Genomic DNA, 52603 nt, shown 5'->3' on the forward strand with positions numbered 1-52603 from the left:
CCTATGCGGGCATGACTGACATAATTCACTGCGAAGGCAATGTTTTTGAGGTGCTCCGTCAAAGCAACTGCAAAAGCATCCGATACACTTTGCAGGCTGTACCCTGCCGCTAAAACCACTATGGCTGTTACATTGATAGGCTTCCCTATGCCGGACACAACCGTCACGTTAGCACCGATGGGCCGAACACTTTCTATATGATCTGCTACTGTAGCTACCAGCGCAGGCATAGCTGGCTGACGTTCAGAATCTATAATCACTACTTTTACCGTACCTGGGCCATTCCAGAGAGGAAATACCTTGGCCTCACCGACCCCTGGTACTTCCGTGGCCCACTTTTGGTAGTGATAGATATTGCCTGAAGTGATAGGCCGCTGTACCTGGAGCCGGTATCGATTAAGTAGTGCTGCATCCGTCTCGGTATCCTCCCCTGGTACCAGCACCTCTGCCAATTCCGCCCTGACCAGACCCGGTACGTAGTCAATGGGCAGCATACTGCCCAGGGGCCGATTGCCTGATGAGCCGGCTGTTTCACACTCCATGACGTACTGCCCGCTGGAAAGCTTATTGACGGCAATATAATTTAAGTCCTCAACTGAAAAACGACTGCCCATTGGTACGTCCAGCGGCGTGTCGCTATTACCGTAGAATAACCCTTTTCTTTTTGTTTTTGTGGCTAACTGCCTGGTCATCCCCAGTTCCTCCGTACGTAGTTCCAAATAGTCTCCGTTGGAGGTGCTGACAAAGCCCAAATCAAGTACAGCATCAAGTTTAATGCATGTTCGAGCTAACTCAGTGGCCGCCGGAGCCAGCGCATCCCAGATAATTGAGCCTTCTTTTTTATCAATATCATCAGGCACTCTTGCCAGTATCCGTTGCATGATGGTGTCATAGGTTTGATCTTCAAACACTTTTATATCACCTCGCTTATTTCCATGACTCCTTCAGAGGTTTCTACACTAAAAACAACCTCTACCTTATCACTAGTAGGCGTTACCTTAAAATCGTACACCCGTTTAATCCGCTCGTCATATATGATAGCCTCTGTAATAACCCTGGTTATTTCCGCCTCCATGAAGGGACCGGTAAATCCCTTGCCGATCAGATCATCAATCTCGCACCCATAATCATCTGAGTATATCGGATGCCTAAATCGAGCAGTTTTTATAGCCTTACGGATAAATTGCCTTATGGCATCCTCGCCGTCAATCTTTCTGCCAACCTTGCCGGTATTAAAATTGAGGCTGTATGTTTTGGATGGCTGCGTTTTATTCTGCAGCAGAGTTGGGATGGTTACGTTAGGTTCAAAACCCATTTTCATCACTCTCCTAATAGGTAGCTAGCCTGTCCATGATATAGAACTTTTGACCACCTTGAAAACTAAGCACCATGACTCTATCACCCTTCTTTAGAACATTCTCATAGTTTAGTTTTATAAAGTTGTAAGTAAATGAAGAGATTTCATTGTGTGGTGGTTCAGGTTCATCTGAAACTTTAAAAAGTAGTCCATCCCCACTTACAAGGTCTTTCCCTTGACCATCACCTAGCTCCCTTAATGTTCCTTCAGTGTGTTCTAATGTAACTATCCTTTCGTGCCTAGTCAAATGCTCAGCTACCACCAGTAATTCTTTCGGGATTATCATTTTATCGTTATTCATTAACTTAATTGAGAGGTCTGGCGGAGGGGTGATTACTTCCGCTTCCATTAACTGCATAGGATTAGTTGATTGCTGTGCCGCCATGGCAGCCTTCATAATAGTTTGCAGCATTTTTATTTCTCCACATCCTCACCAGCAACCACAGCCGGTATTTCATCGGTCTCAAGTAGTTTTAAGCTCATGGTGTGCTCATTCCCTCTAAATACATGGGTATCCTCTTCAATAAAATAGCCGCTCCGAACCCCTAAATCCTTGGAAATAACATGGATCGCTCTGCCGGTTATCACATCCGGGATACCCAAGGAATCAATACTGAACATCTTGCCGAGTTTGCTTTTATTGGCCAGTATTTGTTTGGCTAACTCATTAAGTTGGGCCTGGTTCAGTTTGTCCAAAATTCTTTCGTAATACTGAAGAATACCAAACTGCTTGGCTAGTTCATCGTTCTTAGCAGATGCCGTAAAGGTCTTTTTTTCTTCCCCAGCCTCTAATTTTACACGTGTAAAGGTATCCTCTATTGATTGTTCATACTCAAAATCGATAAGGTTTACCCCATCTTCAATCACCCATTTGACGGCATTTTCTACCCGGTCAATAAGGTTTAACTTGCCTCCCTGTGAGTACAGGCAAAAACGCTTTCCGGTATTTTGATAGGTTAAATACAGGGCATCCATAACTATGTCATAAAGCGTTTTGCCAGAGTACACCCTGGATGGTATGACATAACCGGTGTCTGTTATGGTTCCGGTGGCAATCTGGAATTCTGAGCATATCCTTTTTAATATTTCGCTGGCTTTTTTAGCAGTAAACAGATAGCTTTCAGTATTCTTGACCAGGTAAATAGCGTTATCATAGGCCGTGAACCCCATGCTCCCGCTTTTGTTTCTGTTTCGCTTAAACTCTATGCCTCTAAACAGTTCTTGACCCTGCCACAGGAATAAAACCCCATTACCTTCATGCGGTTCAATAAACTGGTGGCCACCCCTATACGTGGACACCATCTGCACATCAACCTGTCTTGGAGCCTTTGTCTTGGCTCCGGACCAAGTCACACTTTCCACCGGCAGTTGTATTGTTTCACCGTTTTGCCTAATCACAAACACCTGAATCATGCTAACACCTACTTTGGCCTTGGTTGTTTTCCCACTGCAGCATTACCGTTATTATCCACAGTAAGCGTTCTTGTGGTGATAAACCGATATTCCTTCAAGGCAATGTCATAATAAATCGTACCCATATCCCCGCCACGCTCGCGGTAGTTAAATTCCTCGATGGTCACAGCATAATTAAGCGGCAACCCTGTCACAATAAATCTCGCCGGATTGCCGCTTGCCTTCCATTTTTCAATTAACTGTACCGTTTCCCATGGATCGGGTATATCTTCATATTCACAGTATGGGCCTGGCTGGACCGGAAATTCGCTGCTAAAGGAGAAGGTTTTTGCTGCAGGGTCCTGGAGAATAGTGACTTCGCCAAGACCGCTAATATTTACTGTTGTGTTCTGTGAACCGTTATTAATTGTTAACTCCTCTGGATTAACCGGCAGTTGAAGCCGTTCGGCGTTGTTGTTAAAGGTTAGCCAGAATTGATATGTTTTTTTAGAAGGCATAGACATCACCTGCTTTGCACTAAGTAATAATTAATCACTTAGCCATTTTCATTGACCTATTTCAAATTAAAAATCATAAACACCATTACCTGATACGGTTGATTCTTCGTCTAATAGCCTTTTAATAGCGTTGACAGTTTTGGCAACTAGGCGATCCTCGTCGGCTTCATTATGGAAGTGATTTTCCCCCGTGATGTTAACGCTAATCTCGCGCTTGCCACTGGCCTCCCTTGGTTTGTGCGTTGATGCGACAATGCTCCTTGCTTCCTTTTTTGAAAGGGTTAGTTGATTGTTAACAGCAGCATCATCCTGGATAATCCTTTGGGTTATATGCTGTGTAGCATCAGAAACAGAAGGTATAAACGCAGGATTTAGCCTCTGGTCGATGGTCTGCGTCATATCCGGGAGCAAAGGGATATTTGCCTGGTTTAGTTTCTGGTTAACAGTTTGACTAGCAAGGATAGATCTGGTTTCATCTGCCGGTAACACCTGACTACCACGAGGTAAGTTGACAAGTTCTGGACCTTCTTCACCGACAAGTGATATGCCGCCAGGGGCAAAGTTAGTGCCCTTGGCAAACTTAGACACTTCCGCGCCAATATTATCAACAAACGTCTCCCTGACTTTTCTATTGACCTTTACATCTATTGTTTTTTCTCTGGAGAAAAAGCTTGTAATATTATCGAATATACCAGTAATAATACCCCATGCCGCTTTGATTATCTCGATAATATTGCCCCATGCTCCTTCCCAATTCATAGTTATGATATTAAGTCCAAAAGCAATCACATTCCCTATAATTTCAACCGCGCCGGATATGACTGTTTTTACATTCTCCCATATGGTTGAGAAGTAGGCTATTATTGTGTCTCCCCACACTGCCCAGAACTCTTTGAGGGTATTAAAAATAACCATTCCAGATGATTTTATTTGTCCCCATATCTCTAGGACTTTCTTTTTAAAGTTGTCATTTGTCAGCCAAAGACTTTTTATCGCAAAGCCAATAGCCATAATTCCTGCAATAACAGCAACACCAGTTCCAATCAACGACAACATTGGCAGAGACAGCATTGCAAAGCCAGCAGAAATAGACGGAAGTAATCCGATTAGTAGTAGCAAAGGCCCACCAATTAGCAATAGTCCAGCAGTTACAGCGGCAGATATAGCTATGACTTTCTTTGTAGAGGAAGAAAGCTCATTAAATGCTTCCACCGCTTTAGTTGCACCTTCTGCAACCATTCTAACTTCTGGGGTTAGTGAGCTACCTATATTTATCGCAGCACTTTCAGCCGCCCCTCCCAATTGATCAAGCGCTCCTTTTAAATTGTCCTGCATAATTTTTGCTGTAGCTTCTGCGGCACCGTCCGATCTTTCAAGTGCCTCTATGTACTCATTCAACTTGTCCTTTCCTCGACTAATTAAAACCATCATTCCAGAAACTGCCTCGGTGCCAAATATAGTGGCTAGTGACTGTGCTTTCTGCGCCTCCGTCATATTCTTCATATTGTTTTCTAACTGACCGATAATATCACCAAGGTGCAGCATTTCGCCCTTATTGTCAGTAACAGCAAGTTTTAGTCTCCCCATTTCCTTCGCAGCACCATCAGATGGATTTAATAGGTTCAGGAGTGACGATCGCAGTATCGTGCCGGCCTGTTCACCTTTAATGCCAGCATCGGCCATTTCAATGACTGCAGCACCCAAATCCTCAATTGAGTAACCTAATTGAGTTGCTATTGGTCCAGCATATTTCATTGTATAGGCCATATCAATTATGTCAGCATTTGATCTATTTGCTACTTCCGCAAGAACATCGGCAACGTGGACAGATTTAGTGGCCTCAAGTCCGAAAATATTCAGCGCTGTGCCCATTGTCTCGGCGACAAGAGCCATATCAGTACCAGAAGCGGCGGCGGCAGACAATACGCCTGGCATCGCTCCCATAATATCATTTGCGACCATCCCGGCAGCTGCTAGCATCTGCATACCCTCCGCCGCCTGGCTTGCACTAAAACTTGTGCTACTACCCAACTCCAATGCTTTTTCTCTTAACGCAATAAATTCCGTTCTGGTTGCCCCGGCCAACGCCTGTACTTTACTCATCTGAGAGTCAAAATCAGCCGCCGTTTTGACCATTAATCCCAACCCCGCGGTCATGGCCGTACCGGCAACACCCATAGCTATTCCTGCTGATTTTGCCATATCAAATATATTTGTGTTAAACCTTTGGTTAAATGCTTCGTCAAAATCCCTGTTGACGCGCCTTGTCACATCTGACAAACTACCCAAACTGCGGCGCATTTGCTCCACTCTTCTGGTAATATGGTCTTGGATATTAAAAAAAGCTGTTAGCGTCGCCATTAAATTGCCTCCTTTTAGTGAATAGAAAAACACCCCGTAGGGTGTTACTTAAATTCTCCGCTTAGTATTTGCGTTTTAAAATTAGGAGCACTTGAAGAAGTTTTCATCCACAATATGCCATAGGCTTTTTTTCCTGGCTCAACATTTTCTGGATTAAGCGACCCATAATCAAGAGAAGTTCCGTCAATATCAAGAGAGTTAACCTTTATCGTGCCACTAAAACTTTTGCTACTAGCATTAGTTAACCATACAACAACCTTTCTTTCACCTTTTTCATTGACCATATCTTGGGCCTCGGCAGTTATGTTGACTTTGTTTAACTCTGCTGCTTTTTCAGCTTCTTTCTCTATGCTTTGTCGCTGATATTCTTGAGTCTCTTTAGCTATTTTATCTTCATGACCTTCATTAAGTCCAAATAAATCCATCACACCCCCTATCGCCGCCAATACCAAGAATCCTATGAGTATTTTTTTCCACATAAAATTACCACCTCCAACAAAAATATATTAGAGGCGACACCATTTTTATCCTTCCTAATTTTTCCTCATTTTCTCGACAATGTTCACCACCCCTTTGTCCTTCCCCCCTGTATTTACGCAAAACAAAAACACCCTCGAAGGAGAGTGCTCTATGGTATAATATTCCTTGTACAATAGAAAAGGCTCCTCAAGGGTGGTCTGGCTCATCCCCGGTAGGAAGGGGGTGAGACTATGACAGCATTTGAAGCGTTAATGTTGATGCTAACTTTTGGCATCTTGATCGTGACCATGTTGTCGCATGATAGAAAGAAGTAGACCTCCCTTGAGCCTAGGAAGCAAAACGGGAGGTCTACTTCTTATTTTTGAACCTGAGCCGACCCCTTTTGAGGGTAACTATTGTACCTTGACTGTAGGTGTTACCAGCACCTGCAGTCTTTTATTTCTATAGTATGTGCCTTTCAATATATATTAATAATATCATAATATATATTGAATTTCTATTGAGTATTTACACTAAAAACTACCTATACCGCTACCTCCATGCTTTGTTGTAACTGCAATTGCTTTTCTCTTGATTCCCTGGCTGCCTCATTCCACCCTTCTGGTTGTACAGGTGACGGGTTAATTTCGCAATATACTTCCTTGAAAAGTTTCCCTCCCATTTCTTCAACTAGCCTTCTGGGGATTTGTATTTTTTCTTCGCTTAATTCAGATTCGATAAGTGTCCTGACTAGCCCCCAAAGACAAATTTTCTTGGCTAATAACACAGATTTATGCCAATTAGGAACTGCTTTATTAATAGTAAGCGAAACACCTTCACCGTTTTCTTCCCACTCTGTGCGTATAGCACCAATAGGCTTCACATATACCCTGACGCCACACTCACGTGCGATTTGACACATCTTTTGCCATATTGGCCGATTATGGATAGGACTTAGGTCGTCATCTTTAAAACTTTCAATTCCTAAACTCATACTCATAATATTCTCCCTTTCAGAAGTGCCATACTTTACAAATATGCCTTTCTAAGGGTATACTATCTATGTATGGCATTTCGTTTTTCTTTTTAGTCGCACCTACTGCTTGCCGGCTTGGGGTGCGATTTTAAATTCCCCTTACTTTGCAATCCCCTTATTCTCCCGGTCAATGACTGCAATAACTCCCCTTCTCTCTAATATTTCATGAATAAACAAGCGTCCTTTCTGTGTCCATCGCGTATTCATTTTTATCGACCTGTTTCCGTTGTTATGAACCACATCGATGGTCTGTGATTTGGTATACCCCTTATCCTGGTGCTTTGCGTAAAGCAACCATTGGTTATTTTGCTTATACTGGACCCCTTCCTCGTGCAAGACCTTGTTTAACTCCTGCCCCGACATCCCGTAATCTTTCGCAATTTGAGTAATGGTCACGGTGTCTTTCGATTGGAGAATTTGGTCTACATATCTGGCCTTTGGCTCATATTCCTCTACACATTGTATGAGCGCTTTCTTTTCCTTGTATTCTTCTGCCCAGCGGTACGCTCTTTGTACTGGGTCCTCTATCATGTAACTATCTACCTTGGATACAAGTGTCAATTCGCCTTTTCTTAGTGCTTTGATAATTACCCTAACCCACTGTCTAAATTCTCTGGCCTTTGGTTGTTTGGATAACATAGTTACTTCATATATACCATCCTCGGTGAAAATTCTTGTGTCATATAGCTTTCCGTCAGGTGCGGACAGTTTGTCCGTAGCTGAAAACCCGCTTTGTTTCAAGTATTCGTTTCTCTGAACTATTTTTTCTACTCCACTTCTATCAGCATACTCCAAAGCCTGTGCTAACTGGTTGATTGTCATAAAAACATCGCCGTTTTCGTTCTTCCAAAAATCACATTGAATATTTCCAAATTTTTCTTGCCTAGCTAATGAAAGATTCATCCATCTACCTCCCTTATGCAACCACATCTTTTTTATAAACCAAAATATCTCCAATCCCACAATCCAGGTACTTACAAATTACTTCAAGGGTTTCAAATTGAACACCCTTAGACGTTTCGTAATAAAGATTCCTCACGGTCACTTTGGATAATCCGGTATCGGAAATTACATCCGACATCTTTTTCTTTTTCCTTGCCAACAATACCCTGAAATTATTTTCTATCATTGGCCCCCTCCTTTCTGTTTTTAATGGTGGTTCATTCTTTTATTATTTATGGTCAACAATGTGGTAATAAGGTTCATATAAATGAACCTGTAAATAGAATACCCTGATTAACCTCTCATGTCAACTACTTTAGGTATATATCTGTATAATTTAAGTTCAATATGTTAAACTTATTTGTGAGGTGGAAAAATGATCAAATGTAATCTGGCAGTGCTGCTTGCTGAACGCAATTTAAAAATGTCTGACATAATAAAAGAAACTGGGCTTGCCAAGAATACCATTCGTTCTCTGTACTATAACGAGGCTAAAGGTGTTCAATTTGACACTCTTGAAAGAATATGCGAATACCTTAATGTAGAACCTCAAGATGTTATTCTGAAAATTAATTTCAAATACGAAATAATAAGCAAAAACATTGATAATGAGCATGGCACAATAAATTATAAAATTAGCTTTGTCTATGGCGAAAAAGAATATATAGATACGGTAGAAGTTTCCTTGTCCGCGCCTGATTTTTATGTATTGTTTGAGAACGAATTTTCATGCCATGAACTTGCTATTGATATTAGTTATGAAAAGGAATTAAGGCAGAATATATTCTCTCAAATTACTGAGTTAGAATCTGAAAAAATTAACGCAAAATTAATTGAAGATTTTATTGATACCTTTAATTTAGAGCAACATACCGTAAATTTTTTGCATGTTTATGCTTCTGGCATCTTGGTATAAAAATTCGGACGGCTCAATAGCACTTCTGTTTTTATTTTTAGTCGCACCCGTTGCCGCCAAGCTTAGGGGTGCGATTTTAAATTCCCCTCTGTCCTCTTTTCTATCATTTTCTTATACCACTAACCTTGGCCTCCAAGATACGATAAAACTAGAAGCTTCATTTAGATCACACCGACGTATATCCTTGTAGCTTGGGACGGCAAAACAATCCTTGATACCGCGATATAATTCTCGGAATAATTTACTGCGAATCTTGGTAGCATCATCTTCGTCGGCTAACTTTCTGATTTCCGGCTTATCTGCTAATTCATATACCCTTTTTGCAACCACCTTCTGTAATTTCCGCTGCTCATTACTTGTTAGGGTAATTTGTTCCTCAACCTTTTGATCAACCTCGTCAATTCGCTGTTTAAGTAATTGCTGTTCTTGCCGTATTTCTTGCTGACCTTCCACCAAGTCAGCAGAGGTACGGAGTAATGTTACTAGGGCTTGGTCTTTGGAAAGGGGGATTATTTTATTGTCAATAAACACATTCGCCAATACATCTTTGGCGTGAAGTTGGTAATTAACAAGTCTCTCCTGGATTTCTGGATTGTCAGTAACGTTAGCGTTAATCTTAGCTAACCATAGGGGTAAGAAATCTAGTTCGATGGTTAAAACCTCTTGATTTCCACCTTTTGTAGGGAGAACGATTTTCCGTTCCCCTTTCGAGAGAACAACATCTTCCTGGATTCTTTTCCTTTCGTTTTGCATTCTTTTGTAGGGGTGTCATGGACCGTTACATCCTTCCCAAAAGTTAGTTGCCAATCTGCTTGCAAATATTGCCATGAAGCATTAAGATTGATTCGGCCAAGTAATGTTTATACTGCTCAAAAATCCTGTATTCCTCATGTTGCTTCGCTCTTTCTAGCTGGCTTTGCCAAAGGGCTTTTATTAAATCACCGCTTGTTTCCCTTAGCTCCGTTAAACAAGTGTTGTCAATGACTCCATTCTTTGCCGCCCGTCCAATAATACCACCCTGTTTTTCCAACGTGTCCCTTATGAGTTTGCTTTCGTCAAGAATAACCGCAGCCAACCTGCTTGATAGTTTCTTCTGGCTATTGAGCTTGTCCATTAATTTTAGCCCCATCACCGCAACAGCTTTCATAAACCAGTCATGATCCATAATAGAGTCCTTGAATTTTTTCACCTTTTTCTTATCTTTGATAAAATCCAAATCAGAAATATTCAGGATAACAAACTTTACGAATTCGCATACTCTATACGCCATCCATCTCCCATTGTTGAAATGGTCGCTCCTTTGTCTGAGGTACAATGTTATTAAACCAGGTCGCAATACTTTTTCTTGCCTATTATAGTCATTTAACCAACTCAAAAGCATTGATTTGCTTGCCATGTTTTGAGGGATGTTGTCCATTAGGTCAGCGTAATGGATTTTTGCATAATTTTCCGCTAAGAAAATCTCTGTCGCAATATTTAGTTGTTTTTCCTTCTCCCGGTAAGCCTCTTCCTTAATGAATTGAATCGGGTCTAAAAACGGAGCTTCATAAGCAATTTGGTTAATTTGAATTTGGTTGCCCTGATATTGTATAATCTCCATCAATTATTACCTCCGATTTCTTATATATCCAACTTTCCATCTCCGCAGCAGCATTCTTAAGAACCTCAACACATGATTTCACTTCTTGGCAAACGGACATATCATAATTCATTTTTATTACTTCCAACTCCGCCTTTTTCATGCCTCGGCCAAGTTCCTGGACAATTCTTACCAACAAATCCCTAATGACGTGTTGATCCTTAATCTTCATTTGCTCCTGAGTGAGAGAAAACAACGCATCGGTCTTTTTAATCAACTCTTCTTCTTGTTCTCTTACCCTCTTCTTTAAGGTGGTATAGTCTGGCGGTTGAATCTCGACTACTTTCTCAACAACCTTTTCTTTGACCACCACCTCCGGTTCCCGTTGCTGTATCTCCTGGAGAGACTTTTCAGCTTGAGCTGCCCGTTGGCGTTCTGCTTCGGCCTGGGCCTGGGCTTTGACTGCAGTTTTTTCTGCGGTCTCTAATCTTTTACGAATTTCCTTTGCCTCGGTTACTGATTTTTCACCTATCCCCTCCCCTACGGTATCCAAAATTATCTGCTGGTTCTCTGGCGAAAGATAGGATAACTGTTCTGCCGCTGTTTTATTGAGTTTGCCGGAAGACACAAGTTCTTGTAAGGGGAGAATAAGGTCGTTGAGTTTTAAAAGGCGCTTTGTGGTACGCTCATCTTCGCCAATATTCTGGGCGATATCTTCTATGGTTTTCAAAGTGACATTTTGTCCTTTTGATTTTCTATCACCACCACGGCTAACTCTCCAATATTCCTTTAAAAATTTCGCCCGCTTCGCCTTTTTCATCGGATCATCATCACCTTGGCGGCGTTCCTCATTGTCAGCAATCAGCAGGTATAAAGCCTCCTCCTGTCTGACATCCACTATCACCACCGGCACTTTTTCAATCCCCAACTCGGCGGCAATCCGCAGTCGCTGGTGACCGGCAATCACCGTGTAGTCAGGAGTCACTTTCAACGGGTCCCGGATGCCGTGTGTTTCAATGCTACATTTCACTTCTTCGTACTTTTCGCCGGCGAGATCGTTGTAATATTCGCTATTTTGGGGATGCGGCTTCAATAGCCGTGTAGGTAGTAGGTTCATTATATGCCTCCGCTTCCTCTGTGCTAAATAATTTTTCCACAGAAATACCCAAAGCTTGTGATATTTTTATGGCCACATATACAGATGGCTTTTTAACCCCCCTTTCAATATCAGATAGATAAGGCCTTGTAATGCCTATAAGATTAGCCAATATCCTTTGAGGCATACCCATTTCCTTCCTATAGTGCCTAACATTATTCACTTCAACCCTCCTCCGTTAACCATGGTGTACACCATTATAGTATCAGCCACAAACCCCTTTGTCAACCATGATATACGATTAATTTTTAAAAATGTATTCTACGGAGTACATTTTACTGTTAAACTACATAAGTAGAAGGAGTGAAAAAATGAGTAACACATTTGGTCAACTCATAAATAAATTAAGAAAAGAAAAAGGATTGTCTTTGCGCGAACTAGCCGACAAAAGCAACCTAAGCCATTCATATATTGATAAACTTGAAAAAGGCATCGACCCCCGTTCAGGAAAACCTGTTATACCAACACTTGATACTATTAAGAGATTAGCGCAAGGTTTGGATGTTAACTTAATTGACTTGATGCTTCAAGGTAACTTAATCACTGAAAAAGATGTTCTTAGATTGTGGAATGCAATGCAAGAGGAAGATTATCACAATGATTCACAATATAAGCCACTTAATTCACTTAATGATATTGATATAGTTTTCAGGATATATATGGGCGCGTTATTTGAACCATTAGGAATATCTCCAATTCAAGCACTATCTTTTTTTGAAAAAGATAAAAAAACCAACTTCTGTCGCATGAAATCTAAAAGATATCCTGAGCTTAGAATATTGGCTCAAAGATTATATGGACTTCATTGGAGAGATGCTTTTCTGAGTGCATTAAATGATGAGTTTAAAAAACAAATGGTATTATTAGATAAAGATAGCATTCTTGAGCAGGAATATTATATAAAATTAATTGAGGATAGCCCCTTTGCAAATGATCCAGAAATAAAAGAGCCACTGACTGATTTCAAAAAACATATCGAAAACAAAAAAAAAGAATATGAACAACAAATACCCCCAAATATCAAAACGGTTACTGATTTAGATGTATTTTTTTCCCAAGACAATCTTGTTTATAAAGGCGTACATCTCACCCCCGCCGAAAAGGAGCGTCTCAAAGATTTCATGGAAATCGCCATGGAAATCATCCGCAAGGACGATTCAAAAAAGCCCCAACGAACGAAACATAATGGAGAAGGAGACACCTAAGCAGGGTCTCCTTTGTTGCATAAAGAAAAGCACCCGCAGGTGCTTGTTAAGTACGAGTCCTTCTTTTTACTCTTGATCTTATTAAGTCAAACTTTTTACTCTTTTCCTTCTCACATAATTCGATCATCCCTTTTAGTAAATTGAACTGATTCTTTCTGCGAATATGTTGCACTACTCCAACTGTAATTACAAATATAAAATATATAATTGCAAACTCAATTAAAAAAAATAAATATTTATTGAACTCTATTTCTTTAACTATTGATATAGTATTTATAAAAATTGCCAAGAAACTAACTAGTAAAGTACTAAAAAACGATATTCCTCGAAAACTTCTATATTCTTCACTTTTTATGTTTACATATACTTTCAGAAGCTGTAAATCTTCCTTGTCTATTTGGTTAGATAGAATCTGCTTATATGTTTTTAATGAATCCAGAAGTTCGGGTTTCTTATTTTTTATATTATGGTTTTGCTTATATAATTTCTTAACAAAATTTATATAAGCTTTGTCCTCACCTAAAAATAATAAATCTTTCGGAATGTTAAAATGCCATTTGTTTACAATGTAAAATACTGCTTTAGCCATAAGTCCAAAAACATTTACCAATAAGATCATTATTATTACTATAATCAAACCCTCAATCACTCATACACCCCCTCTCGCCAAAGTTTCGGCAATAAGAGGCTTCCTCCTTCCCCAAAATTTCGACATATTTAGATAGGGGTGTCTCCTTTAACTAGGCATTATTTCCTCCTGCGATTAGCTTTAGCAACCTCCCTCTTTTCCTCTTCTATCACAAGTTCCTCAGAAGCATAGGCCATAGCTTTATGTCTAATATCCCACTTCCATAATTCATGCGGCGGAATATGGTGACGTTGAAAAATCCGGTGACTGTAAACAGCGTGACAGTCACCGGATATGATTAGTTTTTTGCTTCTTCGACCAGTTCTTCAAAATCCTCGTCAAAACCGTTTACTCGCTGTGCCGCTTGGATCAACTCGGCGTACTCGCCAGGAACATTAAGGATGGCTTTTACCAAATCAACTGGATCTACCAATCCATAACTGTCAAGCAGTGCCTTGCTTTTAAAATCTGGATACGTTGTAGATTCGATGCAAAGCCGGGCAATAAACCTTTGATTATCGAACTTTTCCACAGTACCCCTTTTGCTTTTGGTGGTTTTTGTGCATTCATCACGAAGTTCTTGTACTTTTTCAGTTGTAATGGCTCTTAATTCAAAGGGGATGGGCCCACCTTCTTTGTTAAGAAACCTTTTGCTCACAACAACAGATTCCTCCGGAAGTTGTTTTGCAGCACCCTTCATAAAAAACTCCATTGATCTTTCCATACTTTATTCCCCCTGTATTATAAATTTTTCAAGATATCATTTTTAGAGAAGGTAGAAACGCCAAGTCTTTTATAATCTGACATTTAGCCTTGCATACCTGGTAGATCTCTCTGTAGTGAGTCCCTTTGCTTGCCTCGATAGAGATTATATTTTCAATGGCTCTTTCGAGGAATTTGATAGCATCAACATAAGCTAGGGGCAAGTTGTCCCGCTTTCCAGCCTCAATACCCAGTGTAGAACTTACTAATTTCGAGTATGCCATATAAAGCTTGCCGGCATTTTTACTTCCCTGAGCCTCAGCAAGTGGGATGAGCTTGGTTAAGATAATGTCCGTTTCATCCCTGCGAACCTTTTTGCCTGTCAACCTAGATTGGTGCCACTCTGCGGTTTGGCGTTCAAGGATAAACCTTCTCATCCTTACAAACTCCCTGGCTAGCATCTTTTTAAACTTAAGAACTAATGGGCTATTATCAAAGAGAGTCATAAGGAAGATAGCTTGTTCTTCATTTAAAAGGTAGATTTTCCTTTCCTGCCCTCTAGTTTTAGTTCCTCTCCCAGCGGAAGTTAAAATTGGACCAAGATCCTTTAGGTCAGATTCGTATCTTTGAATTGTTTCTGTTATTCTTTTATGTTCTCTGGACGTATTCTCCGAAATTATCCAGCTATTTGTATAAATTTCATTTCCTTTTGCAACCACCAATTCATTCATATGTGTCCTCCCTAATTTTATTTCCCCCACATAAAAACTCACCACAAAATTGAGGTGAGTTGCAAGCAAGCCTTATAAAATTAACCCACCCAAGCAGAAGGGCCGGAGGAAAAACCCTCTTTTCGCCTCGCGAAAGCTAGCTTGGGTGGAAAATGGTATCTAAAATGTCTCCGATAATTCCTCTGGCAAGTCTGCACCTTCAAAGGTAAATGGCAACTCTTCTTCCAATCCTTCGGAATCAACATCTAGTTGAGCAACCATCACACTGTCAAAGTTGACCCCATAGAGCGTAACCCGCTCCGTGCCACGACCAGACCCTTTGTCATCAAGCACGGATTGGGCAGTGAAATATACATCCTTACCTGTTCTTGCATACTCCAGCACGACTTTAATAAATTTGGAGGTTGCCTTATACAGGGTCATGGTTCCAGTGCCAGATAGGCCGACGGTTTTGTTGCTAGACCATCGCCTACCCATAATGTTCTTTTGGGATTTGGTCTTTTCAATGGTGGCCTCGAAGGTCTTGATGTTCGCCATTTCCTCGCCATCAAGAAACAGACGCCCCTCCTTGCCATTGATATGATTTTGTGTGGTATAAGACATAACATGCCCTCCTAACGCACCTTAACGGTGAAATAAAACTTCTCCATACTATCAACAGGCTGGGCACCGATGGTAGCATAAACACTGTCTCCAACTGACAGGTTCGTATCAATTACAAAGTCTGTTTTGGGATCAAAGTTGGTAAGAGCACCGGCATCTTCCAATGTTTGGAGATAGATGTTTACAGCATCCTTAAGCAAGGCTTGGCCGTCTGCATTGTTGTCAACCTTTCCAATATAGGAATTAGAAAAGGTCTGCAACAGATCATTATTTATTGCATCAAGCACCCGGATAACCCGGTTCTTGCTAAACCGCTCATTTTTGTCCTGATCATAGGAAATTAGACTGTTAATATCCTGTTCTACCTTTACTTTTTTTCCATCGTGGACAAATAGAAATTCACCAGCTTTAAGGGCAGCGATAATCTGACTGTTGGTGTACCTCGGGTTAGCATCGGCGGCGCTGTCATAAGCCTTATATGTAAGGCTCTCAGTAATGCTTGCCCCTGCGCTAGCCCCAGCTACCCAGGACACTGCATCGACATCATTCAACACTGTGCCATCAGTTAGTTTGACTCCGTTCTTTACATTGATAATGCCTTCGTAATCGGCGGCAATATTGGCCGCTACGCCGACAATTTTCTTGCCCTCATCGTCGCGCATACGTTTAATAAAGGTGATAAAACTGGCCTTAAGTGTTTCGTTGGTGGTTGTGTAGGCCAATACATCAAAATGTTGTGTTTCGGTTGCCCCTAAGAATTCTGTCCAATCCTGATTAATAATGTTACCGTCAGTTCCGCCGGTCAATGGAGTGCCAGCCGTTGCCGGAATGGCTTCGGTTCCAGAGAATTTTACATATGAATTTGATACCAATTCAGCTATATTGGTAGCTGTTTGGCTATCCACCAATTGGCCATCTAGGTAGGTTTCAACGTCCTTCTTGGAGTCATCTAAGACATTGACGGATGATTTGATGATAATATCATTGCCACGACCGCCGCCGTAATTTGCGGCGACAGTCAGATTGCTTACTGTCGCAGTGGCAGCAACCCCGGCATTCAATCGGTAACACTTAACAAGGCTGGCCCCTTTAAAAGCCTCTCTAATATGCAGCATTTCAGGATCATTGATATCGTGAGCAAAGTTATCAAACACTTGCTGTTCGTTTTCGATGTCAATAAATTGCTTTGCCGGTCCCCAATCAGCAAGCAAAGGAATCACCACGGTCCCGCGCTCACCGCTGGTTATTCTGGCCAATGCCGCAGCTTTGAAGTTGATATATAAACCAGGCCTAACCTTCGGCACACCTTCATCAAAAGTCCCACCGGGCATACTACTTCACCTCTTTCTGTAGAAAATCATTAATCTTTACTTCAGCCTCTGCCTTGGTAAACTCACCATCAGCATTATAAAAAGCACCGTCAAAAACTTCCGGCTGTACACCGAACAATTCTTTACAGTGCTTTCTTAAGGCGGCAATATCAAATTTTAATTCTTCACTCATGGTTTCACCCTTTCGGTTAAGAATAGACGGCCCATCTTAACGTACTTATCAACTACCTTACGCCACTTCAAGGGCATAAGCGAATCGACTGTGTGTTTTTCTAAGCATTCATATACTGCATTTTCAAATATAATATGGTCTCCAGGATAATACGTCATTCCTGGGACAAACTCTGGAATACTTACCCAATCTTTAGCCAAGGTATCAGTGTAGTAATGTCTACTACTCCATGTGACGGTCATTAGTGCTACCCCGTCATCAACCTGGCGTACATCTGCCCGTTTAATCCGGATGTACTTACCTGTGGAACCACCGTCAGGATTAAGCATTGGGATTAGATATCTGCCTGTACGGATAAAGTCAGCAATTTCATCGGCTTTACTTACGGCCTTGGGGCTATTCTTGTGAAATATTTTAACGGCCATAGTGTAAGTTTTCAGGAATGTGCTTAAGGTGTCTGAGCCATCAACTACAATCGGAGGTGGGAAATAGATGCAGGGGATAGCAAACTTTTCCGGAATCCTGTTAGTGTATACTACCGTCTGCCATTTGCTGTAGCAATATCCCATAATTGAGCCAATCTCCTGGTTCACCATTCCACCCCCCTTAGAATGTATCAAGCCACTGTTGCAACCTTCTTTCCAGCGACCTCTCAAACATGCGCTCAAAGATTGCTAGCGCACTATCCCAATAGCCAGTACCTTCAATCCATTTGGCTCTTAGCATCATGCCAGTGTCGGCACCAGGTTCATATTCAAATGTGTGGCCATTCCAATGCCCGGGAATAAATCGCCGCTCCTGCCAATGTCCATCATTGGCGTAGCTGGCATAATTAAGTCCAGAACCTACCTCTAGCGTTAATCCCCGATCCGTTATCCCCCATATATTGTCACTGTCACCTTTGTCAAAGGAGTTGAGCAGTCTCCGGGTATCCACCGTTTGGGTTCGGATGATTTCCTGCTGAATTTCCTCAAGAAACTGAAAACCCACCCCCTCAAGCCATAGTGAAAATTCCCGTCTTAGTTCGCCATTTGCCGCCTGTTCAAGTCGGCGAATCAACTCGCGCAACCTTCTGATCTCTACATTCCTTCTGGCCATTATAGGGCTCCTCTCCGTATGGCAGTGACTCGGATATGGTGGTTCTTGACCTTGCGTGGCACCTGTGCTTTGAATTCTGCACCTTCAAAGACGAGCTTGTCATTCAATCTCACGTTAACATCTTTTTCAAAGGTAATCGAAAAAACATGAATAATCTCCGCCCCCGGTTCTCCCTGGGTTATCGTCTGAGTTCTCTCAGTGAACTTGCAGGGAATGCCTGTCAGGTCCGGTTCGTTCTCATAATAGAACTCTATTTCCTCACCAGTCACACCGTACCCTGGGGAAAAAGTTCTTTCGCGCAGGTGGAAAATATCGCATCGATCTGTCAAAAGGGATTTAAAGCTCATATTGCCCTTATCCTAAAACTAATCGGTCTTTTAGGTGCCGGCTTCCGAATATATTTGGCGATTAGCAACTCGATGGAAGGCCTATTTACCGCCGCCCCGCTTGCCAGCGTATAGCTGTAGTCCTCCAACCTCTCGGAGGTATAGCCTTTGGCGATGGACTCGTCAGAGTTTACCAAGGCGTGGTATTCCGCCAATTTAATCAGCGCCAGCGTTACTTCTTGAGGCAATGGGATAAACTCTGGGTCGGTAAAATTATGCCCGCATCGATCAAAGAGCTCCATTTCGGCCTGTGTAATATCGTTCACCAGCTTATTCGGTGCTCTGTTTTTTACTGCGTTAAACTCCGTATAATCAATAACCTGTTGAGGGGTAATCAGCGCCATAAACTCACCTACTTTTTATTGGTTTTGCGCTCTTTCCGGGTTTCTTGAGCAAGTTTTTCTTCTTCTTCTGCAAGAGCTTCCTCTGCCGTTTCTGCGGTTTGCTCGTTATCGGAGGTAAGTGTAGTATTTGATGCGTCCTCTTTATTCTCTTTAGGAGGTAGCACTTTTTCGGTCGCCTCTGATTCAAAGTAGTGCCCATAAGACTGCAGTTCCGCATCACTTAGTTCATAGACCTCACTGGGATAAAAGAAGCGCCCCCCACCAATATGGAGAACGCCCCTGTCTTGCTTTAATTTGTATTTTCCCGTAGCCATCTTAACCCTCCTATAACTTTGTACCGGTCATCCACGCCACAGCATCAACCTCGCGGACAACGGCATCAAGGTAGGCAAAAAGAATATGATAAGTGGCATCTTTAGCCTTAGCCATCGCACCTTCTGCCGTCCGGCTATACCGCAGTTCGCGGGTAAATACAGGCTTCAGATTCTTAAAAGGAGTCAGTGCTGCAAAGCCGCTCTGCATATTTGCTACAACCTCAACGTTGTACCCTGCTAGGCGAGTTAACTTCCCTTCGACCAATACTGCGTCACCAAAACCGGTTTGCCGCTGCGTAGCCAGAGAAACAATCTTGTCATGAGTTCCCCGGGTTAGGAACCAGGTGATATCATCGTGAGCATTCTTGTACTTCTCCGGCAGAACCTGAATATGGTTTACGAAGTCAATCAGCGTAGGGTCTGCAGTAGCAAGGTCTGTTTTATGAGTCGACTGCTTCATCTTTTTGACGAAACCATCCAGAATGCTCAGAAATTCGTAATTGGCATCTCCAGTATCTGTATCGGTGTCGCCGTTAAAGGCCAGATCCTGAAGGTCAACCCCGAATTGTTTTTGAATCATGGCAATGACCGTCTGCTCCACATTTTCCTTGCGGGCCTGGAGGTTATACCAAACATCGTCATCTTGCAGCCATTCATCCCAGAACACCTTCTTTACATTATAAGGAATTTGTCCCGAAGTGACGCCGCCCACCCCGGTGGGGTTGTTACTCTTGGAGTGTTCACGGATTTTGCGAGATCCAACGGATAAAGTGTCAATATTACCGGTGCCGCTGGTCCGGAATAGTGGCTCCATTCTGGTTAAAGTACTGGCATAACCAATTGTGTCAATCAGAAACTGATAGGCTTGATCCTGAGGCAGGTTAATATTCAAGTCCTTGCGGATGCTTGTCATAGCCGCCTCTTTGTTGATGATCTGCTGGTTGCTTAAAGTCATTTTCTTGTCCTCCCTTATCCCGTTTTACTTAAAGAAATCCATGTAGCTTTTTTCTACCGGAGTCTCTTGCTGACCATTGGTCTCAACCAGCTTTGAGATCCCTCTGGCGGCCTCGACCTTTTCGATGCGCTGGGTTAATGGTTCGGTGGCCTTTGTTACTGCATCGGTGATCATTTTAGCCACACTTTCAGACGTTAACTCCGATGACGGTTCCTGTCCTTGGCCTTCTGCAACAGGGGCTTCGTTCTTTTCTACGGCCTCCAACTTAGTGATCACCGGTTCCATTGCCTTGGCAATGCCATCCGTCACCATCTTTTCGATGTCCTCTTTTTTCACTTCAACTTCCTCCTCCTCTTGATTTTGCTCAATCAGCTTACTCAACGCTTCATGCGCCGCCTTAATCTCTGCCATGTTGGCATTAGATATCTTCTTACCGGCCTTCAAAATATCCTCCGGTGGCTGTCCCATGGCCTTCACAACATTGTCGGCGGCCAGTAACTCTGTAATAATAGCTGAAAAATCCGTTAGGGCTCCTTTAATCTTTTCAGCATCCGATTCATACTCCCATCCGTCAAAGTGCCAGTTGTATTTTTGCAGAGTATCGGACAGGCTGTCGAATGCAGCCCAGAAGCTATTCCTCTTGACTCTCGAAGCATATTTTTCAGCCACTTCCCCTTTTTGAACAGAACCTACACCAAAGAAATTTTTTAGCACGGCCAGCAAGCTGGTAGCCTGCTCGACCTCTGATTTATTAACTTCATGTTCCACTCGTTGCCCTACACCTCCCATGGAAAAACCGGTCAGTTCTCCCTTTTTGATTTCTTCCCAGGTATCATCATCCGGTACATAAACTGACATCAGCCACGTTCCTTTTTTGACCTCCTGGTCTCCTACTTTCCCATCATCTTTCGCGACCCAGCTTTCCACCACATCCGCTTGGCCAGAAACAAAATCATGCTGCTTGTCAATGTTCCTGTAGTCCTTCAAGAACTGGTGGGCCGTCTTTTCAATCTCCTCGGCGGTCATAAACTCGTTGTGAGCATCCATGGCGTCCGGTTCATAGACAACCCCGGTCACAATTCGTTTTTCCTCATCCACCTTAAGAATGGGGATGACCCTTTCGAGGGTCGGCACCGTTTCGGCCTTAATAATTGCAAATTTCTTTTTGTTAGCTGCCTTATCCACAAGGGACACAAAAGAGATTTTGGCGTTTTTGATTTCGGTTGGCAATTTGCCCGCCCCCCTTTCAAAACTTGCTTCAGATAAAATAAAAGAAACACCCTAATCGGTGTTCCTTCTCTTCATATTTTTGATTTTAGCTTCAGCAAACTTAATTTCAATTTGCTTTAGAGTTAGGTCAAATCGGTTTTGTTTTGTCGGGTTTTCCTTCGTGATCTGTTCCAGTTCCTCGTACTCTCTTTTCGCGTCTCTCAACCATCGGCGGGCCTCCAATTCTTCCATCGGCATCACCTCTTGGCTCTAATACGACGTTATTTATTCATTTCCTCTAATACCTCCTGGCGGATCTTTTCTTTTTCTCCCTTAGTCAGTCCAAGAATTTTTACATCCACTGCCGGACTTAGCACACAGTGACATTTGATTCTTTCTGATCCTGGAAGGGAAGTGTCTCTAGGGTAATCAGCCTCGTGGCCATTAACGTCAAACTTTTCGTCCACCAGTACTGTAGTGCCACTCAGGGCCACATGTGCAGGTCTGGGGTTATTTTTCTTGCTTCCTGAATGTAACCATGTTTTTCCGCTCACTGCTGGGCTTTGGTGATAAGCTTCCCATTGACTTCGGCTGCTGGCGGTCAAAATCTCGGTAATAGCAGTGTTCCTAGCCCTGGACCGGTCAAACTGTGGCAAATCCTTGATTACCTGCACAGCCTTTTCAATCCCTTCACCATCTTCGATTGCCTTTTTCAGGGCATCTTCAATGGCTCGGTGGGTATTCAACTGCATCAAGAGTGATAAGTCATGTGACCATTCTTCAATCCATTTTACCGTCCGTCCAGAGATAACCTCAAAGGCAACATCCCGGTCAATTGCATCCATGATGACTGATGTCAATTCCTCAATATTCATGGTCAGGAATTCTTTAGTTGTCTCCTCCATCTCTTCGGGGAAGACATCTGTTTTAAATAGCTCTTTTATATAATCAAGTAGGCTTTCAAAAGTACTGTCTTTGGCTAGGTAGGCATTAATCCCATTAATGAAATATTTCCGTTGTGCGCGGAGTAGTTTAGCCACCTTTTTTTCATATTCTTCGATGTAATCAGGAACCTTCTCAATCCCGGGAAACTCTGGAACCAGTTCGGTTATATCTTCTTCCTCTTCTTTAATGATGGCACTGAGTGATTTTAATAGGCGTTCAATTTTCCCCATGCTTCAGTTCCTCCAGAACGTCCCGCAGGTCTTTTAATATGCCATGGATATTTTCCTGCCCATTGGCGGATTTCAGGAACAATCCCGGCAATGCAGGGCCCTGATTCAATAAGGCGGTTGGCAGATTGGCCCGCTCGTCATCGAAATTCTCTAGTTGTTTACCCAGAACATTACCCAGCAACTCGCGGGTATCATTGATTGCTACCCCACCAATCTCGTTGATCGCTCCTAGAATCGCAGTAATATCTGACGGATTGCTAATGTCAGGGTTTCTTAGTTCAATGTCCACATATTTCAGTTCATAGTCGGCCAGTAATAGATTTGTGATCATGAAGGACAAGGAATTTCTCTCAGGGATAAACACTTGCTGCTCTGTTACCTGCATGACTGTCTCTGCAGTAGCACGGTTATAATCCTTTGAGTAACCAATATACAGGTCCGGCAGTCGGAAATGGGACTGAACCTTTTGGCGGTTTTTATCATCGTAATTAACAAACAATCCGTCCCGCTGCAGCATTTCAGCCAGTGGCTTGATTTCAATGTCAACACTGGCCTTTTCTTTTTCAAGACCCAGGCTGTTTTCTGGTTCAAGAGCCTCTGCTTCTAAGAGTAGAAATTTATGAGCATTCTCCTGTCCTTCTACCGAAGAAACATATTCGGTTAGAGCGCCTTCGCTATCTTCTGTTAGTCGACCGTTTTTGATGAGAATAGCTGCCGGTAGGTGCCGCCCTTGTTTAAAGTACCGATAGTTAAGCTCTGATGCATTACGGCTCCCGTACATGTCCATCAACGCCGATATCCATCGAGGTATGCCATAGGCCCCATTGCCAATTTTTAGATGTAGAATTTCGTTAGCCTGATATTCTGCCGGCGTTTTGTCATCAAATGCACCTGTCCTAAAATCCATAACTCGGGGATCGCCAAATTCCTTAAACCAAACTTCTTTTGAACCATTAATTATTTGAACATAGCGTCGGAACTTCTTCCTACGTGAAAATTTATTTCCATCTCGATAAAAACTAACATCAATGGGTGCATCTTTTTTTGTTGTCTTTATACTGGCAGCATCCTCTACTTTTTCAAGTTCCACAACTTCCCCTTTGCCGTTCCGGATTACTTCAATATATCCATTCCCACAGGCTTCCCGGTCATCTATGGCTTCTTTCAGTACATCAACAAAGGGTTTATCCATATGCATGTATTTGAGTGCTGAGTCCACCCTGTTCCATTCTGTAATCATTTCGGGGGTTTCCTTGTCTTTGGTTTCGTCACCTCTGTACTTTAGTTTGTATCCAAAGCCGACTATATTTTGCTTATAGGCTTCGATACACTGTGGTAGGATTGTAGACATCTCTTTCATTTCCAGAAGATCCCGGATTGGATACTTTGGTTCAAGCACATCGGCAACGGAATATTGTTTTTCGTCAGCATTTTTTGCTGTTGGTGCTTCAGATTTACTGATACCAGTAATTATTTTGGCCCTTACTTTTTGCAAAGCCTCACCTTCTTAGAAATGATTTTTCCTTTCGCGTTTGGCTTGCGGGTCTTTGACCGGCAGGCACAATAAAAAAAGACAGTCTGCCCTGTCTGGTGATTTCAGTCCGCGCTTTTTCATTTCTTTCTTGCTCTCAAGCTTGATTTTTCCTCTTGAATCGTGAATAGCATATTTCCTGACCGTCAATTGCGCAATGAGTTCATCGTCGTTAGGTAACACCAACTCGCATTCTTTTGGGTTGCCTTGTTCGTCAAACTCTTGAAGCAGTTCCTTAACTATTCCACCCATCAAAGTGGTGAAGTCATAATAATATTTGTGCTGAATCGGTGTTCCAAACGTTACAGGAATGATGCGAAGCCAATCTAAACACTCTAGCTCTTTGATTTCTTTTAGTCGGTCGGTAACTCCGCCACCAACGCCAGTATCGTCAATCTTAACTGGTATGCTTACTCCGGGATATTTGTCATGTAGATGGTTAGCTATCCGCATGATATCGCCAACGGTTTTCATAGTGTCTTGCCCTCGACGTATCAGGAAAGGAAGCACCTTTTTATTTATCTTAGTACCGATAACTGTTTCATCATCACCATGCCTCGCTACATCACAAGCAATATGTATACTCACAACCGGCTGGCTGTCGTCGTAGTCAGTATTAACTCCCCGCATAACTAGATAAAGTTGGATAAATACATCATCTTCTTGATCAGGGAAGTCACCTGTTACTCGGACTTTAACAACGTTGCTGTCGGCACCGTATTTACGTTTGAGCATTTCTATATTTTCTTTATCGGTACGCTCACATTGCTCAGCATTAATATGAATGCAATTAAATTGGTCCCGGTCCTTATGGTGGGAATCGTAGAATATGCCACTGTTTCTTGTAGGGTTGGAGATGAATAAAATTTTGTTGTCTATGCCGGTGATGGTGCCCAATAAGGTTTCGAGAATTTCATTCGATACACCAGAAGCTTCATCTACGATAATTAGCATATTATCCGCGTGCAATCCGGCCATATTTTCTTTTTTGGTGGCAGTTTTGGCGGTGGCAAACCACTCTAACTCGTAGCCATTCATGTATAGCATGGTTTTTGTTAAAGTTAAGAAATTATCTGCATAGGTATTAGAAAGCCATTTAGCTATCTCTGGCCAGAGTACAATATTTAACTGCTGCCTGGTTGGTGCTGTGGCTATAATCTTGGCATTATTCCGGAACAGCATATACCAGATAATAATACAGGCCACGGTTGCAGTTTTACCTACACCTTGGCCAGACCGGACGGAGGTTCTTTTATTGTCCCGGACGGAAAACATAATCTCTTTCTGTTTGTCGTCCGGGTAAAAATCCAAAACATCCTCTGCAAAACCAACTGGATCATTGTAATAAAGATCAATCAGTTGATCATAGTCTATTTGTTCAATCTTTTCCGCTGCAGAGACTAGATTTATACCCTCTATCTCAATCAAATCAAGGGTATCTTTGCCAATTAAGTCCAACGCCTCAAGGAAACGGTTAAGCATCTCCATTTTTTATTTTCCTCTCGGCCATTTTCCGGCGTAATGCATTGGCATGCTGATTTTCCTTTGATTCACCGTCTATTTTTTTGACTTCAAGCAGGAGTCTTGCCTTCTCTAAATCAAGTCTCGATTTTGTTGTGCTTATATCGGACTTCAACTTCTCCACCATCAGCCGGTGTTCCTCAACAACATACCCACGCTTTTCGTATTTCTCCACCAATTCCTCATAGCGAGAAATAAGCCCATCCAGTGTTTTCATTGCCTTCGCTTGGGCGTTTAACAATGTAGCCTGACGATCCCAGGCAAATTGAAACTCCCACTCTTCTTCCCTGTAAGTTTCTTCGAATGGCTCACTGTCTGGTACTTTTGGATCATGACGAGGATTTGAATCACGCTGGCTCTTAAATTTTTTTAACTCCTTTATCATTTCATGCTTGTCTGTAACAAACATAATCTTCTGAGCCCGGGCAATGGCAAGATACTGTATTGTTATGTTCTCCCAAAGGATATCAAGGGGTGACTTATTAATAATCTCATCCACTAAGGCCCTAGTCTCCTCATCATCAGGGAATATCTTAGCAAAGAACCCATGCTTCAATCCATTTTGATAACCAATAGGCCCATTACTACGCCCACCATGAAACTTGCACGTCCGTCTGCCTGGTTCCGCTTGGTTTTTGCATCGTTCTTTAGTCTGCCTAGATTTGGCTGTGCATTGATCTTCCCTATAGCCGTCTAGGTGGTAAGCGCAAAACTTTTCTCCCTGTATCGCCTTCCTACGGCACCGCTTGCCAGTCTTGTGGCCGATGGCTTCGCATTGGCCGGGGAAGGGCGGCGTCTCCTCTTGTCTTTCGGAGTACTCCGTATTATTTGGAGTACTCCGAATTTCCTTTTGGAGTACTCCATTAAGTTGCTTATCCCATTTATCTTTACACTTCCAGCCACTAACCGTCTTTTCTGATAATCCAAGTTGGTTGGCTATTTCTCGGTTAGTAATTTCTCCGTTGTGTTGCTGGTATAATTCAAACGCCTTATCTCGTTCAGGGCTTCTGCCTCTGGCCATCACCTCACCTGCTTTGTGTCTGTTGTTTAGTGCATAAGAAAAAGAGCCCGGAGGCTCTAATTGTTGTCTAATTTTACTTATTTCTTAAACGAAGGGCTACTAAATATTGTTTCATCTATTTTTTCAAATACCAAGTCTTCACTCATGTCAAATAATTTAATTAATACATTTGACAATATTTCTCTGATTCTAAAGTACTTAGTATAAATATCACTTTCTGATAATGTCTTTACAACATTTTTAACCTCGCCATGAACGACCTTGCTACGAAAGTCATATATTTTTTTTACAAGTTTATAAATATCTTTCCTTTTTTCCAAATCATCTTCAACTATTAAGCTGGCATTTAAGGAAACCTTATAAGAAAGCTGACCATCTCCTTTAACCAATAAGGATTCTAATCCTGTAATTATGTGTAATATACTATTGTCTATTGTTATACTACTACAAGCGCTTACATATTGCTGAAATGCATAAGTCCATCGCGATGGTTCCCATTTATGGTTATCTCTGGATTCATTAGAGACTTTATTATGTTTAATTACAATATTATGAACCTTTTTTATTAAATTAATAGTTTCTTCTGTTATCAATAAGTCGGTATTTGCCTCTTCAATTTCATTACCCTTAGCACCATAATAGTTTATTAATGGTGTATTCCAAGTTTTAAGACACTCATACAATGTTCCACAACCCGTATCGCACTTGTCAACCATAATATTGGCACAAGGTAAAGCTACCTGCAACGCTCTGTAAAATAACACCCCGTTACTTTCATAACAATCCTTAATATTTTCAGTTTGTACTATTGTACTATTAACACGAATAGGATCTTGAATTAGACTGATATACTCATTTATTCGATATACCTTGTTATCTATTTTTATGTTTGTTAACAAGAAGCAATCTTTTTCACCCATCAGTATTCCCCCTCTACCGCCAAACTTCGGCATCAAAGGAGTTGTTCCTTCACACAAATTCCACCATATACCGACATTGTTAGATAAAGGAAAACCTCCTTTACTGTGGAAGATTGTCATTGTTCTGTGACTATTCCATCGAAAGGAGGTGTTTCTATGCCAACCACAGGAGAAAAACCAGGTAAGGGCAACTATCAATGTAAAAAGTGTGGCCAAATAGTAAGACTAGATGATAGCACTGATACATTACCACCATGCCCCAAGTGCGCCGGTACTGAATTTAATCGTGTGTAGTTAAAAACTCACCGATAGAGCTTTCGTCGTAACCAAATAATTTGCCTAGTACCCAATGATCAAAGGCCGTCTCCGGTTTATCTGGAACGGTCTTGATTATTTCAAGTATGTGAGGATGTTTGTATATCCATAGCGTGATCCACCTGTCAACTAGTAGTTCAATATGCGCCCTAAGGTTAGATTCCTTAACTATAGCTATTGCCTCGCTGATATATATATCTTTAATCGGCATCGAAGCCGCTGGCTTGCCTCGTCGTACCATCTGACAGTATATCAATAATTCTGTTTTATCGAACGCCATTATGGACACCGACCTTCCTAAGCAAAACAAAAACCGCCATCTGCTGGCGGTTTTATTAATTATGAGTATGTCTCCTAAAAGTGTCTAGGGCGTACCCCTATGGGGCAATTATAACATGGTTGTCAATAATTAGTCAACTTTTTATTATAACATTATTTATCTATAGTCTGCCACCCATGGAGATATGCAAATATCTTTCTTTGGCTGTTTCTTAGCCCTCTTGCTTTTGCTTCCCCCACCAAGCTTTATAGCCCCACCATGTAGTACCTCTTTCTCGTTGTTATTCGGCGGGCTTGTCCTTCCCCACCAAGCCCAAAACGACGCGCTGTCGGCATGTAGCAGAGGCACCATTTCCTTTTCGTTTCTGTCTCTTATCTTCTCTGCACTTTCCCTGGCAGCCTTGGTTACCTGCTTCTCAGCTATTTGTGCTTCTTCTTTTAAGCTAGGATTACCCATCTTCCCCCACCCCCCACGATTATGTTATACTGAGGTTGCTAAGGTCTCAGCTCTGCCCATGCTGGTGGGGCTTTTGTTTTCTATGGTGCTGCGTAAATTTTTAACAGCATTTTCTCCAGTCATCACATTTCTCGCCCTGGTATGGCGGATCTCCCTGGCACTCAATGCAAGGATTATCACATCCAGCTAAATCGCACATAGCCAATATTTTATTCCTGCAATCACCACACAGACAGTCACCGCATGAAACAAACTCCTGTAGCATCAATCGTCCTCCTGACTTTCTTCATATTCCTCAATGCTGATAGGTTCAAACCAATCTTCTTGTAATCCTGATTCTTTAGCTAACGGTTTAATTAATTGGGCGTGTTTTTTGTGGTACATATCTTCTGATATATCAATAACATTGTCATTATTATCCTTGATAGAAAAAGACACATAACATTCAGCAGGTTCTCCGGTTTCAATATCATAGGCTAAATTAGCATCTTTTGATATTCTGTAGCAAAATAATGATTGCATTTTATCAACCACTTTCTTTGTTCATATAGTAAAATACCAGCAAAAAAATACTGTTTGTGGAATTGACATCAGCCCAGTAATATCGAGGCTTGAGGGGCATTTTTACCATGGCGCATTTTGATTGAAATGTTCACTCTTCCCATTTCAGTTTCTGTCCACACTCACATATGGTTTTGCCGTAGTAATGTTTATAATAACCGTCACCTAAATTCTCACTAAGTTCTTCCCCGCATGCAGGGCATAGGGCTGGTTCCCATTTTTCAATTTTTGGTTTTTTTGGTACCTGTTTTTCTAGTGCATTTGTTGCCATTTTAATCGCTGCAAAACTCAACTTATCAGCTGGCTGCAACTCGTATTTTCTTATAAAATCTAGCCTCACTAACGCTCTTTCGATACTGATTTCGATTTCAGTCAAAACTTTCACTCCTTCGCAACCACTCACTACCCCACCATTTCCCTTTCACTCTCCAAAAACGTAACCACTCTCATCGACAAATCCACCACCGCCCAGAGTCCTTCCTGAACCTCAACTAATCCTATGCCAGAGCGATCAAATACCAGCCCCGGCCCAAGGGCTTCGTTCAGCTTATCGCTTACCATCCTTGCAAGCTTAGCACGCTTAATTAGCACGCCACTTCGCTCTTTCCACCGCTGCCAAGCATGTTCGCTTATACTGCATCTGAAAGGCTTCTGTTTCATCCCAAGGCAACCACTTCCTCCCCGTCCCGCTTGCGACATCCCCAGGGTAGGTTTGCGCGTGCTCTTGGTGATACTCTCCGCTCCCTCGCCATAGCCTTTGGTTTATACTTCTCAGGTTTAAAAATCTCAGTAAATCTTGCCATAACCCAAGGACTTATTTTCCAATAAGGCCAGTAACCGAAGTGCAAGAACCAGTAACCCATTTATTCCACCGCCTTATCTTTCTTTAGATCAAACACCTCCGAATGTTTGGCGAATATTAAGTGTATTGCTATAAAACCAAGCCTTACTCCCTTTATTCTTTTGTGCCAATCTATACCAAGCGTAAAGTCTCCGTCTATTTCAATTAAGATAAACATACTTAATACCTCTGCTGCAGTATCTGAATTAAAGCACTTGCCACAGCATCTTCTGAGGTATCGGCATAATACATTTTTGCAGTTGCCCCGCAATAAAATTGCCATTTTGACTGACCGTCTATCCTAGTTAATTGAATAGCAAGGTTTTCGTGTCTACAAATCTCCGATAACAATTGGTCAAGGCGCGGGAGCCAAATACAATGTTTTGCTTTCGTAACGTGATAACCACCTTCAAGAAACCGCAAGGTAAAAACATGACTGCCATTGTATTTAGAAACACCAGTTACTAAACCAATGTCACCACCCCAAATGCTGTCAGATACACAGTCACCGTTTGTTGGCTCCCACTCCAACCCTGCTTCCTTCAAGGTCTTGGCTTTATCTAAACTAATCATTCAATCACCTGCTTAAAAAGATTCCTCCGGGCCAGCCCCGCAGACCAGCCCGGCAATACAAATTGGATAGAACAAACCAGTTATTTATTACTTGCCGCAACCGCAGGACCAGGATGCTCGACCTGGCCGACTCCCGCAGAAGGGTGCAAAGTTATCTCACCTTTTTACCACTCTGTTGAACCAACCATGAAAGGTTCATTAATTTCTTCTAAAGTGGCTAAAATATGGGTAAATGGTATTTTTGCGTGCCCCTTTATAATTTCGAAGCCCATTAATTTATCACTTTCAATTAAATCTTCAACTGGTGTTAAGAAAGTTTTTGTGTTTGGTTCTTCCGTAACTTCTTCCAATGGTTGATCTTCGTCAGATAACCCATGTTCTTTTTTATACCATTCGTTGGCCTGTTCTGCCGATTCTGCAGCCACCCAGTCATAGTCATTCATCTTGAAAAGTTTTACTTTTGTGCGATCCACTTTACCGCCTCCTTCACCTCAAATCCACTGGCCCCCGCAAGGCCTGCTGCATCATCCCGCATATCCACTCCAGCCTGGCTTTTCTTACTGCAACATGCCGCTCCATTGCCTTGGCATGTGCCGCCTGCTTGTCCCTGTGGTTCCTCTGGGCCTGTTTCATTTTCCGGTGGATTTTCCTTGGGTTAACTCTGGTCATTGTTACCACGCCTTTTGTAAACATCATCCCTGCCATCAAGGAAACCAAGTCTATAGCCAGTAAAGAATCCTGTCACTAAAACTACTAAAACAAACAAATAATCCATCGTTCCCCCCATAAACAAAAGTTCCGCCCTTACTCACTAACCCATTGACTGATATAGTATATTTGGTGATTTATTTGCCTTTTTCCAGCTTGCAGGTATAATTACCCTGCCTAGCTAGTTATCGACAGCCAGGAACGAAAGTTGGAAGTCTGGTGGCTATTCTAACGCCTCTACAAGCACCTCAACCCGCGGGTTTTCCCTATCAACTTTTCCCATCGCCAAAACTAACTGCACGTTGCGGAAACTATCATCTACCAGTACTCCTGCTTTTTTCAACCCATCAAGAATAAACTTTCCGCTGTAGTTGTCAGGGTCCCTTCGGTGGCCAGTTGGAAAGTGGTAAACCAATTCCACTCTGGCTTTATTTAACGGCAGTCCTCGCCATCCGGCGGCTTTAACTGCCCAATGCACTGTATCTTCCCATTCTCGCTTTGTATTGCGATAAATATGGTGGTTGTGACTGTTGCCCATGTATTCGTTGTTGCTTGGAGGGATGCCGGGAATGATTATTCTAATCATCGTAATAACCCCTTATAGAATTCTTTGCCTTCGTTTTTGCAAACTCTGAATGTATCCCCACGCCTTCCCGGAGGAATATCCTCCAAAGTGACTCTACGCTGTGATACAGGTCTGCTGCCTCCTCAAGCACTCTTTGCCACTTACCAATGCCTAGCTTATACAGAATGTATGCGACAACCAGCTCAAAGGTTTCGGAGACCACGTGTCGTATTTGCTGACCTATTGTATTGGTGACCACAAACTTAACTTCCGGGAATCTCCATGACATTATTCGTCCTCCTTTGGATGCCACTTGCTAAAGCCTTCTTTTCTGCACACCGCGCTCATGGTTCCCAATCTGCATAACCAACCATTGTTATATATAAAACCACCGTAACATGTCTCACAACTTCTCTCCACTGTCGGTTTCCACTGCTCGCAAGCAACGCCAGTTCCATTTCCACTGCAGCATTGTACTTCTATGTCTTGCTTTACGTTTTTGTAATAATAACCACAATTACTGCATGTCCGTTCCGGTGCATCCTTTGGCTGTTTTCCAATACGTTCATCCATCTCCACCACCAGCAGCGCATACCCGATTTTATCCCGCCAAGGAGATTCGCCAAAGGCATCCTTCCGGTGTGCAATTCTCATGTTTTTATCAAAGTCCCTAACCAACATCAGCATGTCCCTATACTGCTCCGGCTTGACACCATTAGGATAAAGCAATCTCAGGTACTTGTCACTACAACCTACAGCATCGCCATAGGCTTCGTTTTTTTCTTTGACCAACTCAGCCATTTCTGTGGCTATCGGCATCCATTTGTTATCCACAAACACCCCTCCTTACCAAGTACAACACATAATATCCCTATTACCACCCAGGGCCCGGAGTAATTCTCCCCTCCTGTTATACTGCTTCAGTTGCGTCATGACTGGCCGCTGCCCTTTAACTTGGCTAATTAACTGACGCAGGACTCCGGTGCTGGTTATTCCAACCCTCTCGATTTCGTCCCATATTTCAGCATTGTCGCAACGTTTACTGTTGATTGATTGTCTTACCACTACCCTAAGCGCATTGCTAACATTCTCGACTTCTGTGCTTCCTGTGTAGTCTATCGCCGCTTTGACGTAGCTTATCGCTGTTGCTCCTACCAACCCATCACATCCCAACCATGATTTTGCACTTAACCTGGCCTATCCTTATCAGCCAGAGTATCAGGTATAACACGTCATCAGGATCCCTGCCGACATCTATACTCATTACAAAAATATCTTCTTGAACGATTGCGTCATGTTTATTGCAATAATCTCTGATGTACTCTTTTTCATCCGTGTCCCAGCTTAAATCAACTGGCTTGCCGCCATCCAGGAAGCAGATAAACTGTTCCGGTATCTTCTCCCATTTTGCTACGCCGATTTGTGGATTTACCCGCTTGTGTGCTTTTTTGCCATGCTCCTTGCGCCATTTGTACACGGAGGCTAGTGAGCACCCGGCCTTATCTGCAATATTCTGGTCGGCAAGGCCCTGGGTGTGATACTCTGCTATTTTGTCGTAGTCAACTGCTCTGACCGCCATATTTCTGCACCACCCCGATTAAAACGTTGCTATCTTTAACCAATACCCCTTTCTATGTCCGCTATTGCCTGGATAATTGGATAAACCTGCTGTGGCACTACCGCATTTCCGAGACCCCTAAGTCTGTCCACCCGAGAGGGAATCCCATTAGCCACTCTACCCACGTTGGGTTCAACTGACCACCATTTCCTTGTGCCATGTTTTTGCGCTCCTCCTCGGTAATCACGCCATACCTCGCTAATCTCTGTAATTGCTGGAAATTCCCCGTCCCGCCGCACAAGCCTGCCCCAGTTGTCGGCGTAGGCCACATTCGCATCACTTCTGGGTCTACCTGTTCCCTCAGATTCGCTGGCCTTGCTCTGCCCTTCCTGGTGGTTGTTGCTTGCCTCTGTAATGCTTCTGGCGATCTCTGCGGTAGATGATCCATCGTGTTTGGCGTGGCCCACAAAAAAGATTCTGTCTCTTCGGTGCGGGGCTCCGACAGCCGCAGCTTCAAAATTAAATACGGCGACAGCGTATCCCGCACGCCCCAAGTCCTCGCAAACCGTTCTCCCGGCAATTCGCAAGATTCCAGGTACGTTCTCACCAAGTACCCAAGTTGGCTTAAGCTCTCGGATAACCCGGAGCATTTCCGGCCAGAGGTAACGATCGTCTTTTTTACCCTTTTGTTTTCCAGCCACGGAAAACGGCTGGCAGGGGAATCCTCCGCTGAGAATAGTGATGTTTGCAATTCCTCTTTCCTTGACTGACTCTGCCGTGACATCTTTAATATCCCTCCATCTCGGCACATCTGGCCAGTGTTTTTCTAATACCTTAGTTGGATAATCAGCCATTTCGCATTGTCCAACGGTGATAAAGCCAGCCCACTCAGCAGCTAAGTCTATTCCACCAATGCCACTAAAGATGCTAAAATGAGTAAGTTCCATAATCGTCACCTACAACCCACACCGGCATGGTGGCCGGTCGTGGCTATCGAACATTTCCGTTTGGCCTACCGCTACCCGGCGGCCACGGGAATCCTTGACTTGGATTAGGTCGCCTAAGGGAATATCCCGAAAGTAGGTCTGTGGTTTCCCCAAAGCAATGAGTTTATCATTGCAAAGATTTTCTAAGGTTTTGGCTTTGCAAAACAAATCTGGTTTTTGCTCTCTGAGTTTTATAAAGTCTGCCCTACCCTGGAATGGACAAATGTAGCAGCCGCTTTTCGGCGGCACCGACAATCCGTGGCATTTTATAATATCAATACACCCTTTGCGGTCAATACCCTCAGTAACTAAGGGATAATCGTGGGTGATACCATCATCCTCAAACATTTGCTGACGTTTCATTCGGTTTTCTTCGCCAGCATCAAACCCAGTCATTACCACACTTGGCCTCTGATAGTAGCTTAGTGATGCCTGTAGTTTAAAGTGATCTGTACACCACCTGCGCTGCCGCGACGGGAACATCTTTTTATCTTTGCAATAGTCGTAAAGATTCCAGTGTCCATGCCTTTGGGGGAAAATCACTGTTACTGGATAACCTAGATACTCCATCATTGCCATATACCTATATGTCTCTGGCCAATCACAACCATGGTGGACAAATACAGCTTCAAAGTCTACGCCTGGCACCTGGCCCTGCTCGATCAACCAGAGGTATAAGGCCCAGGAGTTAACCCCACCACCGTGGGATAGGTACACTTTCACGGGTTCCGTCACTTCACCCACCCCTCTTTCTTGCCACCGCCAGCCCTGCCAGCACCAAGAGATACAGCACCGTTGCGGCGGTTAGTAAATCAATCATTATGTGGCCTCCCCCTTAGCTTTGTTTGCAAAGGATGCATATCCACCCTTGGTCTGCTCGGGCAACTCCAAGATCCTCCACCAGCTGTGCCGATACATTTCCAGCCAGCACCACGAAGACTTGCCCCACTCTCGCTAGTTAGTGTGTAAGTAATCAGTTTGCGATATCCCATCGCTCTGGTTGCCCTCCATGCTGCAGCATACAGAGCACTGCAGGCGTTAGCGCATCCGTCTGTGGCAACTCTGTTAACCTCCAACGTCCATCTATCATCCATGACCCGTGACACTGGTCTCCCTACGATGGCTACGCCTCTGATGATGCCTGATTCATCTGCTACCGCAATGCTGAATTTGTGTCCGACAACTGGCCTATGGTGGCGATGATGTTGGCGAACAAATTCATTTGCTTCGGCTAGAGAGCATGGTACTATGTGGAGTTTTGGTTGTTTCATAGTCTCACCCTCTTCATGAGCTAAGGTTACTGTCTAAGCTTACGCAGCCTGTAGTCATCTGCGGTAAATAAAGCCCCGTCAGTCATATCTACAATCCTGCTAAACACACGACTATTGCCATCAACCGTAAGCCTTTGTTTGAGTTCCGGCAGTGTGCAGTTAGATGTCACAATAACCGCAGTGTTCCTGTTGTAAAGTCCATTGATTATGGTGTACAGCTTATTCGATGTCCAATCGGTTAGTTGCTCAGCTCCTAAATCATCGAGTATCACCAATTCTGCTTGGTACATTGCCTGTACAATCTGGTTCTCCCTTTCGTCTGATCCACGATTATACGTTGCTCTTATACGATCTAGCAGCTCCGGCACTATGGAGAATACACACGGGTGCCCTTTGCCAAGTAATTCCTGCAGGATAGCTACCGCTAGGTGCGTTTTACCTGCACCGGTACCACCTAACATCAAAAGACCCTTACCTTCCCCGGGGCTAAATTCTGCTATAAATTTTCTGGCTTTCATGAAGCCTTGCTCGGTTCCGTTGCGTTTTATAAAACTCTCTAAGGTGCACCCAGAGTACCTTTTCCCAAGGTTACTGTTTTTGAATAGCCTACTAATGCGTATTTGCCTTTCTCTGCGCTCCATCTCGCTTTTTAGCCGATCATACTCCCTGCTTCTGCACTCACATGCCGGATAGATCCACTTCTTGCAAATACCAAAATCATATTCCTTGGCTTCAATGGCGCCCTGGCAATATTCACATACTCTCGTTGGATGTAATTCCAAAGAATCTTTGCTCCTCTGGGGTAAGGGCACGATCTTGCTGCTGCTCATTATCTCGCCTATCGATTGCATTAGCTTGTCCTCCCTTAGCTCGCTCGTTAACTAACCTCCGCATAATACCAGCCGTGTATTCCTCCTGTTTATCTTGATATTTACGCAGGTGAATACCTAAGGCCTCAAGGACTATCTCTGCATTAAAACGCTCCCAATATTCCATGTTCTTTGCGACGACTGTAGACGCGACCTTACCCGACTTTCTGGTAAACCTAACTGTGTCCCAGTATTGCCGGATAATAGTCAACTGCATATTGCTATATCTTGGAAAACGTTTAAAAACATCCTCGATTGTTTCTTGGGGGGTAAGGGGGGTACTATTTTCTTTAGATTTTTCTTTAATGTTTCTTTCTTGGTTGGTAGTTTCACCAATGGTACCTTTGATAGTTTCACCAAGGGTAGGGTTGGTAACTTGACCAATGGTTATTTCACCATTGGTAGATTGACCGTTGGTAGTTTCACCAATACATTTATTGCTCGGCATACTTTCTGTCCACTCTTCATGGTTTTTGTTAAACCCTATTGTTCTAGATACTCCGTTGACAATTATTTGATAGATCATTTTCCTATCTTCAAGATCCCTTAACTCCCGTTGTATTTGCCGTTTGTCGCAGCCGGTAGCTTCAGATAGGAAAGCCAGTGACATGTTGTGTTCTTTGCGCTTAAATCCATAGGTGTAACGCCAAATAGTAAATATCAGGCGATATTGCATGGGGCTCAGTTTAATACGGGCCACGGCTTCTAATATTTCGTTTGCTATTTTGGTATAACCATTTTCAAGCTGCACATCCGCCATTCCCTAACCCCCTGATGGTTAATCCTTAACCTTAAGCCAACTTGCTATTGTAATCCTCGAACCGCTTACAAATCATAAACAGTCGCTTATTGTTTACCCACCGTTGCAGATGCCTTATCCGCTGAGGGGCATTCTGCTTGTCGTAAATCATGACATAAGGGTCAAACCCAATCTCTCTGAGTTTGTAAATCCTGTACAAATCAAATTCAAAGGTAGTGTCGAAGTTAGTTAGTATGTAAACTGCGGCCTTCCGTCTGTCCACTCCGGTCCTATCCTTAAAGTGCATCAGGTTTTTAACGATGACTTCACTGTCCTTTTCCTTGTCCCAGGCAAAGTGATACATCTTAGCCTTTAACTGCTGCATCTTGGCAATTACATCATCAGTCATTAAACGAATATCTAGGCCCTGGGTGAAGTCTATCCATGCCCTGCTTTTGATTAACTGATCTAGCAATTCCATGCGATCCGTGCTGGCCAAAAGGTTTGGGTCAAGCAATTTAATCTCTTTTTGTCCATTCCAGAACTGGCCTAGATCCGCTACCTTTACGCTCTTACAGCCTTCCTTTTTGGCTACAATGCAAAAGTCACAGTTTCTTGGGCATCCCCTTGTTAAAAATCCATAGGCAGTATCTTTGATACCGTAAAGGGAGTAATCAGGGAAAAAACTCTCAACATCTACAGGTAGTTTGTTTTCCAAACCATAACCAGTGCCACCCTTAATAATCTGATCAGCCTTAATTAAGGTAGTGAAGTCGGGTGTAAAATCAAATACCTTGGACTGATATACAACGTCATAAGTACCAAAGAGGGGATTTACCCACTCAACGCTATGGCCATGCGATTTATGGTAAGCCGATAATTTCATCAGTGCCAAGTTCGGAAAGTTGTGACCGTCCACATCGATAAGTCCAACTTTCATCACTACCACCCCCTAAAACAACCTCAAACTTAACATTTCATCCGCTGCCTCCGTATTGCCTGCGCCGGCCTTGTGGAGTTTAGTGGAAATATCGGATAGTTTACTTATTATTGATCTCATTACTTCATCACCTCAAACTCAATCACCCATACCCAGGGGTTAGCATCCCAGCCATAGATATCAATATCTTTCTTCTTTATGGTGCTGTTCCAAAGTTCTGCAAAAGCGTCTCTTGCAGTTAAATCAAACTCCATAACATCATCAAACTTTCCGTCCCCTATTTTGTCGTGATAATCAATACAACCCTCTTTTCTTGCTTCATCATCGGTGATATCATTCAGCCTCTCAACCAGGACATTGGTAACTCGCAGGAATAATCTAGCTGCTGCCTTAGGCATGTGGATAGATGGTCTCCACCCTTGTGGGCCGACTCCAACATCAACGGGATAGTCTGGGTTGTCTGCCTTGTAAACGTATCTATGAGAATACCTACCATTCGGCAAATCTGGATTTCCTGCGGTAAGATCGTGCATATGGTTTTCGTAGTACCAAGCTTCCCTAACCCAGAGAATGTCACCATGTTGGTAAGGTGGTATTACATACCTTGGGTTATCAAATGTACCTTCGTCCCAGTCATGTTTTTCAACCCACCTTTCGCCCGTAGCCTTATTTGTAAGGACTGAAAAACCACCCTCATCTTTTTTATATTTTGGTTTAACTACCCGCCTTGTCTGTGTCTTTCTACCGTCAAGAATTGCCCTAACCATTTCGGTGTTGAATAGTATCGGCTTTTCTTTAACCATCAATCTCACCACCAAATTTCGATAATTTCCAACAATAATTTAATCTTATTTTAATATTGCAGTGATATAATTAGTACAAACCTCCGTTTTCTATATAATCCCTGGCTGCACCGCTTTATTGTCGGTGCAGTACTCTTTTATCTCCATCCAGGGCATTTAAAGCATCGTCCAGCTCAGCAAAGTAATGCTCTAAACCATCCTTGCGGGTTAGCACTAATTTAACAGCATCTACCACAGCCTCCAACTTACGCACCTTATCCAGCAGTTCTTTCCCAGCACCAGAAGAAAGAGTTGCGTCAATTCTGTTTATACCGTCTGTTAGATCGTAATTATTATCGGTAGCTGTTATATGGGAATATGTTGCTCTACATCTTTCCAACGCCTGCACCATCACCGCAGTATGGGCCTCCGCCTTATTAAGCTCGTCCACTGTGTAGGCATTGAGGGCGGTTAGACGGTCAATTTCGGCCTGTAACTTTTCAATTGTAGCCTTAGCTAAACGTTGAGCTTCGACGGTTTCTTCCATCAGAGCGATATCCTCTGACCGTTGAGCTTCCAACTCCATTGCCCTATTGATATACCAGGGCAAGGCATCACGTGCTTCGGCAATAAATTCAAAATCATCCGGTCTATCGTCCATATCATCAAGTTTGCAAATAGTAGTTACTTTTTCTTCGTCCATTGCCAACACCAGTCCTAAGTCGCAGTGCGCGTTTAACCATTTTCCTTTAGTGGCAGCCTCACAAATTGCCAAATCCTTCTCCATATCCCTCACGCTACCACCAGCCTTTCAAACTCCATCCTCTGCCTTTGCACAATCAGTTTTTGGAACCTGCGATCATAATTCAGCACCCGTTTATCGGTTAAACCAAACTTCTCAACTAGGTCATTCAACCGATCTCTGCCGAGTTCTATTTTGAGATCCATAAGTTTTATTCCTGGCATCCGATTCACTCTCCTTACGCTCCAACTGCTTTCCGCAACCAGCCCTTCTGCGGCTTCTCATTCCTGGCAGGGATACTGATCGTCTGCCATGTTGCCTTGCACTTAGGGCAAGTGTAATTTACAAAGATGCCGTCACGGCCGATCTCTTCGCCCGGAACTTTACAAAATAAGCACTTGGTTACCGATTCTAATTCGCTCATATAATCACTTCCTTGGAACATTTTTATATCAGGCGCCTTGATCGTTCTTTAATTGTTCAGCAGCCATCTTTAAACCAATAAGGTAACTTCTAACCCTTGCCGGAATTTCATCACCAATACTGTAAAACCACTCCCAATAATCTGGGTCCAGTCCAGAAATCAAATCATTATGACAACTATTAACTATATAAGCCCATTCATCATGAGTGTTGCATTCCCTTACACTTTCAAATAGCTCTTTCATTTCGTCATGGTCATATTTACTGCCACATTCTTTAAGTTCTTTTAACCATTCCCGAAGTCTCTTAACTGCTTTATTGCTATTAAAATCACGTCTTTCCCCGGAATAAGCAGCCATCTTACTTTCAAAGTAATCAAAATGATACTTAGTTTGGTTATGAAGATCGGCAGATTCCGTAAAGAAAAATACAGCTTCACCAAGGTCCCCAGAGACATACATTTTGTAACCGTCAAAAATGTATCTAACCATGTAGCATATAGTACCTGGTTTTTCCCATCGAAGAACTTTTAGATCTCCGTGTTCTTCATATGTTGCCTTGTGATCCTTAAACCAATGGGTTCTTATATCTTGTTCAATACCTAATGGCATCTACTCCACCCCCTGGTACAATTTACCACTCACGAAAGATATAATTTATCCCCGGCGGTTGTGGCCGCCGAGGGTGGTTATGCATTACGTACCATATTAATGCTTTGGAGGTAACGGAATTTCTGGAACGTCTTGTAATTCCGAGTTATCTGAGAACATACTGCCTTGCTCTGTATCGGGCGGAGGTGCAATTGACCTTTCAATAACTCGCTCTGTACCGACAATTAGCTCATCAAGTTTTTTATACAGCAGATCCCACTGTTGTTCGTTTAATTCACTCAAAGATTTAACGCTGTACGCATGATAAACAATCGCCTTGGCTTTTTCCTGTGCAAACTCACTATCAACACCAGTCTTATCGGCCAGATTATTAACAGCAGCAAAGAAAGCTTTCCGAGCCTTATCGGGGTCTACTAACGATGTATTGTTTTTACCTTGTTGCTTTGTTTGTTGTGGCTTTTGCTGAACTGTTGATTGTTGGTCTGGTACAGGTGGTGGCGCAGGTACATCTACCCCGCTTTCTAGCCATTCTAAGAACTGTTTGCCTAATGATGGATTTAACTGAAATACTCTACCGTCAACAATAGAAGTACGATCCTTACTGGAGGTGCATTGGTGGTCTTGGTCTACGTCTACGAAAGTGGTAAATTCGTATTCCATACCATCCCTTTGGATTGGTTTCATGCCAATCTTGCGAATTACAGTTCTACCAGTGGATGGGTCTTTCTCCTGAACGTGTTCCATCTTAGCCCTAAGAGTGGTTATGATATGGCACTTGCTGGAGAGGATAGCTTCGACCAGACGGTTATGCATCGGGGTAATGTCTCTCCACGCCGTCCAGGAGTTCACGCCTGGTTTGTTACTTTTTTCGATTTGGCCTTTCTTATCTAGGAGGCCACCCTCGCCGTCCCATGCATGTGTTAGGGAGTCTATAATAATTACCTTAATATCAGCTTGTTCGCACTCTTTAATGGCTGCTACATATTTATCCGGGGAATAAGGGGCGGTCAGTGAAATTATGTTATATTCGCCTATTTCAGTGCCGCCTTTATTGCAGTTGGCATACAGATCACCACTGAAGTTCTCGCTATCAATCAAGCAAATGTCTTCCCAGTTACCAGTAATGCCATAAGCCATCAAGAGCGATCCCAGTGTTTTACCAGCACCGGAAGGTCCGCTTATCCCAAGGCGAAGTTTGGCCTTTCGCCGTTGGGCTTTGCGCATCATTCCCGCCATTACACATCAACCTCCACTGTGAATTTTGGCTCCCGCTCAATAACTGTAATGCCGGGGATAATCTCACCTGTAGCAGGGTCAATGGCTTTATCATCGTTGATTTGAAGCTGTTTCTTTAATCCCGACCAATCCAGCTTTGGCTCCTGTGGGATAAGTACATCTGGTTTACTGTCCTTTGCCCAATCCTTTATAGACGATTCATCACGCTGAAAATCTGGCTGCTGCTTGGTTAATTTCAACCTACCATAAGGCGTCTTGATAGTCTTTACCTTGGGGTCATTCTGGAATAAACCTCTGTGATAAGCCTCCAGTATCCCTATAAAAAATTGCCTAGAAGAGTCAATATCGCGAATTTCCGCTTCCATCCACCCTTGGATGCGACTTAGTTCTGCTTGAGCAACTTTTTTAATGTCATCTTCCTTTGCAGATAGAGCGCGCAGTTTTCGCATGGCCCATGTTGCTTGTTCAAGGTTAGTAATGCGAAACTTTTGTTCCTGATCTTGCTCTAAGACCCCGGCAGCATCCTGCAGTATATTTTCAGTTTCATTAGTTAACAATGCGTTCATATTTGAACCTCCGTTATTTTCATCTACTCCCCAGGCTTTCCCTGGCTAAGGGGTGCATTACCTTAACCGGGGTCCTGGAGGTTCCACCCATCCGAGAGGGTGTCCGTATCCCTCTCGGAAACTTAAGCTACCTCAGTACTTACCTGCTCGGTCAACTGGTCCAGATAAATTACAACTTCCTTGGTTTCGCATGTGCTGTCATCAATATTGGTTAGTGTCTCGCCACACTCGGGGCAATGGTACGTTTCCTGATCGTAAAACTCAGAAAAGCGTTGCTTGCACTTGGGACAAACTATCCTGCGGATATCCAAAGTTGCTGTTTGTCTTGACATCGCTATTGCCTCCTTTACCCCGGTTTTCCCGCGACGGAGGGGACATTGCTCCGCCACGGGTCCGAAGCATTTCCACCCTCGGGCCGTCCGTATGGCCCAAAGCTCTTAAATTCTGCGGATTAAAATATGTTACGTTGCCTTTCTCTGTTGTAACTGGCACCATGATGCGACCTATGTCGTTCTCGAATGGTGGCCCCGCAATTATGTAGGTGCCGAGGAATTCGTGCTCTACCACCGTCCCAACAGGCCACGCCATTGACTTGTCCACCCTTCAGGTGTTAAACTTTGATTAGGTATTTTTCGCTTGGCCGCCACTGCAATGGCGGTTTTTCCTTTTTGTGCAATAACCTTGATGCTCAAGTTTATCTACATGCCTAGCCATGACTAGAGCAGTTGATCTGCCGTACCATTCCTGCAATCTCGTTAAGACGGTTTTTGCGCATGTAATGAGATCGGCACATTCATCCTCAACAGATTCCAAAACCATTCCCTGTTCTTCGTTAAACCTACTTCCCTTGGGCCTATTTCTAAGCAGTTTTTTCGCAATGCTCACCTTTTCAAGCACTTCCAAGGCTTCTTCCTCTAACTTGTCCAGAGCCACCAACGGATGATCGTCGGACTTGTCCAAGTACCTGGTTTGAAATAAATTCCCTTGGCATTCGGCACACCTTTCTTCGGAAAGCCTAGGACTTTGCAGGCTCTCAATGATGCCAGCTTCGATACTGCGAGGCATATTTCTTGTGCCGCTAATATATAAACTCATGGTGCTTGGTGCCACATTTACAGCCTTGGCAAGGCTTTTAAAGCTAACTCCGTAGTGTTCCGCTTCTTCGCGGACTATGGTAGCAAACAAAACCTCCCCCTCCTTTTCATCTTGCAAACTACACCCGCCTGTAAGTTTGCGGGCAAGAGTGCTAAACTTAACTTAACCCCAATCCTTCCCCCGCCCGGTTGGTCACCGGTACTAGCCGGGCATTTCCTCTTTCCAACCTTCCGGCAGTTCTTTGTTTTCATATCTGGTACCGATAACCGTAACCCATTTATCCGCCCTACTGTCTAGTCCGTAACAATCACCTTCTGGGCATTCAGCATAAAAGCCAACTGCTTTTCGTTCGTGTCTTTCAAAGTCAAGGTAAAAATCTTGATCACTGTCTAAAACGTCCTGATCTTGATACTCGCCATATTTAATTACTGCTTTGTTACTATGAAACAATTCAACTATGTCGCCCTCATAGATTTCCTTGCCGTTTTTGTCCAAGAGTGCAGTAAATTGCATGATATTATCTAACTTAATCCATTCGTCATGTTCATCACCAAAAGTATCTGTGTGCGGATAATTTGCGAAGCATACTAAATTTCCGTATTCATCACATCGAAAATCGTAATCGTAGTGCTCATCGATGGAATAAATCAACTTTTCTTCGTCTTTGTCCCACGCCCGAAATTTAATCTCTCTCGACACCTTTCCACCCCCCTCACTTCGTCAACTCACAAAGCATCCAGAAACTTATCACAAACACAACCAGCCCACCCATTGCCCAGGCCAGTGCCTCCTGCAATACCAGAAGAGGCTTACACTTTTCCATAGACCAGCTTTTGCCGCAAAGCCTAATGGCTTCATCGTTGATCTTTGTTTGCATGGCTCACCTCCCTGCTTGGTCTTTTTCCGCGGAGCATTGACCAGTATTCATTGCAGATACCGTTGTATTCATCCTCTGCCATGGTGCCTGCAAGAATTAGTGTTAGGGCAAGGAGGTAAGCGCTTGCCTCGGCGCGTTGCTCATCACCAAAACGAGATTCCTTTGCTTCTGCCCAACCAGTGGCAGAACGCATGATAAACCTGTCCAGTGACTCAAACTTGTACGCCTCGAAGGTTACGTCGGTATTCGGCAGTCTGTAGCTGGGTGTGATCTTTTCCATGGGGTGTCTCCTTTCTAGCCCAGGTACCTTCTTAGTCCCAATCTTTCCGCAAGGCCCTTAAGAGCCCTAAGCCCTTCGCTAACAATTTCATGGCTTTTATGATCACCCGCTGCATGATAATGCTCTACTGCTTTTTTGTATTCGTCGATAGCACCAACAATGATTTTGATTTCCCGCTTTGTCATTTGGTAGTGCCTCCTTTCTAGCCGACCGTTGTTATCTGTTCCTGAGTCCCTGCCCAAGACAATAACTCATGGGACCTAAACAGTATCCGCTTGCCAACCTTAAAATGTGGGATTTTGTTTTGTTTTACAAGTGCATATATCATCCATTCGGATATGCGGAGCAACTGTTTTGCTTCGTTGGCCGTAAGGACTGGAGGAACCTGAGTAATTATAAGTTGATCTGCTACCTGTGGAGTTGGTGGTTTTAGTGTCGGTATTTTTTTGCCACATTCCGGGCAAAACTTGGCCCCTTCTAAAACTTCTGTCCCGCATTTACACTGCAGATTACTCACCCCCTAGCTCTAAATCATTGATACATTTACATCGGTTGCATTTAATTGATATCTCCAAGGTTCCGTTAAGATTAAATCGCAAAAGCAACTTGCCACATTTCTCACAGCGAATTTCAGTTATATGCGCCACCTCCCTTGGCCTAGTCGGTGCCGGTTGGCCTTAGTGTTACTACATCTTTGAGCCTAGCTTTAATTTCTTCGTAAGAAAAACCAATCCTAAGCAATCCGGAAATGGCTACTTCGGCATTTTCCACTTCTGCAAGCTCTTGCTTTGTAAGCTTGTCCCGAAGCTGGTCATTGTTTTTGCAACAGCGCTCTAAGCGTAGCTCCTTTGTCGTTTTTCCGAGTGACATTTGATAAGCCATATCTGTAAAGTGACGGTACCTCCAATGTTTATTTGGGCTTTCTGGTATATGATCACGAATGGCATCTGTCATGGTTCTGCGACGAAGCTTGCCCAACTCCCTTTGAAGCGACCATTCCTTCTGCTGACGAGTTGATACTTCTTCTAGGTTGAGTAAATAGTTCCTGACCAACTTCGCCACCGGAGATTCGGTGAGCAACATTCCAATACGAAGAACTGCTCTTTTAGGTAAAATGGTTAATTTCCTAGTTTTGTTAGTGACACCATGTAACGAACAAAGCTTTTTTAAATGTTTTCCTTTAATGATCTCGATCCCATCTTCTGAAAATTCTTCCTTGTTTCTCGAAAGAATTTGTCTGATGGTAGCTTCTGGCACTTCATAATAGAACGCTACTTGTTGGATAGTTGACCTCATATCTTTTGTTAGATACGGCAGAGCCTTCACTTTATCCAGAACACTACACTGGCCAATAACCTGCTGGCGGGCTGTTTTACTCTCGACAAGGATTAAGTCTTTCATGTGGGCCTCCTAATTCTCAATCCCAGTTGCATCTACTACCACCTGCGGCCCTAATGGTCGTCCACATCCTTCACAAAAATAAGCTGGTAAATCACCGATAAAACCGCAGTGTTGGCAAGTGTATTTATTTTCCACTCCTTGCCTCCTTTTCTGGTGCCCGCCAATGATACACGGCTCCCCTTACAAACTCAATCACAAATCTTGCTTCTTCCCCGCTATGAGTTTTGTCGTGCAGTACCCCGATAATATCAGCACCTACTCTAACTAAGTCACCAACCCTAGCCAAGCTTGTAGGTTTTTGTGCTTGGATTTTTCTTATTTCACTGGTTGCTGCAATTTCTTCGGCCAGTTCAACTAGAATTTTTAGAGTTTCAATTTCGTAAGGAGTAATAGCGTTAGGAGAAGACAATCTACACACCTCCTTCCGTGCCAGTCAGCCTAAAATTAGATTTGCTTATATCCCCACTCTTAGTTTCTAAGAATGTATCTTCAAAAAAAATTTTGGGGTTTACGCTCAGCCCTTTTGTGCAAATTGCTTCAAACAAATCTGCAGCCATACGCTGACGCCCTAGCTCAATGCCATTTAACGTTTTAACCGAAATACCAACCTGATCGGCCACCCATGTTTGAGTAATGCCATGGTTGATCCGATAACTTCTAACTCTTTCATGAAGCTTCATAATGCCACCCCCTTCTTAAAAGCTAAGAACTTATTATAATAATAATTCTTAAATACTAAGATGTCAATGGTATTTTCTATTTTTTTAAGAACAAATTCTTTGTTTTAAAGAATAATGTTAGAATATAGCAGAGGTGGGTATAGTGAATCAAATTGTTGGTCACAGATTAAAAAAAGCGAGATTAAATAAGAATCTCTCTCAGATAGATGTTATGGAGCGCACCAATATTAACAATAAAACACTATCTGGGTATGAAAATGGCGTCAGCGAACCTGATTTTCAAACTCTAAAAGTATTAGCGGATCTTTACGAAGTAACTACCGATTACTTAATAGGAGTTACTAATAATCCAGAATCACTAAGGCATAGAAATACAATCGAGGAACAATGGCCCGAAGGAGTTAAAGTATTACGCCGAGCCCACAGCAAACTAACCCCAGAAAAGCGCAAAAAGATGCTGAGACTGATTGAAACATACATACTAGACGAAGAAGATGAGACCTAGAAGAGTAAGAAACAGTCGGGCGCGGGCGATTGCAAGGATGTTTTTAAAAGAAAAAGAATTAAAACATCCTCCAATTAATGTTATCAAACTAATTGAAAAGTACGGAAAAATAATATGGGACAAAGAGGCTGAAGAAGGATTTACAGTCTATCACGAACAAAAAAATAAATATTATGTTTTTATAAACCCAAGAGCTATTCAGGGTAGAAAGAATTGGACCCTGTGCCATGAATTAGCTCATATTGTTTTAGGACACTTCATTGATTTTGATATGGACAATCTTAGCCCTAGGGAAGAAAAGATACTTGACCGAGAATGTGACATTTTTGTTCGAGAATTTTTAATGCCCGAGGAGTGGGTTTTTAAGTATTGTAAAACCCCTCTTACCGTGCCGCTAATCGGAAAAATCAAGGACAAATTTGACGTCTCATGGCAGGCTATAACAAATAGGTTTTGTGAGCTAAATATATGTCAAAAAGTCGAAATAGATGAACTATTTAATGAATGGAATAGTCGCAGGGAAAAAGTGAGTATTTGCATTGATCACAGCATAGTGGAAATCCATTATCAAAAACCTATTTTTGCTAGTGAAATTAATTCTTGTTTATCACAAGGAGCAGGGGGGAAGATAACATTGACTAGACCAATTAAAATTCCAAATACTGATAGCAATAATAGGTACACAGAATGTCCTGTATGCGGAAATAGCATTTTTTCTTATGATGCAAGTTTTTGTAAGATTTGTGGACTACTTGCATAATGACTGCCTGAATTCTCCCTACGATCCAAGAGTAACTAGAGAAGAATGCGGCATGGCAAATACCGCAAATGCATTATTTTGCGAGCGATGTGGTTCAAAAACCATGCTTTATGAATTAATGGAAAATGCCGGATATGACGAGGAAACTATGAGGGAAACAGCTATTGCAAATGATTTAAGCGAAAAAGAACAGCCAGGGAAAGTTGAAAATGAAATACGTTTCGTTGAAGGTGATATCCCGTTTTAATGAAAACACTACATGGTAGTGGTTTTTGTATTTATGGGGTAATTTGACAAAAAGCGACATATGTAGTGTTGACATAAAGGGACGACATCGAAGAAAGTGTCATCCCTTTTTTAAGGAAGGCGGACAATAATTTAAAGAAGGTGCAAGGATGAATTTTAAAGAACAATTAGAACAACTATCGCAACAAGTTGCTGAACGGAAAAGTCACATAGTAAATGAAGAAATGACTAAACAGTCTTTGATTATACCTTTCATACAACTTCTTGGATATGACATTTTTAATCCATTAGAAGTTCGACCTGAATATTCTGCGGATTTTGCCAAAAAGAAAGGTGCTCGTGTTGATTATGCAATTTTTAATGAAAATGATGCTTCCATCTTTATCGAAGCTAAAACAGTAAACGAAAGCCTAGAAAAATATAATTCACAATTAGCTTATTACTTTAATGCCACTCATCAGTTAAAACTTGCGATCTTAACGAACGGAGTAGAGTATTACTTTTTTACCGATTTAAATGTTACAAACGTAATGGATGAAAGCCCTTTTCTCCGGTTCAACATTCTCTCTATAACCGATGAGTGCTTAAAAATTTTAGAGCAAATACGGAAACAAAACTTTAATACCAAACTAATATCTGCTCTAGCCGAAGAATTAGTTTATAAGAAAGATTTAGATGCTGCTATTTATCGGCTTCTAAAAGATCCAAACAATGATTTTATCCGTTTTGTTATAAAGGATGTTTTTCCTACTCGTATTACAGCGACAGTTATTGACAAATTTAGACCTATGGTAAAAAAATCAATCTTAGATTCCATAGAAGCGATTTACCATGAAAAAGATGAAGAAGCGTCAAAACAGATCAGCGATCCAAAAACGCCTGCTTCATTAACTAGAAACCGAAACAAGAAACCTACGGTTGCCCAGATTACTGATGAAGAAATTATTTCACCAGATTGTATAAAAACAGTCAAGTCTACAGAACCGGCGATTGATGAAGTCGCAGTAACAGTTGAAGAGCAAACCGCTGAACAATCTAGCATTGAACCAAGTGAAACAGATATGGAGATTTACCAGTGTGTTAAAAATATCCTGTCATTAGAAAAATTTGATACCGCTGAATTAGGATTCCATGCTACACCAGATTGCTTTAATATATATTATAACAATGCTACCGCTTCAATTTTGAAACTCTACTTTGCAGAGTCACCCGGTTATATAGTTATCCCACTTCCTATCGACGACATAGCTAAACGAATTGGAAACCTCTTGCGATACGAACAAGATTCAAATTCTAACTCCACAAAAATACACATTGATAATGTGCAGGATATATATAAATTGGCCAGATTAATTATTCAAAGAGTTAAGGCATTACAGGCCATCAACACGGGTATTTGATCGGTTTAGCACTCTCGGGGCCTTTTCTTCTTTGCAGAGGTAACTAGAATAAGAAAGAACGGCAGGTAGATAGCATGAATGACAAGGAAATTGCAGAATTCGTTCAAAAAGTTGAATTGCTAGTGGATGAAATTAACTCAAATTTGGATAATTTTTCTGGCGATAGCGAATTGCCGTTAGTGTCATGTCCTGGATGTGGCAAAGGAACCCGTAATTATTGGCGTGTCAGAAAAGTTTATTTGCATTGCGAACATTGTGACGAATATATTAGGGTTTCTTAACAGAATTATCAAGTCTTTGCTGTTGGTGGCTAGCAACACCGAAAAAGCAATTCTTTGCTTTAGTCGCACCCCGTGCGGGTGCGTGAATTGAAACAACAGTGTACTAGCTATGCACATAGTGCTATAATATCGGCAAAGGGAGTACCTCCAGAGTACCATCTTTATAACACGGAGGTGTCTTCTTTTGCATGGACGTATTGAGAAAAAAGGTAAAGACCACTACAGGATTGTTATTGACTTAGGGCCTAACCCCTCTGATGGCAAGCGTAAGCGCATTTACAAAACGGTAAAGATGAAGAAGCCAGATGCCGAGGCAGAAATGGCTAAGATGATTACAGAACTCCAAAAAGGCGCCTACGTTGAGCCAACAAAGATGACTTTAGAAAGCTTTCTCAGACATTGGCTGGAGGTGTATGCAAAAACAAATCTTAAGCCGCAAACCTACGATAGCTACAAAATGATTTGTGAGAAACACTTAATTCCGAACCTGGGTAAAATGCCGCTTAGTAAGTTGCATCAAACTCACCTTGAGCAATACCAAGTTAAAGCTATGGCTAGTGGCCGGTCAAACGGAAAGGGCGGCCTATCAGCCAGAACGGTACAATACCATCACCGCGTATTAGGTAAGGCCCTATCCTATGCGGTTAAAATGAAAATCCTACAATACAACATTACTAGAGACGTTAGTGCACCTAGGGCAAAGAAAAAGGAAATGCGTGCACTTACCGCAGAAGAGGTTCGACAGCTCTTAGTGACTGCCAAAGATCACAGGGATTATTCCATCGTCTTTACCGCAGTCCACACAGGCATGCGTCGCGGTGAAATAATAGGTCTTAAGTGGAAGGATATCGACTTTAAGAACAGCATTGCAAGGATCCAAAGATCACTTCAGGAAAGTGAAGAGGAAGGTATTATCCTTGGCTCAACCAAGAGCGAAGATGGCAGACCCGTACCTCTTCCTGAATGTCTTTGTGAACTTCTAAAAGAGTATAAAAAAACACAGGTTGTTAACCTATTTGACAAGGAGCGGTTGGTTTTTACTGATCCAGATGGGGATCCGGTGAACCCCAAAAATCTTAGTCACCGTATAGAAAATTTAGCAAAGAAAGCTGGCTTTCCTGGTATCAATCTCCACAGTCTTCGGCATACCTGGGCAACGCTGGCTCTGGAGTCCGGCATACACCCCAAAGTTGTTCAAGCCATCCTCGGCCACTCTAACATCAGTATTACGATGGATATTTACTCACACGTTCTTCCCGTTATGTTCATGGAGGCATCTAATATAGTTGCACAAAATATATCAGGTATCGATTTAAAACAGGACGAAAAAATTTCAGGCGGGCAATAAAAGCCCGCTTATTTTCTGACCATTTTGGTCTAGTTAGGTATATGTATTTTTAGTTTTGGCGACGATTTGGCGACGTTAACAGAAAAACACCCTCGTTTTTCAGAGGGTGTTTTTCGCGAAGCCTTGATTTATGGTGCCCGGAGCCGGGGTCGAACCGGCACGAGGGGTAAACCTCGCAGGATTTTAAGTCCTGTGCGTCTGCCTATTCCGCCACCCGGGCATGTTATTAAGCTTTTTTAGTATAACAATCTTGAGATCCTCTGTCAATACCTTGAGATATTATCTGGCGGAGCTGACGGGAGTCGAACCCGCGTTCTCCTGCGTGACAGGCAGGCATGTTAGGCCACTACACCACAGCTCCAAATTTAAAGTGGAGCGGAAGACGGGATTCGAACCCGCGACCCTCGCCTTGGCAAGGCGATGCTCTACCACTGAGCCACTTCCGCATGCAGGTCTTATCGACGAATATAAATATAGCACACGAAGTGTAGACAAGTCAATATCCAAGTTGCGGGTAATTTGCTAAACTAAATCCTATGTTTACCTAATGGAAATTATTTACTATTTTATCTATTAATTGGAAGGATTTTACATTTAATCGGAGAATTATTTAATAAAACATCATGGTGGGGGGTATTGTTCAGTGTTTCAAGAATATCGTCAAATTATCAATAGGGTTAAGGGTTTGGACAAGCCCTTATCTTCATTAACCCGAGCGGAAAGAAACGATGTCTTAAATCTTTCCATTCGTCAAGAAGAACTTGAAAAACAAATTGGTAAACATATTCAAGAGAGTTTCAAAGAGTTACAGGATGGCTTAGAGGTCGTAGCCGAATGGGTGCGTTTAATGAAAGAAGACGCCATCAAGGCACTGGGTATTGGCGGAACCCCTGAAGAAGTGTTAGCCTTGGAAGAAACTCTGGCCCAGGCTTCTTCACTGAATATGCAAATCTCCGGTTTAACTTTGGCCAATTTTTCCGCCCCGGAAAAAACTGAGTCCATTGAAAAAACCGGAGCCGAAGAGCCTGTAAAGGCTCCAATTAGCCTTATTAAAGCCAAAACCCCGAAAAACAGGCTCACCCTACCGGTAATTAATTCCACCATTGATATGGTCGAAAATGTCGAAGAACAAAAAATTGTTACAAA

At 42.6% G+C, this 52603-nt stretch carries 80 protein-coding genes and 3 tRNA genes (1 of these 83 cut by a window edge); 11 read left to right on the forward strand and 72 right to left on the reverse strand.

Going from position 1 to position 52603, the window contains the following annotated elements:
• From AC1U9Z_RS04750 to AC1U9Z_RS04780, 7 genes are all read right to left on the reverse strand, one after another.
• Positions 1-911: baseplate J/gp47 family protein (locus AC1U9Z_RS04750; protein ID WP_479955951.1), on the reverse strand; the 911-nt coding region annotated here is incomplete at its 3' end.
• A gap of 2 nt (positions 912-913) precedes the next feature.
• The gene (locus AC1U9Z_RS04755; RefSeq protein WP_479955953.1) at positions 914-1315 is read right to left on the reverse strand and encodes a DUF2634 domain-containing protein; all 402 of its coding nucleotides are present in this window, start codon (positions 1313-1315) and stop codon (positions 914-916) included.
• A gap of 13 nt (positions 1316-1328) precedes the next feature.
• Positions 1329-1769: a DUF2577 domain-containing protein gene (locus tag AC1U9Z_RS04760; protein WP_479955955.1), complete on the reverse strand. Its 441-nt coding sequence runs from the start codon at positions 1767-1769 to the stop codon at positions 1329-1331.
• Between the two features lie 2 nt (positions 1770-1771).
• Positions 1772-2770, reverse strand: a complete 999-nt coding sequence (locus AC1U9Z_RS04765; RefSeq protein ID WP_479955957.1) for an XkdQ/YqbQ family protein — start codon at positions 2768-2770, stop codon at positions 1772-1774.
• Positions 2771-2778: 8 nt separating this feature from the next.
• Entirely contained in the window at positions 2779-3267 is a 489-nt protein-coding gene (locus AC1U9Z_RS04770; protein WP_479955959.1) for a hypothetical protein, read from the reverse strand.
• Positions 3268-3333: 66 nt separating this feature from the next.
• Entirely contained in the window at positions 3334-5628 is a 2295-nt protein-coding gene (locus tag AC1U9Z_RS04775) for a phage tail tape measure protein (RefSeq protein ID WP_479955961.1), read from the reverse strand.
• Positions 5629-5672: 44 nt separating this feature from the next.
• Complete coding sequence (locus AC1U9Z_RS04780; RefSeq protein WP_479955964.1) at positions 5673-6107, reverse strand: hypothetical protein; 435 nt, start codon at positions 6105-6107, stop codon at positions 5673-5675.
• 231 nt (positions 6108-6338) lie between these two features.
• Here AC1U9Z_RS04780 and AC1U9Z_RS04785 point away from each other — a divergent pair, with 231 nt between their 5' ends.
• Positions 6339-6422, forward strand: a complete 84-nt coding sequence (locus tag AC1U9Z_RS04785) for a putative holin-like toxin (protein ID WP_479956215.1) — start codon at positions 6339-6341, stop codon at positions 6420-6422.
• 209 nt (positions 6423-6631) lie between these two features.
• Here the strand turns inward: AC1U9Z_RS04785 and AC1U9Z_RS04790 are convergent, their stop codons facing one another.
• From AC1U9Z_RS04790 to AC1U9Z_RS04800, 3 genes are all read right to left on the reverse strand, one after another.
• Positions 6632-7087, reverse strand: a complete 456-nt coding sequence (locus AC1U9Z_RS04790) for a hypothetical protein (RefSeq protein WP_479955966.1) — start codon at positions 7085-7087, stop codon at positions 6632-6634.
• Positions 7088-7222: 135 nt separating this feature from the next.
• Complete coding sequence (locus AC1U9Z_RS04795) at positions 7223-8026, reverse strand: phage antirepressor KilAC domain-containing protein (RefSeq protein WP_479955968.1); 804 nt, start codon at positions 8024-8026, stop codon at positions 7223-7225.
• 13 nt (positions 8027-8039) lie between these two features.
• Entirely contained in the window at positions 8040-8252 is a 213-nt protein-coding gene (locus tag AC1U9Z_RS04800) for a helix-turn-helix domain-containing protein (RefSeq protein WP_479955970.1), read from the reverse strand.
• 189 nt (positions 8253-8441) lie between these two features.
• On the opposite strand from AC1U9Z_RS04800, the gene AC1U9Z_RS04805 reads away from it, so the two are divergent.
• Positions 8442-8981 carry a helix-turn-helix domain-containing protein gene (locus AC1U9Z_RS04805; protein ID WP_479955972.1) on the forward strand — a complete coding sequence of 180 codons (540 nt, stop codon included), beginning with the start codon at positions 8442-8444 and terminating at the stop codon, positions 8979-8981.
• A 111-nt stretch (positions 8982-9092) separates the two neighbouring features.
• Here AC1U9Z_RS04805 and AC1U9Z_RS04810 read toward each other — a convergent pair whose 3' ends face one another.
• The 4 genes from AC1U9Z_RS04810 to AC1U9Z_RS04825 are packed head-to-tail and all read right to left on the reverse strand — an operon-like array spanning position 9093 to position 11879.
• Positions 9093-9734: an ORF6C domain-containing protein gene (locus tag AC1U9Z_RS04810; RefSeq protein ID WP_479955974.1), complete on the reverse strand. Its 642-nt coding sequence runs from the start codon at positions 9732-9734 to the stop codon at positions 9093-9095.
• A 43-nt stretch (positions 9735-9777) separates the two neighbouring features.
• The gene (locus tag AC1U9Z_RS04815; protein WP_479955976.1) at positions 9778-10581 is read right to left on the reverse strand and encodes a hypothetical protein; all 804 of its coding nucleotides are present in this window, start codon (positions 10579-10581) and stop codon (positions 9778-9780) included.
• Positions 10541-11677 carry a ParB/RepB/Spo0J family partition protein gene (locus AC1U9Z_RS04820; protein WP_479955978.1) on the reverse strand — a complete coding sequence of 379 codons (1137 nt, stop codon included), beginning with the start codon at positions 11675-11677 and terminating at the stop codon, positions 10541-10543. The genes AC1U9Z_RS04815 and AC1U9Z_RS04820 overlap by 41 nt, the downstream gene beginning before the upstream one ends.
• Positions 11631-11879 (reverse strand): helix-turn-helix transcriptional regulator, encoded by a 249-nt coding sequence (locus AC1U9Z_RS04825; RefSeq protein ID WP_479955980.1) that lies wholly within the window; start codon positions 11877-11879, stop codon positions 11631-11633. The genes AC1U9Z_RS04820 and AC1U9Z_RS04825 overlap by 47 nt, the downstream gene beginning before the upstream one ends.
• Positions 11880-12027: 148 nt before the next feature.
• Here AC1U9Z_RS04825 and AC1U9Z_RS04830 point away from each other — a divergent pair, with 148 nt between their 5' ends.
• Positions 12028-12921, forward strand: coding sequence for a helix-turn-helix domain-containing protein (locus AC1U9Z_RS04830; RefSeq protein ID WP_479955982.1), 894 nt, complete (start codon positions 12028-12030; stop codon positions 12919-12921).
• 46 nt (positions 12922-12967) lie between these two features.
• On the opposite strand, the gene AC1U9Z_RS04835 is transcribed toward AC1U9Z_RS04830, so the two are convergent.
• The 19 genes from AC1U9Z_RS04835 to AC1U9Z_RS04925 all read right to left on the reverse strand — a co-directional run bounded on the left by AC1U9Z_RS04835 (position 12968) and on the right by AC1U9Z_RS04925 (position 27562).
• The gene (locus tag AC1U9Z_RS04835) at positions 12968-13570 is read right to left on the reverse strand and encodes a hypothetical protein (RefSeq protein WP_479955984.1); all 603 of its coding nucleotides are present in this window, start codon (positions 13568-13570) and stop codon (positions 12968-12970) included.
• Positions 13571-13847: 277 nt separating this feature from the next.
• Entirely contained in the window at positions 13848-14273 is a 426-nt protein-coding gene (locus tag AC1U9Z_RS04840; protein ID WP_479955986.1) for a phage tail assembly chaperone, read from the reverse strand.
• Between the two features lie 28 nt (positions 14274-14301).
• Complete coding sequence (locus AC1U9Z_RS04845; protein ID WP_479955988.1) at positions 14302-14982, reverse strand: Rha family transcriptional regulator; 681 nt, start codon at positions 14980-14982, stop codon at positions 14302-14304.
• A gap of 159 nt (positions 14983-15141) precedes the next feature.
• Complete coding sequence (locus tag AC1U9Z_RS04850; protein WP_479955989.1) at positions 15142-15585, reverse strand: phage tail tube protein; 444 nt, start codon at positions 15583-15585, stop codon at positions 15142-15144.
• An 11-nt stretch (positions 15586-15596) separates the two neighbouring features.
• Complete coding sequence (locus AC1U9Z_RS04855; RefSeq protein ID WP_479955991.1) at positions 15597-16916, reverse strand: phage tail sheath family protein; 1320 nt, start codon at positions 16914-16916, stop codon at positions 15597-15599.
• A 1-nt stretch (position 16917) separates the two neighbouring features.
• Positions 16918-17088 carry a YqzN/YkzM domain-containing protein gene (locus tag AC1U9Z_RS04860; protein ID WP_479955993.1) on the reverse strand — a complete coding sequence of 57 codons (171 nt, stop codon included), beginning with the start codon at positions 17086-17088 and terminating at the stop codon, positions 16918-16920.
• Positions 17085-17681, reverse strand: a complete 597-nt coding sequence (locus AC1U9Z_RS04865) for a hypothetical protein (RefSeq protein ID WP_479955995.1) — start codon at positions 17679-17681, stop codon at positions 17085-17087. Before AC1U9Z_RS04865 ends, AC1U9Z_RS04860 begins: the two co-directional genes overlap by 4 nt.
• A 13-nt stretch (positions 17682-17694) precedes the next feature.
• On the reverse strand, positions 17695-18186 hold the full coding sequence (locus tag AC1U9Z_RS04870) for an HK97 gp10 family phage protein (protein WP_479955996.1): 492 nt from the start codon (positions 18184-18186) through the stop codon (positions 17695-17697).
• Positions 18186-18515, reverse strand: coding sequence for a DUF3599 family protein (locus AC1U9Z_RS04875; RefSeq protein ID WP_479955998.1), 330 nt, complete (start codon positions 18513-18515; stop codon positions 18186-18188). Before AC1U9Z_RS04875 ends, AC1U9Z_RS04870 begins: the two co-directional genes overlap by 1 nt.
• Positions 18516-18529: 14 nt before the next feature.
• Complete coding sequence (gene yqbG, locus AC1U9Z_RS04880; RefSeq protein WP_479956000.1) at positions 18530-18916, reverse strand: protein YqbG; 387 nt, start codon at positions 18914-18916, stop codon at positions 18530-18532.
• 8 nt (positions 18917-18924) lie between these two features.
• Complete coding sequence (locus AC1U9Z_RS04885; RefSeq protein WP_479956002.1) at positions 18925-19230, reverse strand: hypothetical protein; 306 nt, start codon at positions 19228-19230, stop codon at positions 18925-18927.
• 10 nt (positions 19231-19240) lie between these two features.
• Positions 19241-20185, reverse strand: a complete 945-nt coding sequence (locus AC1U9Z_RS04890) for a phage major capsid family protein (RefSeq protein ID WP_479956004.1) — start codon at positions 20183-20185, stop codon at positions 19241-19243.
• Between the two features lie 24 nt (positions 20186-20209).
• Entirely contained in the window at positions 20210-21415 is a 1206-nt protein-coding gene (locus tag AC1U9Z_RS04895) for an XkdF-like putative serine protease domain-containing protein (protein WP_479956006.1), read from the reverse strand.
• A 51-nt stretch (positions 21416-21466) separates the two neighbouring features.
• Complete coding sequence (locus tag AC1U9Z_RS04900; RefSeq protein WP_479956008.1) at positions 21467-21646, reverse strand: hypothetical protein; 180 nt, start codon at positions 21644-21646, stop codon at positions 21467-21469.
• 29 nt (positions 21647-21675) lie between these two features.
• Positions 21676-22569, reverse strand: coding sequence for a phage minor head protein (locus AC1U9Z_RS04905; RefSeq protein ID WP_479956010.1), 894 nt, complete (start codon positions 22567-22569; stop codon positions 21676-21678).
• Entirely contained in the window at positions 22556-24064 is a 1509-nt protein-coding gene (locus tag AC1U9Z_RS04910; protein ID WP_479956012.1) for a phage portal protein, read from the reverse strand. Before AC1U9Z_RS04910 ends, AC1U9Z_RS04905 begins: the two co-directional genes overlap by 14 nt.
• 12 nt (positions 24065-24076) lie before the next feature.
• Positions 24077-25588 carry an AAA family ATPase gene (locus AC1U9Z_RS04915; protein WP_479956014.1) on the reverse strand — a complete coding sequence of 504 codons (1512 nt, stop codon included), beginning with the start codon at positions 25586-25588 and terminating at the stop codon, positions 24077-24079.
• On the reverse strand, positions 25575-26642 hold the full coding sequence (gene terS / locus AC1U9Z_RS04920; protein WP_479956015.1) for a phage terminase small subunit: 1068 nt from the start codon (positions 26640-26642) through the stop codon (positions 25575-25577). Before terS ends, AC1U9Z_RS04915 begins: the two co-directional genes overlap by 14 nt.
• Positions 26643-26719: 77 nt before the next feature.
• Complete coding sequence (locus AC1U9Z_RS04925) at positions 26720-27562, reverse strand: hypothetical protein (protein WP_479956017.1); 843 nt, start codon at positions 27560-27562, stop codon at positions 26720-26722.
• Between the two features lie 156 nt (positions 27563-27718).
• Here AC1U9Z_RS04925 and AC1U9Z_RS04930 point away from each other — a divergent pair, with 156 nt between their 5' ends.
• Complete coding sequence (locus AC1U9Z_RS04930; RefSeq protein WP_479956019.1) at positions 27719-27856, forward strand: zinc ribbon-containing protein; 138 nt, start codon at positions 27719-27721, stop codon at positions 27854-27856.
• A gap of 457 nt (positions 27857-28313) precedes the next feature.
• On the opposite strand, the gene AC1U9Z_RS04935 is transcribed toward AC1U9Z_RS04930, so the two are convergent.
• The 36 genes from AC1U9Z_RS04935 to AC1U9Z_RS05110 form a co-directional block, all read right to left on the reverse strand.
• The gene (locus AC1U9Z_RS04935; protein WP_479956021.1) at positions 28314-28613 is read right to left on the reverse strand and encodes a hypothetical protein; all 300 of its coding nucleotides are present in this window, start codon (positions 28611-28613) and stop codon (positions 28314-28316) included.
• Between the two features lie 24 nt (positions 28614-28637).
• Complete coding sequence (locus AC1U9Z_RS04940) at positions 28638-28778, reverse strand: hypothetical protein (protein ID WP_479956023.1); 141 nt, start codon at positions 28776-28778, stop codon at positions 28638-28640.
• A gap of 99 nt (positions 28779-28877) precedes the next feature.
• Positions 28878-29135 (reverse strand): hypothetical protein, encoded by a 258-nt coding sequence (locus tag AC1U9Z_RS04945; protein WP_479956025.1) that lies wholly within the window; start codon positions 29133-29135, stop codon positions 28878-28880.
• Positions 29136-29265: 130 nt separating this feature from the next.
• Positions 29266-29550, reverse strand: a complete 285-nt coding sequence (locus AC1U9Z_RS04950; RefSeq protein WP_479956027.1) for a hypothetical protein — start codon at positions 29548-29550, stop codon at positions 29266-29268.
• A gap of 26 nt (positions 29551-29576) precedes the next feature.
• A complete protein-coding gene (locus AC1U9Z_RS04955; protein ID WP_479956029.1) occupies positions 29577-29765 on the reverse strand; it encodes a hypothetical protein in 189 nt (62 codons plus the stop codon).
• A 272-nt stretch (positions 29766-30037) separates the two neighbouring features.
• Entirely contained in the window at positions 30038-30193 is a 156-nt protein-coding gene (locus tag AC1U9Z_RS04960; protein WP_479956031.1) for a hypothetical protein, read from the reverse strand.
• Between the two features lie 2 nt (positions 30194-30195).
• Complete coding sequence (locus AC1U9Z_RS04965; RefSeq protein WP_479956033.1) at positions 30196-30588, reverse strand: hypothetical protein; 393 nt, start codon at positions 30586-30588, stop codon at positions 30196-30198.
• 164 nt (positions 30589-30752) lie between these two features.
• Positions 30753-31061, reverse strand: coding sequence for a hypothetical protein (locus AC1U9Z_RS04970; protein WP_479956035.1), 309 nt, complete (start codon positions 31059-31061; stop codon positions 30753-30755).
• Between the two features lie 13 nt (positions 31062-31074).
• Complete coding sequence (locus tag AC1U9Z_RS04975) at positions 31075-31257, reverse strand: hypothetical protein (RefSeq protein WP_479956037.1); 183 nt, start codon at positions 31255-31257, stop codon at positions 31075-31077.
• 262 nt (positions 31258-31519) lie between these two features.
• Positions 31520-31882 carry a RusA family crossover junction endodeoxyribonuclease gene (locus AC1U9Z_RS04980; protein WP_479956039.1) on the reverse strand — a complete coding sequence of 121 codons (363 nt, stop codon included), beginning with the start codon at positions 31880-31882 and terminating at the stop codon, positions 31520-31522.
• Positions 31875-32150 carry a hypothetical protein gene (locus AC1U9Z_RS04985; protein ID WP_479956041.1) on the reverse strand — a complete coding sequence of 92 codons (276 nt, stop codon included), beginning with the start codon at positions 32148-32150 and terminating at the stop codon, positions 31875-31877. The genes AC1U9Z_RS04980 and AC1U9Z_RS04985 overlap by 8 nt, the downstream gene beginning before the upstream one ends.
• A complete protein-coding gene (locus AC1U9Z_RS04990) occupies positions 32150-32695 on the reverse strand; it encodes a hypothetical protein (protein ID WP_479956043.1) in 546 nt (181 codons plus the stop codon). Before AC1U9Z_RS04990 ends, AC1U9Z_RS04985 begins: the two co-directional genes overlap by 1 nt.
• Positions 32696-32707: 12 nt before the next feature.
• Positions 32708-33019, reverse strand: a complete 312-nt coding sequence (locus AC1U9Z_RS04995) for a hypothetical protein (RefSeq protein ID WP_479956044.1) — start codon at positions 33017-33019, stop codon at positions 32708-32710.
• Positions 33020-33023: 4 nt separating this feature from the next.
• Positions 33024-33440 (reverse strand): hypothetical protein, encoded by a 417-nt coding sequence (locus AC1U9Z_RS05000; RefSeq protein ID WP_479956046.1) that lies wholly within the window; start codon positions 33438-33440, stop codon positions 33024-33026.
• A gap of 35 nt (positions 33441-33475) precedes the next feature.
• Positions 33476-34366 (reverse strand): DNA cytosine methyltransferase, encoded by an 891-nt coding sequence (locus AC1U9Z_RS05005; protein WP_479956217.1) that lies wholly within the window; start codon positions 34364-34366, stop codon positions 33476-33478.
• Between the two features lie 9 nt (positions 34367-34375).
• Positions 34376-35140 carry an adenine nucleotide alpha hydrolase family protein gene (locus AC1U9Z_RS05010; protein ID WP_479956048.1) on the reverse strand — a complete coding sequence of 255 codons (765 nt, stop codon included), beginning with the start codon at positions 35138-35140 and terminating at the stop codon, positions 34376-34378.
• 77 nt (positions 35141-35217) lie between these two features.
• A complete protein-coding gene (locus AC1U9Z_RS05015) occupies positions 35218-35676 on the reverse strand; it encodes an XF1762 family protein (protein ID WP_479956050.1) in 459 nt (152 codons plus the stop codon).
• A gap of 26 nt (positions 35677-35702) precedes the next feature.
• Complete coding sequence (locus AC1U9Z_RS05020; protein WP_479956052.1) at positions 35703-36458, reverse strand: ATP-binding protein; 756 nt, start codon at positions 36456-36458, stop codon at positions 35703-35705.
• The gene (locus tag AC1U9Z_RS05025; protein ID WP_479956054.1) at positions 36430-37305 is read right to left on the reverse strand and encodes a replication protein; all 876 of its coding nucleotides are present in this window, start codon (positions 37303-37305) and stop codon (positions 36430-36432) included. The genes AC1U9Z_RS05020 and AC1U9Z_RS05025 overlap by 29 nt, the downstream gene beginning before the upstream one ends.
• Positions 37306-37336: 31 nt before the next feature.
• A complete protein-coding gene (locus AC1U9Z_RS05030; protein WP_479956056.1) occupies positions 37337-38224 on the reverse strand; it encodes a C2 domain-containing protein in 888 nt (295 codons plus the stop codon).
• 119 nt (positions 38225-38343) lie between these two features.
• Positions 38344-39027, reverse strand: a complete 684-nt coding sequence (locus AC1U9Z_RS05035; RefSeq protein ID WP_479956058.1) for a hypothetical protein — start codon at positions 39025-39027, stop codon at positions 38344-38346.
• Between the two features lie 115 nt (positions 39028-39142).
• Entirely contained in the window at positions 39143-39793 is a 651-nt protein-coding gene (locus AC1U9Z_RS05040) for a hypothetical protein (protein ID WP_479956060.1), read from the reverse strand.
• A gap of 5 nt (positions 39794-39798) precedes the next feature.
• Positions 39799-39972, reverse strand: a complete 174-nt coding sequence (locus tag AC1U9Z_RS05045) for an aspartyl-phosphate phosphatase Spo0E family protein (protein WP_479956062.1) — start codon at positions 39970-39972, stop codon at positions 39799-39801.
• A gap of 228 nt (positions 39973-40200) precedes the next feature.
• On the reverse strand, positions 40201-40782 hold the full coding sequence (locus tag AC1U9Z_RS05050) for a hypothetical protein (RefSeq protein ID WP_479956064.1): 582 nt from the start codon (positions 40780-40782) through the stop codon (positions 40201-40203).
• Positions 40783-40878: 96 nt separating this feature from the next.
• On the reverse strand, positions 40879-42018 hold the full coding sequence (locus tag AC1U9Z_RS05055) for an AAA family ATPase (protein WP_479956066.1): 1140 nt from the start codon (positions 42016-42018) through the stop codon (positions 40879-40881).
• On the reverse strand, positions 42018-42584 hold the full coding sequence (locus AC1U9Z_RS05060) for a host-nuclease inhibitor Gam family protein (protein WP_479956068.1): 567 nt from the start codon (positions 42582-42584) through the stop codon (positions 42018-42020). Before AC1U9Z_RS05060 ends, AC1U9Z_RS05055 begins: the two co-directional genes overlap by 1 nt.
• A gap of 122 nt (positions 42585-42706) precedes the next feature.
• Positions 42707-42916 (reverse strand): hypothetical protein, encoded by a 210-nt coding sequence (locus AC1U9Z_RS05065; protein WP_479956070.1) that lies wholly within the window; start codon positions 42914-42916, stop codon positions 42707-42709.
• A 289-nt stretch (positions 42917-43205) separates the two neighbouring features.
• On the reverse strand, positions 43206-43769 hold the full coding sequence (locus AC1U9Z_RS05070; protein ID WP_479956072.1) for a hypothetical protein: 564 nt from the start codon (positions 43767-43769) through the stop codon (positions 43206-43208).
• Positions 43770-43880: 111 nt separating this feature from the next.
• Entirely contained in the window at positions 43881-44378 is a 498-nt protein-coding gene (locus AC1U9Z_RS05075; protein ID WP_479956074.1) for a YopX family protein, read from the reverse strand.
• A gap of 13 nt (positions 44379-44391) precedes the next feature.
• Positions 44392-44556, reverse strand: a complete 165-nt coding sequence (locus tag AC1U9Z_RS05080) for a hypothetical protein (RefSeq protein ID WP_479956076.1) — start codon at positions 44554-44556, stop codon at positions 44392-44394.
• Positions 44534-44836, reverse strand: coding sequence for a hypothetical protein (locus AC1U9Z_RS05085; RefSeq protein WP_479956078.1), 303 nt, complete (start codon positions 44834-44836; stop codon positions 44534-44536). The genes AC1U9Z_RS05080 and AC1U9Z_RS05085 overlap by 23 nt, the downstream gene beginning before the upstream one ends.
• A gap of 14 nt (positions 44837-44850) precedes the next feature.
• Positions 44851-45021 carry a hypothetical protein gene (locus AC1U9Z_RS05090; protein WP_479956080.1) on the reverse strand — a complete coding sequence of 57 codons (171 nt, stop codon included), beginning with the start codon at positions 45019-45021 and terminating at the stop codon, positions 44851-44853.
• A gap of 17 nt (positions 45022-45038) precedes the next feature.
• Entirely contained in the window at positions 45039-45353 is a 315-nt protein-coding gene (locus AC1U9Z_RS05095; RefSeq protein ID WP_479956082.1) for a helix-turn-helix domain-containing protein, read from the reverse strand.
• Between the two features lie 140 nt (positions 45354-45493).
• Complete coding sequence (locus AC1U9Z_RS05100; RefSeq protein WP_479956084.1) at positions 45494-46237, reverse strand: hypothetical protein; 744 nt, start codon at positions 46235-46237, stop codon at positions 45494-45496.
• 124 nt (positions 46238-46361) lie between these two features.
• Positions 46362-46646 (reverse strand): hypothetical protein, encoded by a 285-nt coding sequence (locus AC1U9Z_RS05105; protein WP_479956086.1) that lies wholly within the window; start codon positions 46644-46646, stop codon positions 46362-46364.
• 1 nt (position 46647) lies between these two features.
• On the reverse strand, positions 46648-46917 hold the full coding sequence (locus AC1U9Z_RS05110) for a helix-turn-helix domain-containing protein (RefSeq protein WP_479956088.1): 270 nt from the start codon (positions 46915-46917) through the stop codon (positions 46648-46650).
• A gap of 142 nt (positions 46918-47059) precedes the next feature.
• Between AC1U9Z_RS05110 and AC1U9Z_RS05115 the strand changes: the two genes are divergently transcribed.
• From AC1U9Z_RS05115 to AC1U9Z_RS05140, 6 genes are all read left to right on the forward strand, one after another.
• Positions 47060-47422, forward strand: coding sequence for a helix-turn-helix domain-containing protein (locus AC1U9Z_RS05115; RefSeq protein ID WP_479956090.1), 363 nt, complete (start codon positions 47060-47062; stop codon positions 47420-47422).
• A 37-nt stretch (positions 47423-47459) separates the two neighbouring features.
• A complete protein-coding gene (locus tag AC1U9Z_RS05120; RefSeq protein WP_479956092.1) occupies positions 47460-48182 on the forward strand; it encodes an ImmA/IrrE family metallo-endopeptidase in 723 nt (240 codons plus the stop codon).
• 52 nt (positions 48183-48234) lie between these two features.
• Complete coding sequence (locus AC1U9Z_RS05125) at positions 48235-48429, forward strand: hypothetical protein (RefSeq protein WP_479956094.1); 195 nt, start codon at positions 48235-48237, stop codon at positions 48427-48429.
• Positions 48430-48577: 148 nt separating this feature from the next.
• Complete coding sequence (locus tag AC1U9Z_RS05130) at positions 48578-49828, forward strand: type I restriction enzyme HsdR N-terminal domain-containing protein (RefSeq protein WP_479956096.1); 1251 nt, start codon at positions 48578-48580, stop codon at positions 49826-49828.
• A 74-nt stretch (positions 49829-49902) separates the two neighbouring features.
• The gene (locus AC1U9Z_RS05135) at positions 49903-50109 is read left to right on the forward strand and encodes a hypothetical protein (RefSeq protein WP_479956098.1); all 207 of its coding nucleotides are present in this window, start codon (positions 49903-49905) and stop codon (positions 50107-50109) included.
• A gap of 184 nt (positions 50110-50293) precedes the next feature.
• On the forward strand, positions 50294-51457 hold the full coding sequence (locus AC1U9Z_RS05140) for a site-specific integrase (protein WP_479956100.1): 1164 nt from the start codon (positions 50294-50296) through the stop codon (positions 51455-51457).
• Between the two features lie 131 nt (positions 51458-51588).
• Here AC1U9Z_RS05140 and AC1U9Z_RS05145 read toward each other — a convergent pair.
• From AC1U9Z_RS05145 to AC1U9Z_RS05155, 3 genes are all read right to left on the reverse strand, one after another.
• Positions 51589-51677: transfer RNA gene (locus AC1U9Z_RS05145), tRNA-Leu, on the reverse strand.
• A gap of 64 nt (positions 51678-51741) precedes the next feature.
• A tRNA-Asp gene (locus AC1U9Z_RS05150) sits at positions 51742-51818 on the reverse strand.
• 10 nt (positions 51819-51828) lie between these two features.
• A tRNA-Gly gene (locus AC1U9Z_RS05155) sits at positions 51829-51903 on the reverse strand.
• Positions 51904-52100: 197 nt separating this feature from the next.
• Between AC1U9Z_RS05155 and AC1U9Z_RS05160 the strand changes: the two genes are divergently transcribed.
• Positions 52101-52603: the 5' portion of a hypothetical protein gene (locus AC1U9Z_RS05160; RefSeq protein WP_333529111.1), read on the forward strand. It continues 124 nt past the right edge of the window; only the first 503 of its 627 coding nucleotides appear in the window; its start codon is at positions 52101-52103; its stop codon lies off the right edge, out of view.

Source organism: Desulfotomaculum sp. (assembly GCF_982386235.1).

What these genes read in the sequence shown, in the direction of transcription:
- AC1U9Z_RS05110 (WP_479956088.1), bottom strand. Translation starts at nt 46,917, where the DNA reads ATGAAGCTTCATGAAAGAGTTAGAAGTTATCGGATCAACCATGGCATT.
- AC1U9Z_RS04915 (WP_479956014.1), bottom strand. Translation starts at nt 25,588, where the DNA reads ATGGAGATGCTTAACCGTTTCCTTGAGGCGTTGGACTTAATTGGCAAA.
- AC1U9Z_RS04815 (WP_479955976.1), bottom strand. Translation starts at nt 10,581, where the DNA reads ATGGAGATTATACAATATCAGGGCAACCAAATTCAAATTAACCAAATT.
- AC1U9Z_RS05025 (WP_479956054.1), bottom strand. Translation starts at nt 37,305, where the DNA reads ATGGCGGATGTGCAGCTTGAAAATGGTTATACCAAAATAGCAAACGAA.
- AC1U9Z_RS04805 (WP_479955972.1), top strand. Translation starts at nt 8,442, where the DNA reads ATGATCAAATGTAATCTGGCAGTGCTGCTTGCTGAACGCAATTTAAAA.
- AC1U9Z_RS05035 (WP_479956058.1), bottom strand. Translation starts at nt 39,027, where the DNA reads ATGGTTAAAGAAAAGCCGATACTATTCAACACCGAAATGGTTAGGGCA.
- AC1U9Z_RS04760 (WP_479955955.1), bottom strand. Translation starts at nt 1,769, where the DNA reads ATGCTGCAAACTATTATGAAGGCTGCCATGGCGGCACAGCAATCAACT.
- AC1U9Z_RS05005 (WP_479956217.1), bottom strand. Translation starts at nt 34,366, where the DNA reads ATGGAACTTACTCATTTTAGCATCTTTAGTGGCATTGGTGGAATAGAC.
- AC1U9Z_RS05040 (WP_479956060.1), bottom strand. Translation starts at nt 39,793, where the DNA reads ATGGAGAAGGATTTGGCAATTTGTGAGGCTGCCACTAAAGGAAAATGG.
- AC1U9Z_RS04795 (WP_479955968.1), bottom strand. Translation starts at nt 8,026, where the DNA reads ATGAATCTTTCATTAGCTAGGCAAGAAAAATTTGGAAATATTCAATGT.
- AC1U9Z_RS04765 (WP_479955957.1), bottom strand. Translation starts at nt 2,770, where the DNA reads ATGATTCAGGTGTTTGTGATTAGGCAAAACGGTGAAACAATACAACTG.
- AC1U9Z_RS04810 (WP_479955974.1), bottom strand. Translation starts at nt 9,734, where the DNA reads ATGCAAAACGAAAGGAAAAGAATCCAGGAAGATGTTGTTCTCTCGAAA.
- AC1U9Z_RS04935 (WP_479956021.1), bottom strand. Translation starts at nt 28,613, where the DNA reads ATGGGTAATCCTAGCTTAAAAGAAGAAGCACAAATAGCTGAGAAGCAG.
- AC1U9Z_RS04965 (WP_479956033.1), bottom strand. Translation starts at nt 30,588, where the DNA reads ATGATTAGTTTAGATAAAGCCAAGACCTTGAAGGAAGCAGGGTTGGAG.
- AC1U9Z_RS05130 (WP_479956096.1), top strand. Translation starts at nt 48,578, where the DNA reads ATGAATTTTAAAGAACAATTAGAACAACTATCGCAACAAGTTGCTGAA.
- AC1U9Z_RS05055 (WP_479956066.1), bottom strand. Translation starts at nt 42,018, where the DNA reads ATGGCGGGAATGATGCGCAAAGCCCAACGGCGAAAGGCCAAACTTCGC.
- AC1U9Z_RS04860 (WP_479955993.1), bottom strand. Translation starts at nt 17,088, where the DNA reads ATGAGTGAAGAATTAAAATTTGATATTGCCGCCTTAAGAAAGCACTGT.
- AC1U9Z_RS05135 (WP_479956098.1), top strand. Translation starts at nt 49,903, where the DNA reads ATGAATGACAAGGAAATTGCAGAATTCGTTCAAAAAGTTGAATTGCTA.
- AC1U9Z_RS04845 (WP_479955988.1), bottom strand. Translation starts at nt 14,982, where the DNA reads ATGAATGAATTGGTGGTTGCAAAAGGAAATGAAATTTATACAAATAGC.
- AC1U9Z_RS04800 (WP_479955970.1), bottom strand. Translation starts at nt 8,252, where the DNA reads ATGATAGAAAATAATTTCAGGGTATTGTTGGCAAGGAAAAAGAAAAAG.
- AC1U9Z_RS04790 (WP_479955966.1), bottom strand. Translation starts at nt 7,087, where the DNA reads ATGAGTATGAGTTTAGGAATTGAAAGTTTTAAAGATGACGACCTAAGT.
- AC1U9Z_RS05120 (WP_479956092.1), top strand. Translation starts at nt 47,460, where the DNA reads ATGTTTTTAAAAGAAAAAGAATTAAAACATCCTCCAATTAATGTTATC.
- AC1U9Z_RS04885 (WP_479956002.1), bottom strand. Translation starts at nt 19,230, where the DNA reads ATGGCTACGGGAAAATACAAATTAAAGCAAGACAGGGGCGTTCTCCAT.
- AC1U9Z_RS04830 (WP_479955982.1), top strand. Translation starts at nt 12,028, where the DNA reads ATGAGTAACACATTTGGTCAACTCATAAATAAATTAAGAAAAGAAAAA.
- AC1U9Z_RS04770 (WP_479955959.1), bottom strand. Translation starts at nt 3,267, where the DNA reads ATGCCTTCTAAAAAAACATATCAATTCTGGCTAACCTTTAACAACAAC.
- AC1U9Z_RS04840 (WP_479955986.1), bottom strand. Translation starts at nt 14,273, where the DNA reads ATGGAAAGATCAATGGAGTTTTTTATGAAGGGTGCTGCAAAACAACTT.
- AC1U9Z_RS04975 (WP_479956037.1), bottom strand. Translation starts at nt 31,257, where the DNA reads ATGACCAGAGTTAACCCAAGGAAAATCCACCGGAAAATGAAACAGGCC.
- AC1U9Z_RS05060 (WP_479956068.1), bottom strand. Translation starts at nt 42,584, where the DNA reads ATGAACGCATTGTTAACTAATGAAACTGAAAATATACTGCAGGATGCT.
- AC1U9Z_RS05100 (WP_479956084.1), bottom strand. Translation starts at nt 46,237, where the DNA reads ATGAAAGACTTAATCCTTGTCGAGAGTAAAACAGCCCGCCAGCAGGTT.
- AC1U9Z_RS05015 (WP_479956050.1), bottom strand. Translation starts at nt 35,676, where the DNA reads ATGAAACAACCAAAACTCCACATAGTACCATGCTCTCTAGCCGAAGCA.
- AC1U9Z_RS04945 (WP_479956025.1), bottom strand. Translation starts at nt 29,135, where the DNA reads ATGCAATCATTATTTTGCTACAGAATATCAAAAGATGCTAATTTAGCC.
- AC1U9Z_RS04780 (WP_479955964.1), bottom strand. Translation starts at nt 6,107, where the DNA reads ATGTGGAAAAAAATACTCATAGGATTCTTGGTATTGGCGGCGATAGGG.
- AC1U9Z_RS04855 (WP_479955991.1), bottom strand. Translation starts at nt 16,916, where the DNA reads ATGCCCGGTGGGACTTTTGATGAAGGTGTGCCGAAGGTTAGGCCTGGT.
- AC1U9Z_RS04890 (WP_479956004.1), bottom strand. Translation starts at nt 20,185, where the DNA reads ATGACTTTAAGCAACCAGCAGATCATCAACAAAGAGGCGGCTATGACA.
- AC1U9Z_RS05085 (WP_479956078.1), bottom strand. Translation starts at nt 44,836, where the DNA reads ATGGAAAAGATCACACCCAGCTACAGACTGCCGAATACCGACGTAACC.
- AC1U9Z_RS04775 (WP_479955961.1), bottom strand. Translation starts at nt 5,628, where the DNA reads ATGGCGACGCTAACAGCTTTTTTTAATATCCAAGACCATATTACCAGA.
- AC1U9Z_RS05030 (WP_479956056.1), bottom strand. Translation starts at nt 38,224, where the DNA reads ATGAAAGTTGGACTTATCGATGTGGACGGTCACAACTTTCCGAACTTG.
- AC1U9Z_RS05090 (WP_479956080.1), bottom strand. Translation starts at nt 45,021, where the DNA reads ATGACAAAGCGGGAAATCAAAATCATTGTTGGTGCTATCGACGAATAC.
- AC1U9Z_RS05125 (WP_479956094.1), top strand. Translation starts at nt 48,235, where the DNA reads ATGGCAAATACCGCAAATGCATTATTTTGCGAGCGATGTGGTTCAAAA.
- AC1U9Z_RS04850 (WP_479955989.1), bottom strand. Translation starts at nt 15,585, where the DNA reads ATGTCTTATACCACACAAAATCATATCAATGGCAAGGAGGGGCGTCTG.
- AC1U9Z_RS04985 (WP_479956041.1), bottom strand. Translation starts at nt 32,150, where the DNA reads ATGTCATGGAGATTCCCGGAAGTTAAGTTTGTGGTCACCAATACAATA.
- AC1U9Z_RS04930 (WP_479956019.1), top strand. Translation starts at nt 27,719, where the DNA reads ATGCCAACCACAGGAGAAAAACCAGGTAAGGGCAACTATCAATGTAAA.
- AC1U9Z_RS04905 (WP_479956010.1), bottom strand. Translation starts at nt 22,569, where the DNA reads ATGGGGAAAATTGAACGCCTATTAAAATCACTCAGTGCCATCATTAAA.
- AC1U9Z_RS04900 (WP_479956008.1), bottom strand. Translation starts at nt 21,646, where the DNA reads ATGGAAGAATTGGAGGCCCGCCGATGGTTGAGAGACGCGAAAAGAGAG.
- AC1U9Z_RS04960 (WP_479956031.1), bottom strand. Translation starts at nt 30,193, where the DNA reads ATGTTTATCTTAATTGAAATAGACGGAGACTTTACGCTTGGTATAGAT.
- AC1U9Z_RS04980 (WP_479956039.1), bottom strand. Translation starts at nt 31,882, where the DNA reads ATGATTAGAATAATCATTCCCGGCATCCCTCCAAGCAACAACGAATAC.
- AC1U9Z_RS04785 (WP_479956215.1), top strand. Translation starts at nt 6,339, where the DNA reads ATGACAGCATTTGAAGCGTTAATGTTGATGCTAACTTTTGGCATCTTG.
- AC1U9Z_RS04925 (WP_479956017.1), bottom strand. Translation starts at nt 27,562, where the DNA reads ATGGGTGAAAAAGATTGCTTCTTGTTAACAAACATAAAAATAGATAAC.
- AC1U9Z_RS04820 (WP_479955978.1), bottom strand. Translation starts at nt 11,677, where the DNA reads ATGAACCTACTACCTACACGGCTATTGAAGCCGCATCCCCAAAATAGC.
- AC1U9Z_RS04755 (WP_479955953.1), bottom strand. Translation starts at nt 1,315, where the DNA reads ATGGGTTTTGAACCTAACGTAACCATCCCAACTCTGCTGCAGAATAAA.
- AC1U9Z_RS04870 (WP_479955996.1), bottom strand. Translation starts at nt 18,186, where the DNA reads ATGGCCAGAAGGAATGTAGAGATCAGAAGGTTGCGCGAGTTGATTCGC.
- AC1U9Z_RS05000 (WP_479956046.1), bottom strand. Translation starts at nt 33,440, where the DNA reads ATGGCGGTCAGAGCAGTTGACTACGACAAAATAGCAGAGTATCACACC.
- AC1U9Z_RS05080 (WP_479956076.1), bottom strand. Translation starts at nt 44,556, where the DNA reads ATGCAAACAAAGATCAACGATGAAGCCATTAGGCTTTGCGGCAAAAGC.
- yqbG (WP_479956000.1), bottom strand. Translation starts at nt 18,916, where the DNA reads ATGGCGCTGATTACCCCTCAACAGGTTATTGATTATACGGAGTTTAAC.
- AC1U9Z_RS05045 (WP_479956062.1), bottom strand. Translation starts at nt 39,972, where the DNA reads ATGCCAGGAATAAAACTTATGGATCTCAAAATAGAACTCGGCAGAGAT.
- terS (WP_479956015.1), bottom strand. Translation starts at nt 26,642, where the DNA reads ATGGCCAGAGGCAGAAGCCCTGAACGAGATAAGGCGTTTGAATTATAC.
- AC1U9Z_RS05050 (WP_479956064.1), bottom strand. Translation starts at nt 40,782, where the DNA reads ATGCCATTAGGTATTGAACAAGATATAAGAACCCATTGGTTTAAGGAT.
- AC1U9Z_RS05065 (WP_479956070.1), bottom strand. Translation starts at nt 42,916, where the DNA reads ATGTCAAGACAAACAGCAACTTTGGATATCCGCAGGATAGTTTGTCCC.